The sequence below is a fragment of the Agarivorans sp. QJM3NY_29 genome (assembly GCF_050870835.2).
GTDB lineage: Bacteria > Pseudomonadota > Gammaproteobacteria > Enterobacterales > Celerinatantimonadaceae > Agarivorans.
On record NZ_CP194036.2, the window covers coordinates 3,411,654 to 3,469,324 of the forward strand.

Below are 57,671 nucleotides of genomic sequence, written 5' to 3' on the forward strand. Positions count from 1 at the left end.
TTGGTCACGAACAATAAAGATCACCAAGGCAATGCTAGTAAATGCCAAAGTGCAAACTAACTTAAGTGCATTTGCTCTCACTAAATCGTAGCGTAGACTGCCAGCTAAGGCCGCGACCAATATGAAACCGACGCCCGCTTGAACAAAGCCCCCGTAAAAACCAGACAAGGCCAGACTCCATTTGGCGGCGGGCGTCTGCCTTACTTTTTTAGCTTGGGTTCCCGGTTCCGCAGCAACGACACTGGGTTTAATCAGTATCAGTCCAGCCATCGTCAACATCGCACCGAGCAACAAATATTTAATGATCCAGCTGGGGGCATAAGAAGCAGCAACGGCCCCGAATAATCCCCCCACCATGGTTGGCCACAAGATAGGGACCACATCTTCGATGTCTAATTGACCATGTTTCTTGAAACCTAAGGCTCCCGTGAGGCATTGTAAAAAAATACCAACACGGTTAGTAGCATTGGCGATTTCGGCGGGCATTCCCATGACCATTAAGGCTGGTAGCGTTAAATTTGAGCCGCCCCCCGCTAAAGTATTGATGACCCCTGCTACCAAGCCAACTCCCAACAGCAACAAACCATGCCAAATCGTAAAGTCGATCATTAAACGAAACTCCTCATCGATAAATTCACCTTAGCATTGCCTTAAACAATAATCATTAACATCTTGTATCCTTTAATCTTGCTCACACTAATTTTGTATCAACAGCAGTGCTCGGGCACAATGACAGCATGATGCTCGAAACGGAAAGTAACTAAAATGTACAATTACATCATTATCGGCGGCGGTATTGTTGGACTTTCTACCGCTTGGCAGCTTCAGCAACACCACCCGCAAGCCAAGATCCTGCTAATCGAAAAAGAAACTCAATTGGCGCAGCATCAAACGGGACATAACAGCGGCGTGATCCATGCGGGTGTGTATTACCAACCGGGCAGCCTGAAAGCCAACTTTTGTAAACAAGGCCACCAGCAAACGCTCGCGTTTTGTAAGCAGCATCATATTCCGGTAGAACAATGTGGAAAACTGTTAGTTGCCAGTAATCCCCTAGAACTCAGTAGAATGCAGGAACTCGAACAACGCTGCCAAACGAATGGCATTCAAGTTGAACGACTCGATGGCCAACAGCTCAGGGAATTGGAACCGAACATTTGCGGCTTAGCCGCTCTCAAAGTAGCCGCCACAGGGATTGTCGATTACCAACAAATTTGCCTTAAAATAGCGCAACTATTTCAAGACCTAGGCGGTGAAATAAAGCTCGCTCAGCAAGTAATAAAATTAAACGAAGATCCCCACAGGATCCGCGTTACGACCCAACAAACGAGCATTGATACCCAGTATCTAGTCGTATGTGGTGGTTTAATGGCCGACCGCTTATGCCAAATGTTAGACATAGACATCGATTTTCAAATCATTCCCTATCGCGGTGAGTACTATCAATTGACTGCGCGCCATAATCAACTCATTAAACACCTGATCTACCCGATCCCCGATCCAGAACTTCCATTTTTGGGCGTACATCTCACCAAGATGATCAACGGTTCCATTACGGTGGGGCCTAATGCAGTTCAGGGTTGGTCTCGCGAAGGCTATCAAAAAGGCGCATTTAATCTTTGTGATATCAAGCAAATGCTAGCTTTCAGTGGGTTTTGGAAGGTCGCCAAACAACACTTTCGCAGTGGCTTGAGTGAAACCAAAGACTCATTCTTTAAATCTGGATATTTGCAGCGTGTACGTAAATACTGCCCGAGCCTACAGCGCCATGATCTTGGCCCCTACCCAGCCGGGATCCGCGCCCAAGCTGTACTTCGTGATGGCACCTTAGTACATGACTTTTTATTTGCCCAAAGCGCACGTAGCTTACATGTTTGTAATGCACCCTCACCTGCGGCAACCTCAGCATTTCCAATTGGCGCGCACATCTGTGATAAATTAGCGGCATTGAGTCAGCCCTAATGAAAGAATAATCGACTAAACGCTGCATTATAAATTGGCGCTGTCGATCTCTAGGTAAAAGTTATATGCAAATCATCACTAAAGCGGTGCCAACCAATCTTATCTCTGGATTTTTAGGTGCAGGCAAAACTACCTTAATTAAACATCTGCTAGCCAACAAGCCTCCAGAGCAACGTTGGGCCGTTTTAAGCAATGAATTTGGCGAAATAGGTCTCGATGCCGACTTCATTTCCGCCGCAGACCCCGACTCAAAGGTATTCATCAAAGAAGTCCCCGGAGGATGCCTATGTTGCGCTGCAGGGGTGCCGTTTCAGGTGGCGCTGACACAACTATTACGAACGGCAAAACCAGACCGTTTATTAATCGAACCGACCGGCCTCGGCCATCCCAAACAAATTCGGCAACGCCTGCAAAGCTTAAGTGCTCAAGCACACTTACAGCTCGCGGCGACACTCACCTTAGTAGATGCTCGAGTAATTACCGACCCTCGCTATACCTCACACCCCAATTTTGCAGCACAGTTGGCAATTGCAGATCTGATCCTTGCCAGCAAAAGCGAAAGCTATCAATCGAAGGACCTAGAAGAACTGCAAGCTTTTCTTCGGCAGCTCGGGCTATCTGCCACCCCCTTACTCGCAATCCGTAGAGGAAAGTTAGCTCTAAACTATTTAGATGTAAACGGGCCTAAAGCAAAGGAACCAGAGCCATTCAGTCTAGGCTCAAATTCAATCGATGGATCTCTACAAGAGCAAGCGCTCACAGCCGTAAACGATCAACAAGCCCCGCTAACTAAAGCTATCTGCAAGGTTCAGCACCTTGAAGGATATACCAGTATCGGCTGGCATTTTCCTGCACAATATCGTTTTGAAGCGCAACAACTAGCTGCATTTATTAACACATTAGAGTTACTTCGAGCCAAAGTCCTATGCCAATGTGACCAAGGAAGCTTGTTACTGAATCGCCTTGGACAACACACTCACATCGAATACTTACCTGCCAATACCATCAACAAACTAGAACTGATTGGTCAAGACCTGCCCCAACTCGAACAACTTAATCATCAGTTACTGGCCTGCTGTCTCAATCCCAGCCAAGACTTGCTTGCCCAACTCAAGAATAGGCTCTAGTCTTAGCAATCGAGTATTCACCTGATTCAATCTAAAAGGAAGTCAGCATGATCGAAGTTGGACAAAAGTTACCCGAAGCTAGCTTAAGCGAATTAACCACCGACGGTATGAAAACCCATAAGCTGAATCAATTGTTTGCTGGCAAAAAAGTGGTTTTATTCGCGGTACCCGGTGCTTTTACGCCCACCTGCTCCGAAGCCCATCTACCAGGTTTTGTGGTCTTAGCCGATCAACTCAAGGCTAAAGGTGTGGATATTATCGCCTGTGTCGCAGTGAATGACGCTTTTGTAATGCAAGCCTGGGGAACAGCGCAAAATGCTGAGCAAATAATGATGCTAGCCGACGGAGATGCGAGCTTTACCAAGGCGCTAGGTCTAGAAATGGACACCGCTAGTTTTGGCGGTATTCGTTCACAACGCTATGCCTTGATTATCGACGACTTAACGGTCACAACGGTGAATGTTGAACAAGCAAAAAGTTTTGAGCGAAGTAAAGCAGAAACCATTTTAGACTTGCTGTAAATCCCAATCACGCTCGCTAACAGCTTTCGAGTGAACTGTTAGCGACATTGAGGTCGCAACTTGAAACGTTTTCATCTGCTATTGTGCTGTTGCTTGATTTCTTTTCCCTGTTTTGCTTTTGGTCATTTGGGCCATCAGTTAGTGGCTTATATTGCCCAACAGAATTTAACGCCTACCGTCACTCAACGGGTGAGCGATATTCTAGATGGAAAGTCACTGGTCGACGTCGCAAGCTGGGCCGATAAAATTCGTGACCAAAAACAATGGCAACATACCGGACCTTGGCATTACCTGAATATAGACAAGGGTAAAACTCTTGCCCAACAACGGCGCTCAGCAAAAGGTGATGTGCTCAGCCAGCTCGAGTATTTCGAGCGACAACTCGCTCAAGCAGCGAGCCACAACAAACAACAGCAAGCCTTAAAGTTTTATGTACACCTACTCGCCGATCTTCACCAACCCTTACACCTTGGTTATGCCCAAGATCGCGGCGGAAATACCCGCAAAATTAGCTGGTACGGTAAGCCCTCAAACCTCCATCGAGTCTGGGATAGTCAGCTATTAAATACCCGCTACGACTCCCCTGAGAACTATGCCAAGTGGCTCATCAAACACTATTCCAAACAAACTTTCGAGATTCATTTAAGTTATCCTCAGTGGATAGCCGAGACTCGTCAGCTGGTGCCACAGGCCTATCAATTTTCTAGTCCTCGACTTGGCCAGTCATATGTTAATCGTCACCGGGCAAGCCTAGAATTACAAATCGTCAAAGCTGGCCTCCGGCTCGCAGCCAAACTGAATCAACAACTAGGATAGACAGACACGACCAAAGATCGAATTTTTTTCAGCGTAAAGTGATCGCCCCACGCTCACTTGCGTATTAAGAATGAAGACAACCAGGGGAAAGCATCATGAACCGATTCTCTAGCGACAAAATTTCCGTCGGCATCAGTAGCTGCTTATTAGGCCAAGAAGTTCGTTACGACGGCGGACATAAGCAATCACGCTTCTGTCGTGTCGAGTTGGCTGAGTTTTTTAGCTTCGAGCCCACCTGCCCAGAGATGGCGATTGGCATGGGTAGCCCTCGCAAAGCGATTCGCTTAGTTCAGGATGACCAGCGGATCAGTCTGCAGGCCAGTGATGGCAGCTTCGATGTCACTGAAAAAATGCATGATTATACCGAGCGTCGCTTGCCGCAACTCGGTCATCTTAGCGGTTATATCGTCTGCGCTAAATCACCAAGCTGTGGCATGGAACGAGTCAGTGTTTATCATCCGCAGAAGAACAACGCAACTAAAGATGGCAGCGGCCTATTCACCGCTAAATTAATGCAGGCCTATCCCTTGCTTCCTGTAGAAGAAGATGGCCGGCTGAATGACCCCTTACTTCGGGAAAACTTTATTAACCGAGTGTTTGCTTACCATGAGTGGAAAAGCTTGGCCGACGAGGGCCTGAGTGTCGCGAAAGTACAGCGCTTTCATGCAAAATTCAAGTACCTATTGATGGCCCACCACCCAGAAAAATATCGTCATTTGGGTCCCTTAGTCGCGAATCTAAACGGTAATCATGACCAGAGCGGTTTTAACGCCTACATCGCTCAGTTTATGGCAATTCTTAAACACAACTGCAGCCGTAAAAATCACTGTAATGTATTGCTGCACTTGCAAGGTTATTTCAAACGCGAATTAAATCCCGAACAAAGACAAGAGCTGAGTGAACGGATCCACCAGTACCGTGAAGGCTTACTTCCCTTACTGGTTCCGATTAGTTTAATTCAACACTACTTGCGCGAGCACCCTAATCACTATGTTGCGATGCAGGCTTACCTAAATCCGCATCCAAATCAGCTGAAGTTACGCTATAGCCTTTAAAAACAAGGCCCATCACAGCGCTTTATTTCACAAAAAAAAGCTTTAAGCCTTTCGGCTTAAAGCTTTTACTTAACACAGGAACAAGGATTAAAGAACAGGATTAAGGTCTTTCTATTTACTCAGCTAAAACGTTCACCTTAGGCGAGTATTTCGCTTGCCATTTAGGATAATTATTTTTAATTAATTTACCCGGTGACGTTACCAACCAACTATATTTCACCCGACGCTCGTAGCTTACTTTTTCGTAAGCATCCAAGTGATCGCCTTGGCGATTAGAGAATAGCGGTTGCAGAGTTTCGGTATTGATAAAACGTGGCCATACGGTGCTACCTTGTTTATCAATCACAATTCGGTTGCGACCAAATTCAAGAGTGTCGTCTTTGGTCTTCACTAATTTTTTATCTTTAATGCTCTGAGACTTCAAGAAAGCCACAGAACTATTAATCGCATCAACAACTTCTGATGATGGTTTATCAATGCTCATCAAAAATTTGATCACTTTCACGCTCTCATCACCACTAATTGATGCAAGCTCGTATGAGCGACCGCGTTCACAGGCAAGCGTATCCACATTATATTGGGCACACCATCCGGTCTTCACGCCATTCACGACCACTTGGTTATCGAGAATAAAGCGGATCCCTTTATTCATTGAGGCTTTCGCGCGGGTCGCTAGGTCATCAGAAACAAAAGCAAAATCTTTAGTTTTATTCGCCACTTCTTCTAAAATATTGAGCGTATTAGAAATAGCATTATCATTGAACGTCACATGACGATGATAGCCTCGAGTTTGTGGGAAGAATTGTGGCCAACCCCCGTTGTCATATTGCCCATTAATTAAATACTCAACCCCACGAATGATGCTTTCTTGTAAACGTTGCTCTGAATGCTGTTGGTTAATCTTCGCCAACACTTCAATTTGCAAGTTCGTGGCATCGTTATCAATCGTAGATTTCTGACGATAAGTGGGAAAAGTATCACGATCATAAGCAACCGATAAATCATTAGAGCTACCAATCTTAAACCAGCCGCCATCTACATTTTGGTTAGCTAGCATAGCCTCTGCCACATTCTTCGCTTCTTTAGAGGCAAACCACTCTGGTTTTTGTTTGAGAATAGTCTTGGCCGAAATTTTGCCCTTATGCGCTTTAAAGATGGTACCGCTAGGGCGTAGTAGCGTTACTTCGGCAATGTGTCTAGATGAATTCCAAGTATATTTAGCGCCGAGTCCTTCAAATACAAAGCGAAATGGCACATACAAGGCCCCCTCTATGATCTGGGGTGCGGCTGGAGCCTTGACCGTTTTACCATTCACTACAGCATCAGCAGAATCAAGCACCATCGACACAACTTTTTTATTTAAACGATACTCAACCGTCTTACCATCAAAAGACATTTCACCGTTTAATTCATCAAAAATATCGTCTAACGGCGCTATCACCACCTTCTCTTTAGTCATCAGTGGTTTTAGATAATAAGCATCCAGTAGCTCATGATAACTCCCGTCGACTTTCATCATCGGCTCACTCATGATCAATGAAACCGTATGTAAGTCACTATTTTCCCAAGTCACGGCTTGTTCTGCATAAGCCGAACTTGCAGTGCAAGCGGCTGCCAGCATCAGGGCTAAATAAGTTTTTTTAACCAACTTCATTCTGCTTCTCCAAATACTTATGTTTAGTCGTCGACAAGCTTCTCTGCTTTACCACAGCCAATGAAATAATCGACAAATGCTCTGTACAAAATAAAACATCGCTAGCACTTTTACGGTTGGCCATTGAATGACCAATGACGACCCAGTTCAGCTAACTATATCGGTACAGCTTTAAGAAACGATGGTTGTATATTATTAAAAAGCGGTTTTAAAAAAGAAGATCGAAGTCTGGTTTTTCTATATATGATTTGAATTGATTCACAAAAACAAACTTCCGTAGCAAAAAATATCCTTTATTTTAATAAACTTACCCATCATTACTAACTCCCCCAAAAAAGTTGACTCACTCCAGGAACCACAAGCTGGCATAGGGCGGTCGTCATCGAGAACCGATCACTCTAATTAGATAAGCTCTTACTGAGATAAAGGCTTAATTCATATGATGGGCAAAGGTATGGAAACAGCGTTTTAACTCACCGAATGCCACGCCTAAGAGCAAACACTTTGGCTATCGCCTGTTTATAGGGACCACATACGCTAGATTAAGTAAAAATTGGCCCTTGTTGGTGCGACATTACGGGCTATTTGTTCGAGATATTTTTATTGCGCAGCGCTAACCACGCTTGCTCACTTGGCATCTCTTAAATTTGGGTACAGAATCCCCCCAAAAAAATCAGAATTCCAATCAGCTCTTGAGTCAACATAAACATAAGCTGCAACGTCTACCTTGATCCGTGTGGAGAATAAACCAAGCAGCCCCCAAACGAACTTTAAATCCGATGAAGTATTTGGACCCGAGCTTCCACAACAACGACAAAAATCGCAGGTAACTCTCCAGACAAGATAAATGAGACTTCACTACACAAACAGCTTTCTTTCATTTCATCTCCATACCACATTCACGCTCCATCGCTCGAAGCGAAATGGTGCATCCTGCGGAATGTTTTAACATCATCCTTTGTAACTGAAATGCCGACATAAACTTCGAATGGACTATCCAGCAAGGCTTCTGTCGTGAAATGCTTGATAAAATAAATGAACTTTGTGTTCTAGCTCGATGGGAAATCAAGTGAGCATCGATAGCGCTCTCTCATTTCGACACTGATAGGATCCCATTTCAAATTCGCGACAGATCCAAGGCCGGTTTTCATATATAGAACACAGTAAAGTCTCACGATCCAACGCTGAGCACCAGCCATCATCTAAACGTAGCATGCTTTCACCGCCCCATTCATCAACAACAATATGATGGTCGGGAACCCCTGTGTCGCTAATAATCATAACTTCTAATCGACAACAGCAAGCATGGCAATTAGAACAGCTGACTTCAGTTTCGGATAATATTTTAATATTAATCGCCACATATCTCATCTATTGGAACAGCAGGGGATTTTACCCTAAGAGACGGAAACTCGAAATCAATTTGGATGATTGACTTCGCCCCTCTATAGGGCCACCAGCAGCACACCTAAAATCAAGGCAACAAATCTCGGCAAGCAAATCACTCTCGCTCAAAGACTCGGGTTTCACCAATCGCCATATGGATAAACTGGCTATTATCATCCAATTGCGTTTGAGTCAGTTTATCCAGCAGTTCAGCAGGCTCCATCACTGGTTCGGCAGTCAATGGATAAGTCCCCCAATGCATGCCAATGGATAATTTTGAACGCACATCTTGATGCACTTTTATCGCCTCTGCCACATCAACATGTTGATCTTTCATAAAACCCCTAGGGGAATAGGCCCCAATAGGAATCAAGGCTACGTCAATTTCGCCTGCCCATTGGCCAATCTCTTTAAAATCATAAGGGTTATAACCGGTGTCACCAGCAAACCATAAACGTTTGCCGCCCAGTTCAATTAGCCAACTTGCCCAATGGGTTTTATTTCGATCAAATACCCCCCTTCCAGACCAATGCTGGCTCGGGGTTGCGGTAATACTCGCCGCACCAAAGGTTTGATGGTCCCACCAAGCAAGTTCATTGACTCGCTGAGCATCGATTCCTTGTTTTTCAAACCAGGGTTTTAGGCCTTCAGGCACAAAGTAATTGGTCCGATTCCCCAAATGTTTAATGGTATTTTCATCTAAGTGGTCATAGTGATTATGCGATATCAACACAAAATCAATATTGGGTAGATCTTCTAAATCGAAGGTAAGTGGGACAAGGCGCTTCGGTCCAGCAAAAGACATCGGTGAAACTCGTTCACTAAACACCGGGTCGGTCAAAAAATTCACTCCAGCAACTTGAATCAAAAAACTAGAGTGGCCTAACCAAGTAATTTTGGTCGCCTCATCAACACGATTAATTAATTGGCTATCGACAGACTGGCGCGGTATATCTGCTGCCTGGGCCGCTTGGTCGGCCCACTTGGGTTCACCAAAGTAGCGAACATAGAAGAACTTTAATGGGTTTTTTTCTATCGCTGGAATATGATTATTTTTGAATTGCTTACTCATGCTAACACTACACGCAATGAGCGCTACTGCACCAATTCCAACAAGCAAAGTTTGTACAACTGTCACTGCCACAAGATTCCCTATGTTCAAACACATGAATGGTCGATGACTCACTATCCCCCAAAAGATGAGTAATGACTATCACAAACCTTCATAAAAATAATGAGATAATCAACAGTTTAAAGATGGGCTTAGGCAAATACAAGGTTGGCAGCACCACGCTGTTTGAACAAACTAAGCTTATGTTTCATTTATGGTAAATGAAGCGAGCGATAAGCGACCAATATATTGCCAAACTTTGAGTGGCGTTAGTCCGCAATGAAAGCGTTGCTTATCGCCTAGCCGACTTCATCGACTGATCACTTTCACCCGGCCTTTTCCTTCGGCCTTGGCTTTATACAAAGCTTTATCTGCTTGTTTTAACAACCACGCTTCATTTAAGTCCGTATGCACCATACCACCGCAATCGGTAATCCCGATGGAGCAGGTTAAATCAGGTAGATTCTCCACTAACTCAACGCTGTCGGCCCACTCAATTAATTGTGGTTTTAAATAATGGTGTAATTGTAAGTTATCTAATAAACGCTCTGCGCTTATCTTCGCTTGGCTGTGACTCACATTTGGGAATACCACAACAAACTCATCCCCGCCCCAACGCGCAACAATATCACTGGCTCGCATCGTTTGAATCAGTATCTCGGCAAACGCACAAAGTACGCGATCCCCCACATCGTGACCAAGCAAATCATTCACAAATTTAAAATTGTCTAAATCTATATAGGCTAAAGAGCAATAGTAACTGCCAGATTGCTGCGCACAAATGACTAACTCTTGTTCAAGGCGAGCCAATAGGGCTTGACGATTAAACAAGCCCGTTAAAGGATCGGTGGTCGACATTTTTAACAGATTTTCTCGATGCCTTAGCTGCTGTAATTGACTGCCAAGCTGTCGGCTCACCAATTGCAGGGTATCTTGATCCTGACGATCGAAGTAGCGATTACTATTGACGTTACACAAAGTCATTGCCGCATAAAGGTGCCCATCCACAAAAATAGGTAAACACACCAGCGAGTTATAGGTGGCACGCTTGCCATCTTCTCCCTTAGAGAAGAAACTATTTTCGACCCAAATGTTCTGGTGTTCTTTAATCTTATGAAGATATTGCTGTACCTGAGAGTCTGGCAAACTATGACCCTCGGTCCACGCCTGCCACTGGTCAACGTTTAGGTAATGGATCATGCCTCGCTGTACCGTGAAATTACCACAAACTAATTTCAAGCTTTCGTTGGCTAGATCCTGACTATTGTCAAAGCGCTCTGGAAGAGATTGCATTCGACTAATCAATTGCATCTCTCGCAAACGCTGTTGCACTTGGCGTAACTGCATCCCTTGCTTCGCATTTCGCACCAAGTCTTCGAGATAAAGCTGTACCGGTAATAAACGGACCGCTTTAATCTGTCGAGAATAAAAGACGTTTCGCTGACTGATAACTTGCTGAATATCGATAAAAATTTGGGAAAAATGAGGTAAGTCTAATAACTCACACATCGCTAAGCTTTGGCTTAATAGCCGTTCACAGCCTAGCCAATCCCCCTGACGACTATACACTTCTAGCAATTCACAGCTACATTGCGGCAATAAACGAGTATCCATATCCACTACGTCCCCCAAAATGGCGGGGGCAGCTTCAAATACTTGCCGAGCTTCATCTAAGCGCTCATCTGCCACATATAAAGCGCCTTGTAGCAAGCTCATTAAAAACTCACCCGTGCTAGAGGGTTTAAACGGTAGCCCCTGCATCCGCTCTAGACATTGCTGAGCTCTTGCTAACTCACCTAACTTCGCATGACAAAAACCTTTCAGACTAAATACATCATAGAGGTTACGAAATGGGAAGTGAGTCATTTGCCTAATCCGACACACCCGAACCAACTGCTCAAGCACGTCACTGGCTTGCTGATAATCTCGAGTACAAAAATACAACCAAGCAAAATTGTAAAGAGTTGCCACCAGCTCTGAATAATCGCCACTATGACGAATAATATTATAGGCGGCCAAATACTGTTGTTGCGCTTCGGGATACTTCTCAAGCAAGGTGTTAAAATAACCAGTCCCATTATACATTCGCACCCGTTCACTGGCCTCCCCCAATGCTTCCCGGATCCGAGAGCTAATCGCAAAACATCGAAAAGTCGCATGATAACGGCCCACATAGGAATAGATGATCCCCTTACTATGATAACTGGCGGCGATACCTTGATGATGGCCAATTTTACGCGCTAAATTAACCGCTTTCTGAGTAAACTCCAGTGCCAGCGTTGCCTCCAGCTCCTCATAAAAACGTAAATAGGTATAGTAATTACGTAGAGCATATAATCGGGAGCAGTTCATCTGATAACGATGCAATGTTTTATCAAGCAGCTCAAACTGCTTTAGCTGTACAGGTGTCGAAGACTTATCATGGGCGTAATAATTCACAAACCAAGATTGAGCCAATAGCCGCCCATGACCCGCCTGCTCTGCGACTTCGATAGCGGCTTCTGAATACTGCATTGCCTCTTCAAAACGCTGCTGTTGGACTAAACTTAGGCTCAGTAAGTTAAGCTGCTTTACCCTATCATCCGTGCGACAGGGAGACGCTTCAGAAACCGATACTAACTCTAATTCCGTCACCGCCTCATTCAATTCTCCCTGATAAAGTAAGGCTTCAGCAAGTTGTAACTGTAACTGTTCAACAGCCGGGCTTGCTACGTCCCCCGCATCGAGCAACACCCTTGCAGCAGCTTCAGCTTCTGGCCACGCCATACTCTGGATATTCTCTGCCACTAATTGCATCGAGACTTCACCCTGTTCCCGATAGTGCCAAATCGGCTTTAATAAGGCTTGACTCGGAGGAACCCGATACAACAAAGTCATATCATCCAACCAATCAAGAAAACCTTCCCATGCTTCGTCATCTTGGCGATGACTAAGTGCATACTGGGTATCCACCTCTATCATCACCATAATTGGATTTTTCAGTTGATGATTGACTAAGCCGATTAAAGTTTGAATCGCGGAAGCAGAAGCGAAATGCCAACCCGTCATCACCAAAATACAAGGTTCATCCAACAGCAATTCGACTAAACGTAAAATAGCCTGCTGTAAAGCTCGCTGCTCAAAATACAAATCATCCATTAACAATAATTCAGTTCGAGGATGAATCTTTCCGGTTAATAGCCCACTTAAGCACTGCTGTAAGGGAACAAAATCAGTTGCAAGCTTCACTAAGGCTGCCACTGAATAATTAGATTGTGGCAACTGATGCATAAACAAGGCAAACAAGGCTCGGTAAGGAGAGTAAATACTTTGCTGATTCAGGCTAATCAGTTTCAACGATAACTGTTGTTGCTCGGCAAATGCAGAAGCCCAACGAGCAAGACTCTCTGCGTCGCTACTTTGATAAAAACTAAAACTCGCTTGACGGCACTGGGCTCTCTTCCATTCGGTCTCGATACGTTGTGAAAAATGATCGACTCGGGGCATGTTGTTTAATCGCCTCCTCAGGCTATTCAAGGTTGAAGATGATGATCCCTTCTGCTTGCATGTTTATCCACGGAAGTTTCGGTGCAGTGCGTGATATCTCAAGAACAAGCAATTCAACCAAACTTTACACTCAAAACGGCTTAAGCAATACCGCTGAGGTTAAGCTCAACTTCTATATTCTTTCGAACAAAATGAACCACGAAACATGAAGCGACCCTAGTCTTCTTCACATTTCATTCTCATGCGAATTGTAAAGTAATGACTAAAATAACTATATTGTCAGCGTCACATAAACTCGTTCAGCCGATTTATTTAAACGGTACGATTAAATAAATCTGGCGAAAATGATCTAAAAACTCCTTTTTTAAGATCCACTACAAATATCAAATAAAAATCATTCTTATTTGCATTCAATGTTGATACTATTACAAACACTGAGTAATAGTCTGATTTCATGAATGAATTTTTCAATTGGATGACCTTCCCAAAATCAGCAACAAATTTTAAAACTAAACTTTATGCTACAAGGAGCGTTATGAATAACTCACTTCCCCCGATCCTCTCCCTCACTCAAAGTAAACTGGCATTGCTGGTCGCTGCTGTCTTACTCAATTCTCACAGCAGCATCGCGGCTGATGCCCCGCTTGATAACCCGGTGATGGTGGTGACCGCTTCGTCAACCGAACATACAGTACAAACTGCCCCCGCGTTCACCACCGTAATTACCGCTGAAGATATTAAAGCTTCACCGGTTAACGGTTTACCCGATATCTTGGAAAAATACGCAGGCATTATCAATAACAGCGATAGCAGTGGCCGCAATGCCATTTACATTCGGGGAATGGATCAAGGTTACACCCTTATTTTGGTCAATGGTAAGCGGGTATCCTCTTCTGCTTCACTATGGCGAGGCGGTGATTTTGATTACAGCTCAATCCCCTTAGATGCGATTGCTCAAGTAGAAATTGTTCGTGGCCCGATGTCTGCCCTATATGGCTCCGATGCCATTGGAGGCGTGATCAATATCATCACCAAGGCACCAGGTAAAGTTTGGGGAGGAAGCATTCGTCAAGATAATGTTGTGATGACATCCGGTGACGAGGGCGCTCAGAGCCGAACCAACCTGTACGCTTCAGGACAGCTCAATGATCGGCTCAGCTTATCAATTGCTGGTGAAATCTACGACCGAGATGCTTGGTACTTAGATGAAAATATGGGAACAGAAGCGCCCGCCCTAGAAGCCAAAAATAGCCAAAATATTTACACCACTTTGTATTGGGATATCAATAACCAACAACAAGCAGAATTTGATTTCAACTATAACCATGATGAGCGGCCCTATTCAAGCTATGGCGATATTAGCTCGCTTCGTGCTCAGGCGATTGATCGCATGACCTTTGGCGCAACACACCGCGGGCAATGGGCCTGGGGTAGTTCAACGCTCTACGCAAATTATGAAACCAGTACCATCGATGATTACAACAATCGCTACGACGCCCCGCAACAACGCCAAGTCAAAGAAAATAACTTGCTCATTAACGGCTCTATAAATACCGAGCTCGGCTTCAACAACATCACTGCCGGTGGAGAGTTACAACAGCAGCAGATCAAAGATCCAGTTGGTTACCAACCCAGCGGAGAAGCCAATACCACCATGTATGCAGTCTACCTGCAAGATGAGCTGAGCTTAGGTGATAAATTAACCCTAACTTTGGGCGGACGCTACGATGATCATGAAGTATTTGGTGGTCATTTTACACCTCGTTCCTACCTGGTTTATCAAGCAAGCAATGCCTTAACTCTAAAAGGTGGGGTAAGCAAGGCCTACAAAGCACCACAAACCTATCAAACCAATCCTGAATATCAGATTATTAGCTGTGGTGGTGGTTGTTCAATCTCAGGAGATCCTGACTTAGCAGCCGAAACCAGTGTCAACTATGAATTAGGTTTTGAGTATCTTCAAGCGTCTTGGGATGTCAGCGTGGCACTTTATCGCAGCGAAGTTGAAAACTTAATTGAAGCACAATATGCGGTCATCAATGGTACGCCAAGCAGATGGTGGGACAACGTTGGCGAAGCAACACTACAAGGTGTCGAACTGTCGGGTGCGGTAGATATCACCCAAGATATTAGTTTATTGGGTAACTACACTTATCTAGATGCTGAAGACAACGCAGGCAACCCATTAAGTAATCGCCCTGAACATGTGGCCAATGCCAATCTAAACTGGTGGGTGAGCGAACGACTCAATAGCATCGTTTCAGCGGTATACACCGGCAAACAATATAATTCGGGCTCCGAGCTGCCCGCTTACACCACCGTGGATTTAGGCCTTGCCTTCCAGGCAACCACTGCGCTAAACCTTAAAGCTGGTGTTAAAAATCTGTTTGATCTTCGTTTAGACGAAAAATCGCAAGACTTTAGCGGTCATGAGTTAGGGCGAAATGTCTACTTAAGTGCTAATTACGACTTCTAAATTAACGCACTTTTAGCCATACCAAAGTCAGTCAAAGGCTTCCTGAAAGCCTTGCTGGCTTTGGTATTCCTTGTCAATTTGGAGCCTTTATGCCTCTTTCTCGAAAAAAAACATCCCGAAAACTCGTGAAACAATTGCCCAGCTTATGTTGCTTATTAAGCTTAAAACTCGCCGCGGCCCCCCTTCCCATCGAGCAAACGATTTCCTTAGATGCACATCAATCCCATTCTTGGTCCATCGCACTTCAGTCTGGGGATTATCTCAGCGGTAAGTTTTCGGCCACCAATAAACTCGAACAAGCCACCCTAGATGACCCAAATGGCAAGCGGATAAAGCAATTATTACTCAGCCCGAGTCAAGGACAAAGTCTTCACTTAGTCGCCCAGCAAAGTGGCAATTATCAGTTAACACTCACCAATGCCGCAGTCCCGAATCAGCTGACCCTAAAATTACGTAAACCTGCTTTAGCGATGCAAACCGCTCAAACCACACTCGCCAGCCAAACCCTGCAAGAGCTGATCGCTCAATATGTCAAAGCGGGCAATACCGAATTATTTTGGCAACAGATATCGCACATCGGCAGCCCACTCATCGAAGCCATTGCGCCCCATCGCATCGATGAGCCAAAGGGCAGTTCCTTAGTCACCTTCCTCTGGCGAGGTGCCAAACACAATGTCAAACTGCTCGGCGGACCCGGTCACGAACATCACACCTTCAAGCAAATTGAGGATAGCGACATTTGGTATTTAAGTCTAAGCTTGCCCAACAACAGTCTATTTTCCTATCAAATTGCCCCCGATGTCCCAACCCTTGCTGAAAGTGGCCGAGCACAACGCGTTGCGATTTTAAGTACTGCGCAACGGGACCCCTTCAATCCGAACACTTGGCATTTTTCTGAACGACAAGATAAATATACCAGTAAATCGATATTACGCCTGGCTGCGGCCCCCGCAGAGCCTTGGCTAACACCCGTAGCAACACATCAGGGAACGCTAAGCCAAAGCCAAATAAGCAGCAAAATATTAAACAATAGCCGCGATGTTTATCTATATCGCAGTGCCAATCCCGCTGCTGATTCTAGCCTGCCCTTAGTTATCTTTTTCGATGCCGAGAGTTATCTTCAGCAAGCGCAAACGCCACAACTGCTGGATAACTTAGTCAATGCTAAAAAAATACCGGCGCTGAACGCAGTATTTATCAGTAACCCCAGCGCCCAAAGCCGCGCAACAGAATTAGCCTGCAACCCTCAGTTTTCATCTTTTTTAGCAAAAGAATTACTGCCATGGCTCGCGCAGCAAAACATTACGGCACCTGCAAAACAAACCATTTTAGCAGGTTCTAGCTATGGAGGTTTAACAGCAGCATGCACAGCAACCCTATATCCCGAGTTATTTGGCGGCGTTCTAAGCTTGTCCGGTTCATTTTGGTGGGGGCCAAAGATGGACCCGAGTCGCCAGCATCAACCTGAATGGCTCACTCAACAGCTTGCGCTCAAACCAACCAGCACAGTACGCTGGTATCTTAGTGCTGGCTTGTTTGAAGAAACATGGATATTGCCCCCAAACCGACGTTTAAAAAGCCTGTTAGATGCCAAAGGGTATCAAAGTCAGCTCAGTGAAATAGCTGGCGGTCATGACATGTTGGCTTGGCGAACCCAATTACCGGAAGGACTTATATATTTACTCGACCCGCAACAGCCGCAACGCTAAAAGCGGTATCGTTTGCTTTATCGGGCGACTCATCCCCCAAATAATAGGGAGGCTTAAAGCCTCCCTATTATTTTTGGCTTGAACAAGGGTCACTCAAGATGAGCCCCCCAATCAAACCGCTAACCAATAATAATTTGTCCCAGTACGTATCCCAAGCAGCTCGCACCAATCACGCCAATTAAGCCAACCGACATAAACGAGTGATTGAAATACCACTTGCCAATCTTAGTGGTTCCAGACGTATCAAAATTAACCGTTGCAATATCGGATGGATAATTTGGAATAAAGAAATAACCATATACCGCAGGCATTAAACCAATCAGTAATGCCGGTTCTAAGCCCAGACCCAAGCCAACTGGTAACATCATCCGCGCGGTAGCAGCTTGAGAATTCACCACCACAGACACAATAAAGAGCGCCAATGCAAAGGTCCATGGATAATTAGTCACCATCTCCACAATACCACTTCTAAATTGGGGCATGGCGTATTGGAAATAGGTATCCGACATCCAGGCAATCCCAAAAATAGCAATGGCTGCAACCATGCCCGATTTAAATACCACACCATTAGGAACATCACGTGGGTCAGTCTTGGTTGCGAGTAGAATCACCCCACCAAAAGCCAACATCATCATTTGAATAATCACCGACATTTTAATCGGCTTATCACCATCAACGATGGTGCGGATCTCTGGCACCATGGCGATAATCACAATCGTTACAATCGCAGCTAGAAATAACAGAACGGCATTTCTGGCTTTGCTCGGTAAGACCTCATCTAAAGAAGTCGCTGTGGTATTGAGTATTTTTTCACGCCATACCGGATCCTTTAAGCGCGCTTGGTATTCTTCATCCTGATCTAATTCTTTACCGCGTTTTAAGCTATATAAAGACATCAATAGTGTGCCAAACAAGGTTGCCGGTACGGTCACCATCAAGATAGATAGCAACGTAATATCGGCCCGAAGATCAGCTAGCTGAGCCAAATAATAAACCACTGCAGCAGAAATCGGCGATGCGGTAATCGCGATTTGCGAAGCCACCGATGAAGCCGCCATAGGTCGTTCAGGCCGGATCCCATTTTTTAAAGCCACATCACCAATAATCGGCATGATGGAATACACTGCGTGACCCGTGCCTAAAAGAAAAGTCATCGTATAAGTCACAAAAGGGGCAATAAGAGTCACCCGTTTAGGGTTCTTTCTTAACAATTTCTCGGCCACCTGCAACATATACTTTAAGCCGCCGGCAGCTTCCAAAATTGAAGCGCAGGTCACCACCGCCAAGATGATTAACATCACGGTGACTGGCGGTGAGGTTGGTGGCATCTTGAAGAAGAAGACTTCAATCGCCAAACCAATCCCCGAGACAACCCCTAATCCAATCCCACCGTAACGAGAGCCGGTATAGAGCATGAGCAACAGAAATAGAAACTCAAAATACAGCATCAATAGATCCCTTAAAATGATAGCGTTAGCGCTATTTTCCACTGAGTGTCGATGTGGTTATGCCAAATACTTCACACTCTACTAACACAAAATAAGCAGTGACAAATAGTCAGAGTCAGCTCACGCCACACGCCTAAAAAGTAAATAAACTAAACCTAAAATGTAAGTAGCAAGTTAGCTAAGTTGAACAGCTAAGTTAAATTAATAGCTTGCGCCACTCCCCTATTGAAGAGACAGCTTATGAGGGACCTTATCCAATAAAAAAGCTAGGCTTATTAGCCTAGCTTTTGATACCAACCAAGGCGTTTTACACGCTGGTATGAAGACAACTGACCGAGTGCTGGTCATTGCCAAGCAACTGCGGTTTAGTTTTCGCACACTGTTCCGTCGCAATAGGACAGCGAGTGCGGAAAACACAGCCCGAAGGAGGATGAATTGGCGAAGGTAGATCGCCTTCCAATAGTTGAATTGTTTTACTACGCTCCAACTTCGGATCCGGGATTGGTACTGCTGACATCAGGGCTTTGGTATAAGGATGACTTGGCTTATTAAACAAGGCATCGGAGGTGCCTAGTTCAACCGAATTACCTAAATACATTACCAAAACGCGGTCAGAAATATGTTTAACCACTGATAAGTCATGGGCAATAAAAATAAGGCTCAAGCCCATTTCCGCTTGTAACTCTTTCAGCAAGTTAACCACTTGCGCTTGAATAGAAACGTCCAGCGCCGACACTGGCTCATCACAAATAATCATCTTTGGTTCGAGGATCAGCGCGCGCGCAATTCCAATTCGTTGACATTGTCCGCCAGAAAATTCATGTGGATAACGGTTAATCACGTTAGGCAACAAGCCGACCTTCATCATCATTTTTTGAACCCGCTGCTTGACTTCTTGCTTGTTCAATTTGGGATAAAAGGTTTCTAATGGCTCGGCGATGATGTCGCCAATCGTCATCCGCGGGTTAAGCGAGGCCAATGGATCTTGGAAGATCATCTGAATTTCTTTGCGTTTCTCACGCAGCTCTTTATGTGGCAAGCGAGTTAAATCCTGGCCTAACCACACCACTTTGCCTGCTTCGGCCGGAACCAAACCAATCACCGCTCGAGCAAAAGTCGATTTACCACAGCCCGATTCTCCAACCACCCCTAAGGTTTCACCCTGATAGAGTTTTAATGACACACCATCAACCGCTTTCAAGGCAGCTGCGGGAGTCCAAGGCAATGCTTTTGCATCTTTAATGCGGAAGTATACTTTCAAGTCTACGACATCAAGCAACAAGTTTTTTTCACTCATGCGATTGTCCTCCCGATAAATGAAAATCGTTATGACAAGCACGCTGACGTTGTCCACCAAAATGAGTCAGGATCGGACTTTCATCTAAACAGCGTTGACTAACACGATGACAACGCTCTTGGAAAGGACAACCTTGCGGTAAGCGAAGTAAGTTAGGCGGATTCCCAGGAATGGTCGGTAAAATTTCGCCCTCTGTATCTAAACGAGGGATCGCTTTTAGCAGACCTTCGGTATAAGGGTGGCTTGGGCGATAAAATACTTCTTCTGCAGTGCCATATTCCATGGTACGACCGGCATACATCACCAGTACTTTCTCGCATAGGCCAGCCACAACCCCTAAATCATGGGTAATCATAATAATGGCGGTATTAAATTCACTTTTCAGCTCATTCAGTAAGGTCATGATTTGCGCCTGCACTGTCACATCTAAGGCGGTGGTAGGTTCATCGGCAATCAATAACTGTGGTCGACAAAGTAGTGCCATTGCAATCATCACCCGTTGACGCATCCCACCAGAAAACTCATGGGGATACATCGCCATACGCTTTTCAGCCTCGGGCATTTTAACCGCATCTAACATTCTCAGCGCTTCAACATGCGCTTCTTTATTATTCATCCCTTTATGCAGGCGTAATACTTCTTTAAGCTGCTCCCCCACCTTCATGTAAGGATTAAGAGAAGTCATCGGATCTTGGAAAATCATCGCGATTTTCTCTGCCCGGATGGCATTCAGCTTTTTCTCTGGCAAGTTCAAAATTTGCTGGCCATTAAATAGCGCTTCACCAGTAATGATGCCATTTTTCGCCAACAACCCCATTAAAGCAAAAGCGGTTTGGCTTTTACCCGAGCCTGACTCACCGACAATCCCTAAGGTCTGCCCTGCTTCCAGTGAAAAGGTTAAATCGTTCACCGCGGTTACACTGCCTTCTGGAGTTGAGAACTCCACCCGAAGGTCTTTCACATCTAATAAACTCATTGTTCTACCCTTGCCTTAACGATCTTTAGGATCTAAGGCATCACGTAAACCGTCGCCTACATAGTTAAAACTAAATAAAGTCACTACCATGAATCCAGCTGGATAAAGCAGCTGCCAAATAGCGATTTCCATGGTTTGTGAACCATCTTGTAATAAGGCGCCCCAAGAAGTCATCGGCTCTTGTACCCCTAAACCAAGGAAGCTTAAAAATGACTCGGTTAAAATCATCTGTGGTACCAATAAAGTGGCGTAAACCGCAACGATACCCAATACATTAGGAACAATGTGGCGAGTAATAATTTTCCACTTAGAGACACCGCAAACTTCAGCAGCTTCGATAAACTCTTTATTTTTTAAACTCAGCGTCTGACCTCGAACAATCCGCGCCATGTCTAACCATGACACCGCACCGATCGCCACAAATACTAAGAAAATATTGCGGCCAAAAAAGGTCACCAGTAAAATCACAAAAAACATGAAGGGGATGCCATAAAGAATTTCCAGCAACCGCATCATGACTCGGTCAACCGTGCCGCCCAAAAAGCCGGAGGTTGCACCATATAAAGTGCCAATTAACACCGCAACAAAAGCGCCCATCACCCCGACTAACAGCGATATTTGCCCCCCAAGTAAAGTCCGAACAAACATGTCTCGACCCAAGGCATCGGTGCCAAAGTAATGGCCGCTTTCAATCGAAGGTCCTTGGTGCATCGCCCCCCAGTCGGTGTCATCAAACACAAAGTCACTGAGGTGAGAGCCAAAAATAACCAATAAGGTAATTACAACTAATATGGTTAAACTAACCATCGCAGCGCGGTTGCGCATAAAGCGTATCCGGGCATCTTGCCATAGGCTACGACCTTCAATTTCCAAATTTTGAGCAAACTCGCTAATTGCGTCGCTATTTTGTTTATTGTCTAACATAACAGCCTCTTAGTAGCGAATTTTAGGATCGATAAAGGCATACAGGATGTCTACGATCGCATTAAATAAAATGGTAAAAGTACCAATCATAATGGTTAAGCCTAATACCAAAGAGTAATCACGATTCAGTGCACCATTTACAAACAACTTGCCAAAACCAGGCAAACCAAAAATGGTCTCAATCACCACCGATCCGGTGATAATTCCCACAAAAGCGGGCCCCATGAAAGAGACCACAGGCAGCAAAGCGGGGCGCAGCGCATGCCGTAATACGATATAACGAAATGGTAAACCCTTCGCTTTGGCGGTACGAATAAAGTTAGAGCTCAAGACTTCAATCATGCTACCGCGCATAATTCGGGCAAAAGATGCCACATACAACAACGACATCCCCAACATTGGTAAAATGATGTACTGGATCGCCCCTCCATTCCAGCCCCCTGCAGGTAACCACTGTAATTTAATTGCAAAGATATAAACTAGGGTTGGCGCAAGCACAAATGAAGGCATCACCACCCCCGCCATTGCGGTGGACATGATACTAAAATCCATCCAGGTATTCTGTTTGAGAGCAGCCAGTGTGCCAACCGACACGCCCATCAACACCGTAAAAACAAAGGCGATGGAACCAATCTTGGCAGAGACAGGCAAAGCTTGTGCAACCAGCTCATTCACTGAGTAATCTTTGTATTTGAATGATGGGCCAAGATCGCCTTGAACTAAATTACCGAGGTAAGTCAAATATTGCTCTAACACCGGTTTATCTAAACCGTACTTCGCCTCAATATTGGCTAAGACTTCAGGCGGGAGTGAGCGCTCACCAGAGAAAGGACTTCCTGGAGCAAAACGCATCATGAAAAAGGTAACGGTGATCAATACCAACAAAGTTGGTATTGATTCTAATATTCTTTTAAAGATGAACTTAATCATACTATTTCCAACTATTAAACTCTGTTGTCGCGACTAAGTTCTAGCCACAACAAAATAAGGCACCTTAAGAAAAGGTGCCTTATTATTAATCATCAATTACTGAGCAATGATGTATAGGTCTTTGCTGTACACTTTGTCTTCTGCGTTGTTCATCGGGTAACCACCAACAGTCGGTTTAACCAAACGCGCATTCACGTAGTGATAGATAGGAGCTAAAGGCATATCTTTTGCCAATTGCGCTTCAGCTTGACGGTAGTTGTCACTCCGTACGGCAGGATCAACCGCTACCATTGCCGCATTCATGAAACCATCATAGGCAGGACTATTATAAAACTGGTCGTTATTACCATTGTTACTTTGCATCAACGACAAGAAAGTAGACGCTTCATTGTAATCACCACACCAACCCGCACGAGTCACGTCGTAATTACCGTTGCGACGGTTATCCAAGAAAGTTTTCCACTCTTGGTTTTCTAAGTTAACTTTTACTCCGAGGGTTTTCTTCCACATCGACGCGACTGCAATTGCAATCTTCTTATGGTTATCACTGGTGTTATATAACAAGCTAAACTCTAAAGGTTTGTCTTTGGTGTAACCCACTTCTTCCAACAAGGCTTTAGCTTTCGCATTGCGCTCTTTTTGAGTCCAGGTTGCATATTCTGGTTTGTCGAAATGTAGGCCAGCGACTTTCTGGTGGGCGAAATTGTAAGCGGGCAGTTCACCCTTACCGACGATATATTTTGCAACCGCGTCCCGGTCAATGGCGTAAGACAACGCTTTACGAACACGAACATCATCAAATGGTGCTTTCTTGTTATTAAAACCATAGTAGTAAGAACAGAGGTAAGGCGTCACCTTCAAGGATTCAGGTTGTTCTTTTTGCATCCGTTTAAAGTGTTCGTTAGCCATCTCGTAAGTCATGTCGATTTCACCCGCTAAGAAACGGTTCATATCGGTTACTTGGCTTTCGATAGGTAAATAAGTCACTTTGTTAATCACGGTATGCGCGTTGTCCCAGTAATTTTCATTACGGACCATCACGATTTTTTCGTTCACCACCCACTCAGATACTTTGTAAGCCCCATTACCAACGAAGTTCGCAGGTAGTGTCCATTTATCCCCGTATTTTTCAACAGTCGCTTGATGGACTGGCTTCATGGTGGTGTGTGAGGTCATTGCCACAAAATAAGGCAATGCTTCCGTCAGCTGGATCTGTAAAGTGTAATCATCAAGTGCTTTTACTCCTAACTCAGAAGCCGGTTTTTTACCGTCAATGATGTCTGCAGCGTTAACCATAGTGGTCATTTCTAAAAACCACGAATAAGGTGCAGCTGTTTTAGGATCAACTGCACGTTTGAAGCTATATTCAAAATCGTGAGCTGTCACTGGGTCACCATTTGACCACTTAGCATTGTGACGCAAATGAAACACAAATGTTTTGTTGTCTTTTGTTTCCCATGACTCCGCTGCACCTGGCACCAGATTACCCTGACCATCTTGGTTAACTAAACCTTCTAAAAGCTCACGGATCACATTCGATTCAGGGACGCCTTCGGTTTTGTGGGGGTCAAGAGACGCTGGTTCTGAACCATTGCCACGTACTAACTCTTGTACAGGTGCCAATTTTACACCAGCAGGAACATTGGCAGCATAAGTAGTCATGGCGAATGAGCCGAATATGGCCGCGCCAATTAAGCTACCAATAAGGGTTTTAGCAGTTTTCATTTTAATCTCCATCTCCACACGGTGAGCTACAATGAGCCTAACCATGTAATTTCCATTCACTTTTCATGAATATTAAATCAGTATAATGTTCTGAAAAAACGTACAATCACGCAAGATGCTACACCCGAAGAAACAAAACAACAAATAATAAGTTGATTTTTGTGATTGGCTCAAACTAACTATTTACATAATATGTATGAATTAGTTTATCGCTCCAAGCCTAAGAATTAAGGTGGTACCGAATCAATTCAACATGAAAGCATAACTGAAAGACAAACAGAACAAATGAGATGAAAACAGTAAATAAATTACATTATTTGTATTAAATAATACAAATAGGCCACTATATAGGTAAATAAAACGTTATTTATTTACATTTGTAACTTAGTAACACATGATCTGGATCAAGCTAAAGCAACGAATGGCTATTATAATCGCTGGTGAAAGTTAATTACTAAACCACTCAAGCGTCTATTTAGGGTCTATAATGTGGCAGTTTATTTGACCATTTCGGTTTACTAATTAATTTTAGTTTAAATGAGGAGAACAGGATGCCTGTAGGTAATATAGATGAGTTAAACGCAATGGTTGCTCGAGTGAAGGCAGCGCAAGCTATTTTCGCAACATACAGCCAAGAGCAAGTGGATAAAATTTTCCGCGCCGCGTCACTCGCAGCTTCTACAGCCCGTATTGAACTCGCTCGCATGGCCGCTGAAGAGTCTGGCATGGGCATTATGGAAGACAAAGTGATTAAAAACCACTTCGCTTCTGAGTTCATCTACAACAAATATAAAGATACTTTAACTTGTGGTGTCATTGAACGTAATGAAGAAGGTGGTACCATTACCATCGCTGAACCAGTAGGGATCGTTTGTGCTATCGTACCGACTACCAACCCAACCTCTACGGCAATCTTCAAAGCTTTAATCAGCTTGAAAACCCGCAACGGTTGTATTTTCTCTCCACACCCTCGCGCTAAAAACTCAACCAACTTTGCCGCACAGCTGGTACTAGATGCAGCAATTAAAGCTGGTGCACCTAAGGATATCATTGGCTGGATTGATCAACCTTCTGTTGAATTGTCTAACGCACTAATGAAGCACGATGACATCTCTTTAATTCTTGCTACTGGTGGTCCAGGCATGGTTAAAGCAGCTTACTCTTCAGGTAAGCCAGCAATCGGTGTTGGCGCGGGTAATACACCGGTAGTGATCGATGAAACAGCTGACGTGAAGCGTGCTGTTTCTTCAATTCTGATGTCTAAAACCTTTGATAACGGCGTAATCTGTGCCTCTGAGCAAGCAGCAATCATCGTTGAATCAAAGTACGACGAAGTATTGGCGCGGTTCGCTAAATATGGCGCAGCAGTACTGAGCAAGTCAGACGCAGACAAAGTCCGTAAAGTACTAATGATTAACGGCGCTCTTAACGCAAAAATTGTTGGTCAACCTGCTTATAAAATTGCTGAATTAGCCGGTGTAACCGTACCTAAGTCAACTAAAATTCTAATCGGCGAAGGCTTAGAAGCTTCTTTCGATGATGAGTTCGCCCACGAGAAACTATCTCCGACTTTAGGTGTGTTCAAAGCGAAAGACTTTGAAGATGCGGTTCGCCAAGCGGGTATCGTGTTAGATATTGGCGGTGTAGGCCATACTTCTGTTCTTTATACCGACCAAGATGCAAATGCCGAGCGTATTGCTTACTTTGGCGACAAAATGAAGACGGCACGTATTTTAATTAATACCCCTTCTTCACACGGTGGTATTGGTGACCTTTACAACTTTGAACTTGCACCTTCATTGACTCTTGGTTGTGGTTCATGGGGTGGTAACGCGATTTCTGAAAACGTGGGTCCAAAACACCTAATTAATAAGAAAATTGTTGCTAAGCGAGCTGAGAATATGTTGTGGCATAAACTTCCTAAATCAATCTACTTCCGCCGCGGTTCATTACCTGTTGCCATGGACGATTTAGATGGCAAAAAACGCGCAATGATCGTGACTGACAAATTCTTGTTCAACCACGGTTACATCGACGATCTACGCTCAATCCTTAAAGAAAAAGGTATGGAAGTAGAAATATTCCATGACGTAGAAGCAGATCCAACATTAACCATCGTGAAAAAAGGTGCTCAAGCCTGTCACAGCTATCAACCAGATGTAATCTTAGCGGTTGGTGGTGGTTCACCAATGGATGCTGCGAAAATCATGTGGGTAATGTACGAGCACCCAGAAACTGATTTCGAAGATCTATCAATGCGCTTTATGGACATCCGTAAACGTATTTATAAGTTCCCTAAAATGGGGTCAAAAGCTGAACTTGTCTGTATCACTACAACTTCAGGTACTGGTTCAGAAGTCACACCTTTCGCAGTGGTAACCGACGATGCAACGGGTCAAAAATATCCATTAGCTGATTACGAGTTAACACCGAACATGGCTGTAATCGATGCTAACTTAGTGATGGATATGCCTAAGTCACTCTGTGCCTTTGGTGGTTACGATGCGGTAACGCACGCCATGGAAGCTTATGTTTCTGTTTTAGCGAACGAATACTCAGACGGTCAAGCTCTGCAAGCACTTAAGATGCTGAAAGAATACCTACCAAGCTCTTACAAAAATGGTAAGTCTGACCCTATCGCTCGTGAAAAAGTACACAATGCTGCAACCATCGCTGGTATCGCGTTTGCGAACTCTTTCCTAGGTGTGTGTCACTCAATGGCTCACAAATTGGGTGCAGAATTCCACGTACCGCACGGTTTGGCAAATGCTTTGTTGCTTACCAATACCATTCGTTACAATGCAACCAATACACCAACCAAACAAACCGCATTTTCACAATACGACCGTCCGAAAGCACGGGCTCGTTATGCTGAAGTTGCTGAGCACTTGGGCTTCCGCGAAGGGAATACTGAAGACAAGCTTAATGCATTGTTAACTTGGTTAGACGAACTTAAAGTTGAAATCAATATCCCATTATCAATTCAAGCTGCGGGTGTTCCTGAAGCAGAGTTCCTTGCTAAAGTTGACGAGTTAGCGGTTGACGCGTTTGATGACCAATGTACTGGTGCAAACCCACGTTACCCATTAATCGCTGAATTAAAACAAGTGCTACTTGATTCGTACTACGGTCGTCCTTACGTAGAAACCGAAGAACGTGAAGCAGCTGAAAAAAAAGCGCCCGCTAAAAAAGCAAGCAAAGCAAAAGCTTAATTTTATTAAGTTAATTTCAAAGTGATCATAAAGCCCCGCTGATGCGGGGCTTTTTATTTTTGGTTTCACTCGAAGCTTTGTCATACTTAGCTCAGTATAATACCAATTTGATTCATTATATGATCAACCTATTGCGCAGAATAAATCTGCCGATAACTAGGCATGAAGTGCAGTAACGAATGACTCTGATGACACGATACATAACGCAGTTAGCGCAGATTTAGCCCAGCAAGAATCAACAGATAATGAGTTAGATAGGTATAATAAGCATGTCACCCTTTGGATGAATTGTTATGTCGTTATTAAAAACCGTAAGCTTTGCAAGTTTGTTATTGAGTACCACCACCGTGGCACAGATCCTTCCCTTTGAAGCTGAATATGCAGCAAGCTTTAAAGGGATCCCAATCGCTACTGGCTACCGACAGCTCATAAAACTCAATCACAATGTGTTTCAAATAAAAAGCCGTGCCAGTGCTTTAGGCGGGGGATTTTCCTACGATGATACCTCGCGCTTTTCCTATCAACAGGAGCAGGTGCAAACCTTAGGTTTTGTTCATAAGCAAAAAAGTTTATTTAGTCACTTACAAGCAATTGGTCACCCAGACCGTAAAGGTGGATTAATCGTTGAAATTAATGGCAAGAGTCATCACTTTGAAGCGCCCGAAGACGTAAAACAATTAATGGATACCGCTGGCTTTTCGGTGCAACTACAAAATGACCTAAAAAATGGCCTCACCGATATGAATTATCATTACAACGCCATTGATGAAATTGAAAACTACCGCTTCAATGTCATCGGAAAAGAAACGATCAACACCGAACTAGGTGAATTCAAAACGCTTAAGCTTGAACAAAAAAAGCGGGAAGGCCGCAAAACTTGGTTATGGCTTGCACCAGCGCTTGATTATCAACTGGTGAAAGCAGAGATTATTCGTAATGACAAAAGCTGGGCAACCTTAGAAGCCACTCGAATTACGATTGAACAAAGTTCACCACCAGAGCAGCAAACGGCAAAATCGCTGTAAACAATCGAGCACCTCAACGACGAACTAACAGCACTCTTTGGCTTGTACCAGCTTTATATCAGTAGATTTAGCTTGGCTGTCAAACCAAAAACTTTCCACTTCAGCACTGATCCAATGGCTGAATTGGCGCACCTTTTCTCGCTTTAAATAGGGCTCTGGAGCGACTAAGAAATAGCTATAACTGGAACGCACCGCAATATTCCCTAATTGAACTAAAGTCCCCTGCTGAATGTATTTCCAAGCCAGACTATGTCTCACTAAAGCTATCCCTTGCACAGATAAAGCTCCTTCTAACACCACGTGGGCGCCTTGATAGATTAAGTTGGCTTTGGTAGGACTTTGTTTATAACCCGCCAATTGTAACCAATACTGCCAGTTCATATCTGGGCGAGCATCATCTATCACCGTATGTCCACTTAAGTCATCAAGGGATAAACCCGGGTGTTGCTCAAAGTAAAGCGGATGACAAACTGGATAAATATGGTCATCCATTAGCTTTTCGGATGCTAAACCAGGGTATTCCCCCAACCCGTAACGCACACATAGGTCCACAGGCTCTTGGCGAAAATCAATCAAGGTATCTTTCGGCATCAACATCACCGACAAGTCGGGATGTTGCTGACTAAAATCACCCAAGCGTGGCACTAACCAGTGTTGAGCAAATGAAGGTAGTACCGAAATCGATAAAGTATTTGGGTTAGGATCTTGACTCAGCTGCCTAACTCCATCCTGTAAACTCACAAAGGCTTGTTTCGCATAGTTATATAAAGTGACCCCTTCAGCGGTTAACACGACCTTACGATGCTGCCGCTCGAATAACTTAACCTCAAGTCGCTCTTCCAACTGGCGGATCTGTTGACTCATCGCCGCAGCCGTTACATATAGCCTAGCCGCAGCTTGCTTAAAGCTGCCTAATTCAGCCGCCATATAGAAGCAATATAGCCCTTGCAAAGGGGGCAAACGCTCACTCACTTAAGCTCTCCTTAACTCACAGTCTGTTTAAGTCGTTTGTCAGCCTAACCTAAAATCAAATAATGTTTAAGTGCAAACAGCATAGGAGCATCAAAAATGAATAGACACAGTGGAACACATCAGCAAATGAGTCAGTTTAGAGTTAAACCAGACTTACTTTTAATCCAGCGACTCTGGTTTAGCATCAAGTATTTTGCGGCACACTACGAACAGTGTATTGAGCGCGCCAAGCTGCGTAGACAGCTAGCTAGCCTGCCCGATTACCTACTCAGAGACATTGGTGTCAGTCGTAGGCAAGCCAACATTGAAGCGAGTAAATCCTTTTGGAAAAAATAATTTTGCGTCAAAACGCTATAAGGACAAGGTTTGATTTGTAAAGTTCAGGCCTTGTCCACTGAACAAAGTGTTTTTCACCTACATATTCGGTTAAACTCCGACTGTAAGTGAGCATTTCTATGGGTAAATTTGACATTATCTCTAGCGCGATAAATTTGAGCAAAAGATTGCCCCCATCAAGTCAAACGTATCCTCGAAGGCAATCCCTATCGGATTGATTTAAGCCTTATCATGGCCTCTTGGAAATACACAAACCTTACTGAATCTGCCTTTACACCAAGATAAGCCTTACCTATATGTACAAATGAGTAAGCTTCGGTTTGACTCCAAACATGATTTAAAAGCCGACCGAAAGACATTTCATCTCTAGTAGGCGACCAATTGCTCCAAAGCCAAGCAGCCAAGGATCTGCCAATTGTATATCTATCCAAGCGTAAATCTTTCAACAATAAGCAGGCAAGACATGAAACCAGAGCAAGCAAGCATTTTGATTACCGGCTGTAGTAGTGGCATTGGTTTATATTGCGCTCAACAACTACCAAAGCATAACTATCACGTCATCGCATCTTGTCGCTATTTATCCGATGTTATACGGCTCCAAGAGATGGGCTTAAACTGTATACAATTAGATTTAGCCTGTCAGCAATCCATCGAACAAGGCTGGCAACAAGCCTTGAAAATGGCTAACGGAAAGATAAGCTACCTGTTTAACAATGGCGCCTACGGACAACCCGGAGCGCTAGAAGATCTGCCCACTGAAGCACTGCGCCAGCAGTTTGAAATCAATTTGTTTGGTTGGCATCATCTGAGCCGCTTAGTGATTGCTCATATGCTTGAGCGACAACAAGGACGAATTATCCAGAATAGCTCGGTGCTAGGGCTCGTAGCAATGAAGTATCGTGGCGCTTACAACGCCAGTAAATTCGCCCTAGAAGGGTACACAGATACCCTGCGCCTAGAATTAGCCGATACGCCAATTAAGATAAGCCTGATCGAACCAGGACCGATTATCAGTTCATTTAGAAAAAATGCCAAAATTGCCTTCGAGCAATCAATCAAACTAGAGCAAAGTCGCCACCAAGCAGCTTACCAACATACCTTAAAACGTCTCGGCCAAGAAGGTGCTAGCTCTCGCTTTACCTTACCTGCTAGCGCTGTATTTAACGCACTACTGCATGCCCTAGAAGCGCCAAGCCCGAAAGTTCGCTACTATGTGACCTCCCCCACTCATCTGTTTGCTTTATTGCGTCGTTGTTTACCAGTCACTTGGCTCGATGCAATACTCAGAAAAAGTTAAGTACGCATGATAAAATGGCTTACCTTTTCAATAACGGATTTATTATGTCAACTTGGATAAAGCGTTTAGGTTCGCTGTTACTAATCCTTTCGAGTACTCAGCTGGCTGCTGAGCCTTCACTCTGGGTGGCCAGTAAAGCACAACAACGCCTCTATTTGTTCGGCTCGATCCATTTAGGTAGCGAGCAGTTTTATCCACTACCTGCAGCATTTATCGATGCCTTTAAGCACAGCCAACAACTGATCATCGAAACTGATATCACAAAGCTAAGCGCGAGTGATCAGCAAATGCTGAACACCAGAACACTGCAACCGGCTAATCGCAGCCTCAACGATGATTTAAGCCCTCATTATCAGCAACTGTTAAAGCAACGTAGCCAACAACTAGGTATTTCCGAAACACTATTTAGCAATATGCGAGCTTGGTATGCCGCCATTGTACTCAGCCAATTGCAAATGCAAGCCTTAGGTTTTAAACCTGAGCTTGGACTTGATCTTCACTTCATCGAACAAGCAAAACAACGATACAAGCCAATTATCGCACTTGAGACTTTTGAACAACAATTGGAAGCTTTAAGCAGCCTTGAGAGTATTCAAATTCCTCTCTTACAGCAAACTCTCGATGAATTCGAACAGGTTCCTCAGATGTTCAATCAACTCGTGGAATACTGGAACAAAGGGGATAACCAACAACTATTTGCGCTGCTTGGTGAAGATCCAATGTTCCAACAAGAAGCCGAAATGGTGATCAATAAATTACTCTACCAGCGAAACCAGCAATGGCTGCAACAACTCACCGAACTCAATAACACTAGTTTTGTCGTCGTTGGTGCCATGCATCTATATGGCGAACAAGGCTTACTCAGTAATTTAGAACAACAAGGTTATGTAATTCGTGAAGTTGATCCAAACACAGATTGATCACTATCAATTTGGCTAATATTCAACCAAGTTATGCTCAGGTGACCTCATAAGAAGGAATCTTTAGCATGGATCTTTGGTTAGACTTACTGTTTGGTAATAGCATTGGTTTAATGTCTATTTCGGTGATCGCGATTACAATTGGTTTGATGATTTTTTATACTTATTATTTCCTAAAAAAAATCAGCCAAAGCGAACCACCACAAAAATAAGCGAACGCAGCGGTTGCGCCGCTGCATGCTCTCATCTATAAAGAAGGGACTTCGTTGTTCAGGAGTTCTTTTATGTCTGAAGAATTTGATCTATTTCAGCAAGAAGTTGCTGGAATCAAGCCCTTAAAGCAAGACGCCATCATCGGCAGTAGTGCAACTTTAGATTCCGCCGCAAAGCAGGCTCGTCAATTAGCAGCCCAACAACAGGCAGCGAGTCATCAAGATTACCTTTCACTGGAACAGGTTAAACTATTACGCCCCGACGATCCCGTCAGTTACAAAAAATCTGGACTACAGCAAGGTGTATTCAAGAAGCTCCGTTTGGGCAAATATGAAATCCAAGCCAAGTTAGATTTACACAAACTTCGCCTTGAGCAAGCGCGTAACGAAATTATAAGTTTCATCAAACAGTGCCAGCAATTAAACATTCGTAGCGCATTAATCATTACCGGCAAAGGCGCAAATAGCCAACCACCAGCATTACTAAAAAGCTACGTGAGTGGCTGGCTACCGCAAATTGAATCGGTATTAGCGATACATAGTGCTCAGGCCATACATGGTGGCAGCGGTGCCATCTACGTACTGCTGAAAAAAAGTGAATTACAAAAACTCGATAACCGCGAACGTCATGCTCGCCGAATCCGTTAAATTCACATCGACCAAGGAATAATTATGACAAAGCCCAACGCTTACCAACAACTCTGCCAGCACTTTCAACATCTATCTAAGCTCGCGCATTTAAATGCTATCTGTAGCTGGGATCAAGCGACAATGATGCCTAATGGTGGAAATCAAGCCCGTGCCGAAGCACTGGCAGAACTCGCCGTATTAATCCATCAAAAGTCCACCCATTCAGCAATGCCAGAATGGCTAGAACAAGCCAAACAACTAAACCTAAATCCGCAACAACAGGCCTCGTTACGAGAAATGAAACGTCATTGGCAACAGCAAACTGCCCTCCCCAGCGATCTCGTCAAAGCAAAATCTTTGGCAACCGCACATTGCGAACACGCTTGGCGTGAACAGCGTGGCAACAACGACTGGAAGGCCTTTCAGATTAACCTACAAGCGGTGATGCAATTAGCCATTGAAGAAGCGCAGATCAGAGCCGATAAAACTGGGTTAAGCCCTTATGATGCGATGCTTGATCTCTACGAACCCGGCATGCAAATGCAGCGTTTGGATAAAATATTTGGTGAGTTACACGCCTGGCTCCCCCAACTGATCCAACAGGTCGTCGAACAACAAAAAAGTTGGCCCGCGCTTCAGCTCAATGCGCCCTTTGCCAGTGATAAACAAAAGCAACTCGGCTTAGCAGTGATGAAGAAGCTGCAATTCGATTTTAATCATGGTCGCCTCGATGTGAGTACTCACCCCTTCTGTGGTGGAGTCCCTCAGGATGTTCGAATTACCACCCGTTACGAAGAACAAGACTTTACTCGCTCGCTGATGGGAATAGTGCATGAGACGGGTCATGCTCGCTATGAGCAAAATCTACCTTTAGATTTCCTCGATCTACCAGTGGGTCAGGCCCGCTCAATGGGCATTCATGAAAGCCAAAGCCTATTCTTTGAAATGCAATTGGGTCGCAGTCAGGCATTTATTGAACAACTACTCCCCTTAGTCAATCAGCATTTGTGCCATCAGCAACCAATGCGCTTAAGCGAGCTCAAACAACACTACCTTAAGGTACAGCCCGGTTATATTCGAGTTGACGCCGATGAAGTGACCTATCCTGCACACATCATGTTGCGCTACGAATTAGAACGAGACCTGATTACCCAAAAAATTACCGTGGCTGATATCCCGGAATTATGGGATCTCAAAATGCAACAGTATTTAGGACTATCTACACAAGGCAATTACCAAGATGGTTGCATGCAAGACGTGCATTGGCCTGCTGGTTTAATCGGCTATTTTCCGTCCTACTCACTCGGTGCAATGTATGCAGCACAATTTCACACAGCGCTGGTGAAACAACATCCGGAGGTACCCGCGCAAGTTCAAACCGGTAATTACGATACGGTCTTTGCCTGGTTACAAAAAAACATCTGGTCACAAGCCAGTTTCTACCCAAGCGATGAACTAGTCAGCCGCGCCACTGGCGAAAACTTAAATAGCCAGTATTTTAAACAACACCTTCAAGCTCGTTATTTATAATAGTTGTGACGGCAGCTCGACAATACGGTTCACTGCAAGCTTAATAAATGCAAGCAAGCGATTGTTTACGTGAATGAAATTATTAATAAAACAAAAGCTTGCGAGCATTAACAAGACGACTAGTCGCTCACCATAAGTCACATCAAGCATATTTATCGTGAGCGTTCCCCCAAACTAGGGCTGAACACTCATGAGTGTCCTACCTCATCCGCATCGAGTAATAACCATTCCTCGCTCCTTAAGGGAACTGGGGCTCTCACTTCGCAAATGTCACTCAATGGCCAAATAAACATCTCAGCGAAAAACACGGCTATATCATCCAGCTCACCATTTACCGCGACTTTTTTAAGTAGCGGCAAGGCCGCTATCTGTTCAGAAGCAAAAGCGAGCCGAGTCAAGGGATCGGCGCAGATATCAATGCTTAGTTCAAAATAGCGAGTAAGGTGATTAAAGCGCGAGCATTCAATTTTATCGTCGTTTGGGAATGCTGACGCGAATTGTTGACCTGTCACCGTCATATAAGACCTCAATCTAGTTATACCAGAGCTTATAAGCTATCCATGAGCCCAAACCAAGCTGTCAATTTGCCTACACTTAAGTCTGAAAAAATAGACTCAAACTGGGATATCTAGCTTAAGTCATAAAACCAACCAGTCAAGCTCAAGAATCAGACAATTTGGCTATTTAGCATGCATCAGGCATAATCCTTGGCACATTATAGTATGAGAGTTTCTAGCCTTTATGTATCACGCCGAAATTACCGGATGGGGCAAATGTATGCCTCCTGCACGTCTATCTAACCACGATTTAAGTACTTTTATCGACACATCCGATGAGTGGATAAGTAGCCGAACAGGTATTAAAGAGCGTTGTATATCGCATGTGGATATCGCCGAACTAGCTGCCAATGCAGGTTTGCAAGCTCTCGCTGCGGCAAACTTAGATGCAGCACAACTCGATGCAATTATCTTGTGTACCTGCACAGCTGGAACAACAGTGCCAAACAGTGCCAGTCGCGTGCAACAGCTACTACATGCCGATCAAGCGGCCGTGTTTGACATGAATGCTGCTTGTAGCGGTTTTGTTTACGGCCTACAAACTGCGGCGGCCTTAATTCAAACAGGAGCAATGCAAAGAATATTGTTAATTGGTGCCGAGCGACTCAGTCAATTGCTCGATTGGACCAAGCGCGATACTGCTGTGTTATTCGGTGATGGTGCCGGAGCGGTGATCATCGAAGCCAATGATGATCCAGAAAAAGTTGGATTTTTAGCCGCTAAGTTAGGTTGTGACAGTGAAAAACGGGAAATTTTATCAATTGCGGATTTTGGTACCAACCGCAAACGTTTTAGCGGTGTAGATACCCTGTACAACTTCCAGTTTGAAGGGCCCGAAATCTTTAAACGTGCCGTAAAAGGTATGGGAGAAGCTGCCAGCAATGTCTTGGCTCAGGCACAAGTTGCTAATCATGAACTTAACTTCATCGTGCCTCATCAAGCCAATCTACGGATCATCGACGCTCTCGCCAAACGAATTGGCGCCCCCGATGAAAACATCATGATCAACATTGAAAAATACGGAAACACCTCAGCAGCAACGGTTCCTGTCGCCTTATGTGAAGCCTTAGAGCAAGGTCGAATTAAGCCCGGTGACAATGTCTTATTAGCAGCTTTTGGCGCAGGACTCACCTGGGGAGCGGCCGTTATTCGCTGGGGAAAACGAGTGACGCCAGTCAAACAATCCACCGCCAGCCTGCCCGCTTGTAATCAAAGCGCCTTAGAACTGCTGGCCCCTGCCATCGAAGGTTGCCAACAGGCAAGGAAAGCACAACTCACTTAACTCAGCGCTTCCAGTGTTGCGGTCGAGCCAAGCCATATCAAGTCGACCGAGGATTGCTTTTCAATATTAACGACTTGCAGCAATGGCCATCGATTGATTTAAACCGATGGCCTAGATGTTCTCTGCATGCAAAATCAAGAATAGCCTTGGACCTTAGCTAGCCCTGCTGTTGGCTCACCCCTGCCGATTCAAATGAGGCCATTTGATTGAGAAAGGCGACAGCGGAACAAACCAAGGGATAAGCTAATACTGCGCCGCTCCCTTCACCTAAACGTAAGGACAATTCTAACAAGGCATGAGCATCCATCGCCTTCAATAAACGCTGATGTGCCTGTTCCGCGCTTTGGTGGCAAAACACCATATATTGTTTCACCAGAGGATTGATTTGATAAGCAACCAACGCTGCAGCTGAACAGATAAAACCATCCACCAAAATCACCATCCGCCGACTCGCGGCTTCAAGCATCGCCCCCACAATGGCCGCTATTTCTAAACCGCCAACCTTCGCCAACCATTGTTCGGCCGTATAATCTCCGCGATGATGGTTCATTGCTTGCTCTAATACCGCAACTTTATGTGCCAAACCTTGGTCATCTAAACCAGTGCCTCGTCCAACACAATCGCTAACCGGGAGTCCCAAACAACCAGCCATCAACGCGGCTGCACTGGCTGTGTTGGCGATCCCCATTTCACCGAAAGCCAATAAATTAGATCCCTCTAAGGCCGCTTGACGAACTCTAGCCACTCCAACCTCCATCGCCTGCTCCGATTGCGCTTGGGTCATCGCGTCTGAACTTAAAAAACTTTTTGTTCCAGCTGCCACTTTACAACACGCAACCCCCTCTTCTGAAAGTAATTGGCTAACACCAACATCAACAATCTCAAAAGCAAAACCGTGCTGGCGACAAAATACATTAACCGCCGCACCCCCTTCCACAAAGTTTTGCACCATTTGCGCCGTCACAGCTTGTGGATAAGCACTCACCCCAGCTAAAGCAATCCCATGGTCGGCGGCAAATACAATCATTTTTGCGCGCTGGATCACAGGTTCAAGGGTCGACTGTATCAGGCCTAACTGACAAGCTAATGACTCCAATTGGCCCAAAGAACCTTGTGGCTTGGTCTTCAAATCAATCTTATTTTGCAGTGCCTCTGCCAAACCAAGCTGCAAAGGCTCAATTACAAATTTAGTACGCAAATTCAATTCCCTAGCAATCATAATACCTCGTTTAAGCTTAACTCGTTTAAGCCTTAGCTTTAACCAAAACATGTATTTATCAAAGATTAACTTGTCCCTAAGCAAGCCAGCCATAGATCGCAGATGAAGGCTTAAAAAAAAACGATTTACAATACAAGTTTTCACTTTCTATTGCTCGACATCTCAAAGTCACCGCCTAAAAGAAAGCCGCTAACGAACGAACTCTAAGCAATTTTCAGCTGTGTTATTGCCAACTTCTTGCTACACTTCGCCCTCAGTCAAATTAGAGGTTCCAGAGTGTTAGTTTGCCCTTGCGGTAGCGGCTTGAACTTTGTTCAATGTTGTCAACCCTATATCAGCGGCTTATCAAGCCCGACTCATTGTGAGCAACTAATGCGTTCCCGCTATAGTGCCTATACTCTGGGTGATGCGAACTACTTATGGCAAAGCCATCATCCGGACTTTCGTCCAAGTGAGCAGCCCTTAGCACTCAACGCCGAGGAAGCGACACAATGGGAGAAACTCGAAATTTTATTTAGTTGCGACCGACTCGATGGCAACAGCGGAATTGTGGAGTTTAAAGCTCATTTTCGCGAGCAAGGCCAACTTAATATTTTGCATGAACGCTCTAATTTCACAAAAATTGCTGAACATTGGTTTTATACCGATGGTGTATTTTCTCCTTCACCCTTGGCTCGCAATGCTGCGTGCCCCTGCGGGAGCGGGAAGAAACTGAAACAGTGCTGTAAAAAATCTTAACTTTAAAGCTGAATAAATCGAAAACACCATGGAAAGAAAAATTCTTTTAACCGAATGCCCAGATGCCAAAGGTTTAATCTCAACCATTACCAACATCTGTGCCAAGCATCAACTCAACATTATTAAAAATAACGAATTTGTCGATAATGAAGTGGGACGTTTCTTCATGCGTACCGAGTTAGAAGGCTATTTTAACGACCAAACTTTGCTCGCTGATTTAGACAATGCACTACCTATTGGCAGCGCCCGTCGTTTAGTCGGGGCCGGACGCAAGCGCATCGTGATCATGGTCACCAAAGAAGCACATTGCTTAGGCGATTTACTCATGAAAGCCGTATACGGTGATATGAATGTTGAAATTGCCGCAGTTGTAGGCAACTACGATATCCTACAAGCGCTCACTGAGAAATTTGACATCCCCTTCCATTACATTAGTCATGAAGGATTAAAACGTGAGCAACATGAACAGCTGATCATTGAAACTGTCCAACAATATCAACCCGACTATGTGGTACTCGCTAAATACATGCGGATCCTCACACCAACATTTGTCGAGGCGTTCAGCAATAAGATCTTAAACATTCATCACTCGTTCTTGCCAGCTTTCATTGGTGCTAAACCTTATAAACAAGCCTACGATAGAGGGGTTAAAATCATTGGCGCTACCGCTCACTTCGTGAATAACGATCTAGATGAAGGTCCTATCGTAGAGCAACACGTGATTCATATTGACCATACCTACAGCGCGCAAGAAATGGCAAAAGCTGGGCGAGATGTAGAAAAGTCGGTATTAAGTCGCGCCATGCAACAAGTGCTCGATGAGAAAGTATTTGTTTACGGGAATCGAACTGTAGTTTTTCGCTAATTATAATATTTAACTTTAAGCGGCTTCGAATAATCGAAGTTGCTTAGTACTTGATAAATTTCACTACCTTTTACTTCTACATCGGGTATGACTTGCAGTGGTTTACTAGCCGCGCCATGTTTTAACCGCGTCAGTAGACTCACGTTATTCATGACCTCTTCACGAACTCCATCGAGCGTATCGTCCGCGCAGGCGGCATAACCATTTAAGGCTTGCTCCAAACGAATGGTATCAATTGAGCCCTTTTGTAAATGCTGACTCCAATTCGCCTGCACTTCGAACTCATCAGCCTGAGCAATTAGAGGGCGAGCTTCACGAAGCTGCAATTGAGCTCGCAGATCTTGCTGTACTTGTTCGGCCGCAGGTTTTTGCATGGAAAATTGAGCCTGATCGCAAACGTTTTGGCTCAACATACTCAATAGCAGATGAAAATGAGCAAGATCACCCTGCTGAGAGCAACGATTAAGCGTATCGCCTAACTGCAACTCATCACACAAACTATGATTTCTTATCTGCTCAACTAACATTGCGCCCCCTTCTACTGATTACCTATATCGGTAGAAAGACACAAAACTTTAGTTCACATTCACGAAATGAACAGATATTAAGCAAACAGTCTTAAGCTATAAAATTTATCGCCTTTTTTACTTTACAGCTTAACAAGTTCTGGTAATATGCCGCTCCACAAGCAGGAGGGGTTCCCGAGTGGCCAAAGGGAACAGATTGTAAATCTGTCGCGAAAGCTTCGGTGGTTCGAATCCACCTCCCTCCACCATCTTGATAAAAAAAGACACTTTAGGTGTCTTTTTTTATGTCTTAAATTTAGCATCATGCTTGATAACCTCTCAGTAATGCCGAGCAAGTAATATGCTCACTAAGTTATGGCGATGCTGCACAACAATCAGGTTAACCTTCATTTTAACCGAACCCAAGTAAACCGCTCATGAATAGATTTTAAAATAAGACAGAAAATCAGTAGTTAGATTTGCAACAGAAGATAGAAGATAGAAGATAGAAGATAGAAGATAGAAGATAGAACGAGAAAATATTTAGGACTAAGCGCCAAACAAATACGCCAAGCTAACTTAGCTTGGCGTTCCAACCAAATACGGAAAGTAATAAACGGTAAATAGACTAACTCACTGAGAGGTTAAACAACAATGTTGTAAATAAAACCACTCAACTAAGGCGGTCCAGCCATCTTAAGAATATAATTCTCAAGATCTGTAACTTTCCGACCTTGGATCACTCCAAGTTTGGCTTTGACTCAGTGTTGACAAGCTAAAAAACTCATCAACGCCTTAATAGTAAATCAAGCACTGCTAGTTTGGCAAGGTTTTATAAATGATAAGCTTAAGCAGCTAGGCCGCTATACTTACACAGCTTCAACCTTGGCAAAGTTGTGCTAGGATATCGAAAAAGGATTAGATAACACGGTAATGGCAACGCAATACAACTATAGCGGAAAAAAAATACTCATCGTTGATGACCAGCGCGCTTTTCAAGTGATGCTTAAAGCCATGCTACAAAACTTTGGAGCAAGCGATGTCTATTTTGCGACAACTGGAGAAGCGGCCGTTAAAGCTTGCCGAAAACGAAAGTTCGACATTCTATTGGTGGATTATAATCTAGGTACAGGTAAAAACGGCGGACAATTACTAGAAGAGTTACGCGTCAGCAAACTACTCGAAGTGGATGCATTATTTTTTATTATTAGTGGTGATAATAATAAGAGTATGGTGCTCAGCGCACTTGAAATGGAACCTGACGAATTTATTACCAAACCATTTTCACAGTTTCAATTACACAATCGCTTAGCCAGAGCCCACCTGAAAAGACAGTCCTTACGTGATATTTATCACGCACTGGCCGATAAAAACTATAGCAAAGTAATTGAGCTATGTGACCAACAAATCGAGAAAGAGAGTCGTTACAGCAACTACTGTAAAAACTTAAAGGTAGAAGCACAAATTGCTTTAGGGGAATATGAAAACGCCAAACTAGCGTTAGAGGCGATCCTAAAAGAGCGAAAACAAACTTGGGCCAAAGCGACCTTAGGCCGGGTATATCTGCTACTCGATGAAAATAAAAAAGCAATTGATACGCTCAGCCGCTCCATCGCAGAAAGCCCACTGTTACTCACCGCATATGACTGGTTAGCTCGAGCCTACCGCGCTGAGGGAAATATCGAAAAAGCCCTGGAAACCGTGCTAAAAGCTTCTAAATTAGCCGTAAACAGCCTTGAACGCCAACAACTATTGGCCTCGCTAGCGATTGATGCTGGAGAACTGAGTTTAGCGAAAGAAACATTCTCAACTATTTTGCAATTGGCACGCCGCTCTATTCATCGGGGGCCACATCATTTATGTAACTATGTACGAAGTTTAATTGATGAAGCCCAAGGCGAAGAAGACCTATACCGTAAAAACCGCTTACTACAAGAAGTAAATTCAGTGCTGTTTCATGCCAGACGAGAAGAAGGCAAAGACGAAGACTTTAATTTCGATGCTTTCGAAGGGATCAGTCAAGCAAGAGTACACGCGACCAAAGGCGAATTAAACAAAGCTAAAAGACTCTTGTTTAGCAGCAATGATGGCCTACTCGACTCTCCGGAAAAAGTTGCGGTTGAGTTACTACCCGATACCTTCCTCACCTTAAATTCAGTGGGAGAGTTTGAATATGCAATGCCCTTTGCTGAAGAGTTAGAAAAACGCGATAATATTGATCCAATATCGCTATCCTCAGCACATAAAGTTTTAAAAGATGAGGACTTTGAACAGAAACTTGGGCTGTTTCGCGAATACAACAAAATGGGCATTGATGCCTACGAAGAACAACGTTATGACGAAGCGACAAGCCACTTTGACAAGGCCCTGCAGGTCGCACCGGGAAACACCGGGGCTATTCTCAATAAAATCCAAGCGATTTTGAAACAAATCAATCTCTCAGATAAGGGCGTCAGTGGGCAATTGCTAAACGATTGTAAAGTTACCATCAAATTACTCGATGGCTTGAAGCTCAACGAAAATCACGCCGAGCGTTACTCAACGCTAAAGAACGAATTTCAGCAGTTTGGTAGTAAAAACAAAAGTTAATATATTGTTTTTATTGAACAACTTTAGCATTTTCTATCAAGGTAGATCTCACAGCTCTAATTTTTGGCTTACACTTAAATAAGCAACCAACACTGGCTTGCTCACGACCTCAGAGCAAACATATCAAAGAAGGCGAATCAGATGGTTCGAAATAACCAATGTTCGTATCAAGATGACTCAGGGCTCCCTTGCCATGAAAAGGCCTTGAGCAATGGATTGTGTTTTTGGCACGATCCCAATGAAAATAAAACTGGCCCCGAAATTAAAGAACAACTAGAACGCTACGCCCAAAATGGCGGATTAATGCGTGGAATATGCCTTAAAAAAGCCCAACTATGCGATATCAATCTAGTCAAATACAACAGTAAACAAGGCTATGATATGACTGGTGCCGATCTTTATCGCTGTAACCTCAAAGCCGCCCACTTGTTTAATATTAACCTTCAGGGTGGCAGTTTAATGAAGGCAGACCTTCGCGACGCTAACCTTAATCACGCAAACCTAACTCAAACCAACCTGCTGGGTGCAAAAATGGAAGGTTGTAAGTGTGATAGCCTTAAGGTTGGAGCGCGTGTCATGCAAGAAAAGTTGGCCCTAACAGCGGAACAAAAGCAAGATATCGAGTTAATGAATGACTATTACCAGCAAGCAGAAGAAGTCTATCGAAGTTTACGTAAAAGTGCTGAGGCTGAAGGGCTGTTTACCACCGCAGGACATTTCTTACGTAAAGAACTCACCATGCGCCGTTATCAAATGCCTAAGTATTCCTATCCAAGAGCCATTTCAAAGCTAGTCGACTTAGTCTGCGGCTATGGTGAATTACCGATGCGAGTTATTTTTACTTCTCTGGCGATTATTTTTAGTAGTGCTCTGGTCTATCTGTTTACCGGCATCCATTTCAACGGCAATATTGTTACCTTTGATCTTAATCAAACAGCAACTCAAAACATGGTCGCCTTCTTTGAATGTTTGTATTACAGCGTCGTGACCTTCACGACTCTAGGTTATGGGGATTTTACCCCTGTAGGATTATCTCGTGTTTTTGCAGCAATAGAAGCCTTTAGCGGTAGCTTTATCATCGCCTTATTTGTTGTAGTATTTGTGAAGAAAATGACTCGCTAGCTCGCCATGAGCAGCATTATTTTCGGTGACTCGTGATGTATTTTAATCAACACTTCAGTTAAAGTTGAAGATTCACCTCAGCGCTATAGCCGTAGGCAGTATCTTTAAACTGGTCGCTATTGCGAACCGCCCCCCTTGATAGAAAAGGATAGTTTTTTGAAATTTATTGTATTAGCAATACTCGCTATTTTGATTGTTGTGTTTTATATTCGCCAGCAGAATCATGCAAAAATAATTAAAAGTAATCAATTACTTGGTCAATATTTTTTGGCTAATAATGCTCAACAACAAGGCGTTGTAAGTACCAGCTCCGGCTTACAATATCTAATTCTTGAAAACAGAGGCAAGTCAGCGAAACCTTCAGCAAGCAGCACCGTGACCGTGCATTACCACGGGAGCCTACTCAATGGCCTAGTATTTGATAGCTCTGTTGAGCGAGCGCAACCGGCGCAATTTCCTTTAGGGCAAGTCATTAGAGGCTGGACCGAAGGCTTACAACTGATGCATGAGGGTGACAAATATCGCTTTTTTATCCCTAGCCACTTAGCCTATGGAGAACGCAGCATCGCCTCAATTCCAGCGGGATCGACCCTTATTTTTGAAGTGGAGTTACTTTCTATTGATACCCCTTAAGCATTCGGCATCTCAAGCCAAATAGATCTAGAAATAACTCATAAAAAGCCCGAGCAACAGTTGCCAAGGCTTTTTAAACACGGTGCTAGCACCATCTAAAACTGCAATAAGGCCTGCTCAAAATCAGTCACTAGGTCGAGCGTATCTTCGATGCCAATCGAACAACGGATCATCGTCTCGCTAATCCCTGAAGCTTGACGTGCTGCTAAACCCATTTCGTAATAAATAGTTTGAGCGACTGGCAGCGCTAAAGTTCGATTGTCGCCCAAATGAGTCGCATTAATCACGATCTGAAGCCTATCTAAAAAGGCAACGCAATCAATCCCTTCAATCAAGTCGAAACTAACTAATGCACCAAAGTGTTTAAACAAACTTTTCGCGCGTTGATGCTGAGGATGGCTCTCCAAGCCGGGATAATACACTTTAGCCACTTTAGGGTGTTTGGTTAATAAACGTGCTAAAGCCATTGCATTGGCACACTGGCGCTCCATCCGTAAGGCCATCGTTTCTGAGCCCACCGATAATAGATGAGCAGCCTGTGAACTTAAGGCACCACCAAAATCACGAAGTCCTTTTTTCTTAATCTGATTAATCCCCCACATTTTAGGATCGCCACTACGGTAGGCCTCAAAAATATTAGGAAACTTCGACCAATCAAATAACCCCGTGTCACTCACCGAGCCACCAAGCGCATTGCCATGACCGCCCACATACTTAGACAAGGAAGTGACAATAAGACTTGCGCCCACGGAAGCTGGCTGAAACAAATAGGAAGAAGTTAAGGTATTATCGACAACATAAACTAATCCGCGCTGCTGACATAACTCACCAATCCCTTGTAAATCGACAATTTGGGTGGCCGGATTAGCAATCGTTTCAACAAACACCATCTTGGTATTGACTTGACAAGCCGCGGCGACCGCTTCTCGATCCGTGGCATCAACCAAGCTTACCTCAATACCATAACCCTTGAGCGTACCAAAAATGCTACTGGTATTACCAAATAGAAAACGGCTCGCGACGATATGATCACCAGCCTTAAGCAAGCTTAGAAATACCGTACCAATTGCAGCCATGCCACTGGCAAACACCAAACTGGCGATGCTTTGGTCAAGCATCGCAATTCGGCCTTGCAAATAATCTAAGGTAGGAGTGGATTGGCGGGCATAAGCGTGGCCGACTTGCTTCCCTTGAAATACATCAAGTAGATCTTGAGTGGCTGCATATCCATAAGGCACCGAGTTGTGGATCGGCGCGTGCACCGCTCCCTCCTCGATCCCAGCTAGGCGGTCACAATGAACCAGCTGAGTCGTAAATCCTTTAAACGTCATAGGGCTACTTCTACTAAAAACCAAGTGACACTATTATGCACTAGGCCTCAATGAAAAACGAGCCAGCAAAATCATCGGCGACAAATAGATTTCCCTTCCCCGACGACCTGCAGATGTCTGAACGATCGCGAGCGAACACAACTAAATCGGCAACATCGCTCCACCCATCGCCCTTTATCTAATAAAACCTGTATCTTGCGATATGTTCACTCATCAGCAAAAGCGCTATCTCCACCAAAGGCTCATCCTCCTTGAGTTCCACACCACACTTGGCTAATAAAAACGAATCAATTCACCACACGATATCTTAATCAACTCTCCTTATGCATTAAACTCAGAGTAAGCTTACATTGGTTCCGTTCCAAAACTGACTTGTTGCCAATCTAAACCGCTATTCAAAATAATCCCTAGAACCTTAGCGCTGCAGACTTCTCCCTGCGCGATAAATCGCGGGCTGATACTCGCCACGAGATCGATGGTACCGCCCTCATTAAGAAATACATATTCGGACAAAGCTTAATGGCAATGGGGAAGAGAAAGCTGAATAATCGCTAGATCTAAATGCTCCTTGTCGGAAACGGCAATGTACCTTTATAAGCAGCGACTGAGTGGAAAATTGAGCTTGCGTCATTACAACACGTAAGGGGGACAAATGATGGCCAGTCTAGGAGCGTTCACCCGAATAACTAGACTGATAGGTATGCCTATTCGTCAGGTCACTAGATAAAGTAAGCGAAGAACTCGGGATAACTGCATCCAGCCCATGGAACAAGTAACAACGCCAGCCAAAGAGCTGTGACGTGTAAATCTGAGCATTTTTTAGCAATGTAATCATTCACTGTCCATCCTATAAAGTGGCCAACAGTAGAAGGTTAAAGATTAACAATGAAAAAAGGGGCAAAGCCCCTTGCTATCGTATGATTAAAACAGGGCTTAACTCAATGGGCGCAAGTGTCTGTGCCAACGCTTTTCCCACTGCTTAAAACCATAGACCAACATAAAAGTAAGCGAAAGATATATCGCAGCTACAAAAGTAAATGCTTCAAATGGTGCATAGTACTTTGCATAAACGTCCCGCGCAGCGCCAGTGAGGTCGATAATAGTGACCACACTCGCAATAGAGCTGGCATGCAACATGAAGATCACTTCATTACTGTACGCTGGTAATGCTCTGCGCAAAGCACTTGGTAAAATAATACGACGCATCGCGCCTAAATTAGACATCCCGTAGGCCTTAGCGGCTTCTATTTCGCCTCGAGGGGTTGCCACGATGGCACCACGAAATATTTCGGTAGTATAAGCAGCTGTATTCAATACAAAAGCTAATAAACAAGGATAAAATGCTTCACGCACAATCGGCCAGAACATTGAGTCTTGAATGCCCTCGATGTAGGTGACGCCATAATAAATAATATATAACTGAATCAGTAAAGGTGTTCCGCGGAAAAAATATGTAAATATCCATACACTACGGCTTACAAAAAAATTATCAGAAGCCCGCAGTACCGCGAGTGGTATAGCCAACAAAAGGCCGATAATTAGAGACATAAAGGTTAATTGAACAGTCATCACCAGACCATCCCAATAAGTGAGAACGGTGCTTAAGGTGAAGATCTCATTACTCGCCAGTAAGTTCTCGATCATTTCATACATAGTTAAGACCTTACCTGTCGGTACCCACACTAAAACGAATTTCTAAACGCTTTAAGAATATTTCAGAAACACTGGTTAAGGCTAAATAAACGAAAGCCACAGGAATAAAGAATATAAATGGTTCATGCACCGCACCCGCAGCTTCCTTGGCAAGACGAACCATATCGGCCAAACCAATAACCGAAACTAAAGCGGTCGTTTTCACCATGACTAACCAATTATTACCGATCCCAGGGATCGCATGACGCATCATTTGTGGCACCGTAATTCTACGAAATATTTGTAACGCAGTCATACCATAAGCCTTACCCGCTTCAATTTGACCATTATCGACCGCCAAAAATGCGCCACGAAAAGTTTCAGCCATGTAAGCACCAAAAATAAATCCAATGGTGGTCACACCAGCTACAAATTCATTAATGTTGATGTAATATTCAATATCAAAGCGATCGTATACCCAGTCAGAAACAGAATTAACCATGATCTGTGCCCCGAAAAATATTAACAACATCAATACTAAATCGGGTACCCCGCGGATCACCGTGGTATAAATAGTAGCAACAGCATTGGCCAGCCAATGTTTAGATAGACGGGCTACTGCCGCCAACAAACCAAGCACTAAGGCAACCGCCAAAGACAAGAAAGCCACTTCGATGGTGACAATTGCGCCCATAAAAATAGAGGGGCCGTAACCATATAGGTCAAGCATAATCAATCTCTTAAAAATTAACCCGAGTCATACTCGGGTTAATGGTCAGGCAAAGCTACATTTTAATACTGTAATCAAAGTACTTATCGTTGATTTTATCGTAGGTTCCATTGCTCTTGACCGTAGCAAGCGCCTTGTTAAACATCTCGATAAGCGCTTTATCGCGTTTACGAGCAGCAACACCAACGCCATTACCAAGCGGAATAGGCTCACCCACTGACATAAATTTTTTGTCTGCATCGACATCTAAAATCGAGCTTACGCCTACCGGATAATCAATCACCACAAGGTCAATACGTCCGCCTTGAAGATCAACCACTAAATCATCACCAGTGGTATAACGTTTAATATCCGCAACCTTCGAGTAATGCTCAGTTGCGTAGGTATCTTGAATCGTTCCTCGCTGTACCCCTACTCTAAGACCTTTCAATGTTTCAGGCTTAGCAGGATCAACGGTACTTGCTTTAGGACCAAAAAAACCAGTTGGGGTGATATAGTAAGGTTCAGAGAATAGTACTTTCTTCGCACGCTCTTCATTGATAGACATTGAAGAAAAAATCGCATCGTACTTACGCGCAAGTAAACCAGGAATAATGCCATCCCAAGCCTGCACAACCCACTCGCACTTCACCTTCATTTCAGCACAAACCGCATTCCCTAAATCAACTTCAAAACCAGTTAGCGAGCCGTCTGGCGCTTTGTACTCAAAAGGTTCGTAAGGCACATCTACCGCCAAACGCACTACTTTCCAATCTTTGGCCATTAATGGCGTGCTTGCGAGCGCCAAAACACCCATCATCGCGATTACTGTTTTTTTCATTTTAATACTCCATAATGTTTGCATTATCAGCGAATTAACGCCTGTCTTCCATAAACTAATAGTTGGGCGCGAGGAATTGACGCATCCGCTCAGAATCGGGATTTTCGAAAACTTTTTGCGGAGAGCCTTTCTCTTCAACCACGCCTTGATGTAAAAATAGGACTTGGTTTGAAACGTCACGAGCAAAAGCCATTTCGTGAGTAACCACCAGCATAGTGCGGCCTTCTTCCGCCAAACTGCGCATCACCTTAAGTACTTCACCCACTAATTCAGGGTCAAGCGCAGAAGTGGGTTCGTCAAACAACATGACTGCAGGATTCATCGCTAATGCTCGAGCAATCGCAGCGCGCTGTTGCTGACCACCAGACATATGAGCAGGATAATAATCTTTACGATCATGTAAGCCGACTCGCTCCAGCAATGCTTCCGCCTGCTCAGTCGCTTCTTTTCTTGGTACCCCTAAGACGTGAATAGGTGCTTCCACAATATTTTCCAATACGGTCATATGTGACCATAAGTTAAACCCTTGGAATACCATCGATAGGCGGGAGCGAACAAGCTCAACTTGCTTACTGTTTGCAGGGATTCGTTCCCCATTACGCAAATGCTTAAACGCAATTTGCTCGCCATGAACCAAAATCTCCCCTTGAGTAGGGGTTTCTAACAAGTTCATGCAACGTAAAAAGGTACTTTTACCTGAGCCCGAAGAGCCGATGATAGAAATAACATCGCCTTTTCTAGCCGTTAAATCGATCCCTTTAAGAACCTCATTATCCCCAAATACTTTATGGATATTAGAGACATCTAATGCAGCCGCATCATTCATATTATTGTTATTTACCTTGTTAATGGCTGTCAAAACAACCAAGCCCTTATCCCGAGGCACGCATTATTGTTAAATAAATTGTTACACGTTCAACTCAACAAAAAGTATCACCCCAAAAGACAAAACTCAACATTTTATGGGGCGATATCTATTAATGTGATTACAAAACACCCTAAAGCTATATTTTCACAGCATGTTTATATTCACGAAAACTGCATGTCTAAGCTGATAGAAATAAATAACCCGAATTATTTCTCAATACCTAGAATGATAACTCAGTTTTTTGTAAACACTAGCTAATATATTCCATCGCAAAAACAGCCCACTTTAAATGTTAAATCAGTGTAAAATCCTTAGTCTATTAAGATTCAAATAAGGTGAGCTAGATCTCAGTCTAAAGCCCATACTTTTAGTAAGTAAATTACAGAATACCCCATTGACAATCTATTAATTAGCAGAGCGAGCCCCTAAAAAGGTAATAAAATTACAGAAATTATGGCCTTTATTGACTTGGATCAAGTTCTAAATCCAGCTTGCTTTGCTACAATTTTGCTAAGAAAAATATGAGGTAATATGTTGTGAGAGTTAACAACAAAACTGTCGGTTTTTACCCAGATAAATATTTATCTTTAACCGCCTGATTTTTGTTAAATATACGCAATTATCCAATACGAATATCCTCTAAATTTCTTAAACACAAAGCTTGGAGTTATTTCAATAGCTACACTCACAGTCCTTTATGTTGTTCGTCTAGATGAGACGATTATCGCGAGTGAGAGGGAACTCAAGCGAAATACGCTTTTATGAGCACCTGCGATTAACCGATTTACATTTTGTTATTTGAGGAAACTATGTCCAGTAACAACCATCAGTCTCAAGACGAAGAGCTGAGCTACTCAGAAGCACACCGCCCTGCATCTGAATTTGAAACTCGTTCTGACTATTTAGACCATGAACTTCAGATCATGAAGCCACGTCGTTATAGTTTAAATTTACCCGGTCGTGACTTTCGCTTTGAACTGGAAGATTTAGTCCCAGCAATTGCTGGCACCATCGGTATTATCGCAATGTACTCTGCAGTGATGATGGCTTGGGCAGCAGGTCTCTCTGATAAATGGGAGCATGTCAATTTAGGCGTAGAGTTCGCTATTGAAGTTTCACGTGTAGAAATGATCATTCCCGCATTTCTATTCTGTATTTTAGCCTCTGGTTTTGTAAACCCAAGAGCTAACTTGGCCGGTAACCACGGGCCAATGATTCCTATGATTTTCATGATTGCCATGGCTGGGGCTCATCCATTAGCGTTGGCTATTTTAATTGGCGTCTTTGGCTTGATATTGAGCGCAGTTAAAGGCGGTTCCCGTCTGGTTAACTTAACCAGTGAAGGCGTTGCAGGTGGACTATTGGTGTTTTTGGGCTTTACCGGTTCAATAAGCCAAATCAACTCTTTAATTGGCTGGGCCAATGGACTTAGCAGTCAAACCGAAGGCGTAGCAGCAGGCGACATGGGCTATATTGCCTTGATTGTACTAGCAATTACTGTTGTTGTTTACGCCGTATTAGCCAAGCTTGGTAAACGCTGGTTAGCGATCCCTTTATGTGCTGTCACCGGATTTGTGGTGGCCATGCTCGCTGGTGCAGGGTTTGATTTAACCTTTACGACCGAGCCAGGTTTACCAAACTTAAATCCTGCATACTGGTGGGGCTCCACTGAAGAAGGATGGATGTTAGGCTTACCAAACATTGAGCACTTTATTGCTTCATTACCTTTTGCCATCTTAGCGGTCGCGATGTGGTCACCCGACTTCTTAGGTCATCGCATTTTCCAAGAACTGAACTACCCGAAAAAAACTGACAAAGTATTGATGGACGTTGATGACACCATGACCATGTGTTCGATTCGTCAAATGGTTGGTACCGCGGTCGGTGGTGGTAACATCACTTCCAGCTGGGGGACTTATATGATCCCTGCAGCAATTGCCAAGCGTCCAATCCCCGGCGGCGCAATCCTCCTCGGTTCTTTAGTGATGATCATTGCTATTGTTGGCTACCCAATGGATGCCGCTGTATGGCCACCGGTAATGCGTATCGCGTTATTGGTTGGTGTTTCATTGCCGTTGTTAGAAGCTGGCATGCAAATGATTAAAGATTCTAAAGACTCTCAGTCTGCAGGTATTTGTGTGTTTGCTGCGATGGTAACCAACCCGGTATTAGCATGGGCATTAACTATGCTGTTAGACAATAATGGCCTCATTGGCGATAAAGAACGTCCGAAAAAACTAAGTAAATTGGACCGTATCATTATTCCAACTGTCGTCCTAATTGTCTGCGCCGCTGCAATGCTGGCAGTAGGGATGTTGGAAGGGAAATATGGCATTCCAGCATTATTATAGTGAGAAAGACTTTATCGCTTAGAACAAACGCTATACTAGTTCTAGGCTAAAAGGAGTAGCGCTTTGCGCGCTACTTTATACAACGTAATTTATTCATTTGTATACCAACTTATAGGTGGAACAAGAAATGACAGAGAAGAACGAAGTTTTTGCTGAATCATGGGCAGGTTTTAAAACTGGCGAATGGCAAAATGAAGTTAACGTTCGTGACTTTATTCAAACTAACTATACCCCATATGAAGGCGATGAAAGCTTTTTAGCAGGGTCAACCGAAGCAACGGATAAGCTTTGGGCAAAAGTTATGGAAGGCATTAAAGAGGAAAACCGCACTCACTCGCCGGTAGACTTCGATACTTCAGTTATCTCAACCATCACCTCACATGATGCTGGTTACATCAATCAAGATTTAGAAACTATTGTTGGCTTGCAAACTGAAGCACCGTTGAAACGTGCGATCATCCCAAATGGCGGCATTCGGATGATCGAGGGTTCTTGTAAAGCTTACGATCGTGAATTAGACCCTGCGGTTAGCAAGATCTACTCAGAGTACCGTAAAACCCATAACCAAGGTGTATTCGACGTATACACTGGCGCGATCATGAAATGTCGTAAATCAGGCGTATTAACTGGTTTACCTGATGCTTATGGCCGTGGACGTATCATTGGTGACTACCGTCGCGTTGCCTTATACGGCATTGATTTCTTAATGGCCGATAAAGTAAAACAGCATCGTTCGTTAGAAAAAGATCTCATTAAAGGTGACACCTTAGAAGCAACGATTCGCCTTCGTGAAGAAATCAACGAACAGTATCGTGCTTTAGCTCAAATTAAAGAAATGGCAGCCAAATACGGTTGTGATATTTCAGTGCCAGCTAAAACTGCAAAAGAAGCCGTTCAGTGGACTTACTTTGGTTACTTGGCCGCCGTTAAGTCACAAAATGGCGCGGCAATGTCATTTGGCCGTACCACAACTTTCTTAGACGTTTACATCGAGCGCGACATGGCTGCTGGCCTGATCACTGAAAGTGAAGCGCAAGAACTGGTTGACCACTTGGTCATGAAGTTACGTATGGTTCGTTTCCTACGTACTCCTGAGTATGATGACTTGTTCTCTGGTGACCCAATTTGGGCAACTGAGTCAATGGGTGGTATGGGTGTTGATGGTCGAACCCTAGTAAGCCGTACTGCGTTCCGTTTCTTGAACACCCTATACACTATGGGTCCTTCTCCAGAGCCAAACATTACCGTATTATGGTCAGAGAAATTACCGCTTAACTTCAAAAAATACTGTGCCAAAGTATCTATCGATACTTCATCAATTCAATACGAAAATGATGATTTAATGCGCACTGATTTTGATAACGACGATTACGCCATCGCATGTTGTGTATCACCAATGGTTGTTGGTAAACAAATGCAGTTCTTTGGTGCTCGCGCGAACTTAGCAAAAACCCTGCTGTACTCCATGAATGGCGGTATGGATGAGAAACTAAAAATCCAAGTAGGTCCTGTTGGCGAAAAAGTAACCGATGAAGTATTAAATTACGACGACATCATGGCTCGCTTAGACACCTTCATGGATTGGTTAGCAGAGCAATATGTCACCGCTCTAAACTGCATTCACTATATGCATGACAAGTACAGCTACGAAGCATCGTTGATGGCACTTCATGATCGTGACGTATACCGTACCATGGCTTGTGGTATTGCTGGATTATCAGTTGCTGCAGACTCACTATCAGCGATTAAATATGCTGAAGTGAAGCCAATTCGTGACGAAGATGGCATTGCTGTAGATTTTGAAATCAACGGTGATTACCCTAAATTTGGTAACAACGATGATCGTGTAGATAGCATCGCAGTTGACTTGGTTGAGCGCTTCATGAACAAAATCCGTAAGCTTAAAACTTACCGTGATGCTGTTCCGACTCAATCTGTACTTACCATCACTTCTAACGTGGTCTATGGTAAGAAAACAGGTACCACACCAGATGGGCGTAAAGCCGGCGCTCCATTTGCACCGGGAGCAAACCCAATGCATGGTCGTGACGAAAAAGGTGCTGTAGCATCATTAACTTCGGTCGCTAAACTACCATTTGCTAACGCACAAGACGGTATTTCTTATACTTTCTCTATCGTGCCAAACGCTCTAGGTAAAGATGACGATACTCAAAAAACCAACCTGGCTGGTTTGATGGACGGTTACTTCTACCACAACACTGATGTGGAAGGTGGCCAACACCTCAACGTGAACGTGATGAACCGTGAAATGTTAGTTGACGCGATGGAAAATCCTGAGAAATACCCTCAGTTAACCATCCGTGTATCGGGTTACGCAGTGCGTTTTAACTCACTAACAGCTGAGCAGCAACAAGACGTAATCACTCGTACTTTTACGCAAAGCATCTAATCTTAGCTTTAGTAGTTTCTGCTTAGCAGAAACTCCGGTTATAATTGACCTTGCCCTCATTGTTGGGCAAGGTTTTTTTTTGGGAGAAACAAATGTCTAGAATTGGGCGAATTCATTCAACAGAATCGTGCGGTACCGTCGATGGACCAGGGATCAGGTTTATCGTATTTATGCAAGGCTGTTTAATGCGCTGCCAATATTGTCATAATCGCGATACTTGGGACTTACATGACGGTAAAGAAATTTCTGTAGACGATTTAATGAATGACTTAACTCCCTATCGCCGTTTCATGAATGCTAGTGGTGGTGGTGTAACCGCCAGTGGTGGCGAAGCCATCCTACAAGCGGAGTTTGTTCGAGACTTATTTCGAGCCTGTCAGGCTCAAGGGATCCATACCTGCCTCGATACTAATGGTTACGTTCGTAAACATACGGAAGTGATTGACGAACTACTTGATGCTTCCGATCTGGTGATGCTCGACATTAAACAAATCCACGATGAAGTACACCAAGAATTGGTTGGTGTCAGTAATAAACGAACGCTGGATTTTGCTCGTTATCTACACAAAGTAGGCCAAACCACTTGGATCCGCTATGTTGTGGTTCCTGGTTTCACCGATGATGAACAATCGGCTCATGACTTAGGTCAGTTTCTCGCACCTTTCGACAACGTAGAAAAAATTGAATTACTCCCCTACCACGAGCTCGGAAAACACAAATGGACCGCCATGGGAGAAGATTACCCACTCGCTGGCGTAAAACCGCCGAGCAAAGAAACGATGGAAACCATTAAAGGGATCTTGCAACAATACCACAGCAAGGTTATCTACTAGTTTCACGCGATTAAGGCTTATTTTTTGATGATGATATGCCCCATTTGCCAGCTTCGGCTAAGCAAAGTAAACAAACAGTGGTCTTGTGCTAAAGGCCATTGTTTCGACCAAGCAAAAGAAGGCTACACCAACCTACTGGCCGTGCAACATAAGAATTCGAAGCAGCCAGGAGATAGCAAAGCGATGCTGCAAGCACGCCAACATTTTCTCAATCAAGGTCATTTTAATTTCTTAGCGGATGCTATCAATCAACTACTTTCGCTTCACCAAGCAAAATGCATTCTTGATTTAGGCTGTGGAGAAGGTTACTACACGGCAGCCATCCGTCAGGAGCAGGCACAAGCAGACGCAGTGATAGGTGTAGATATAGCAAAAGATGGGATCAGAATGGCAGCTAAACGTCACAAAAGTTGCCAATTTTTTGTGGCTAGTAACCACCGATTACCAATTGCCGATAACAGCATTGATTTTATCGTTCGTGTATTTGCCCCCAGCGATAATCAGGAGTTACTGCGTATCTCACATAACCATAGCTTTTTACTCAAAGTCGTCCCAGGAGCCAGGCATTTACAGCAATTACGACGTTTGATTTACAAGGAGTTGCAAGCGCATCAAGAACAAGCTGAAGAATTAGCTGGCTGGCGACTCACTGAGCAACAAAAAATAAGTCAGTTAGCCATATTAAATCAAGAAGATATGTCTGCCTTAACTAAAATGACGCCATTTGCTTGGAAAAATACCAAACTGCTAGAACAACAGCAATTAGCGCAATCACAATTCGAAATTGACTTTGAATTTGTATTACAATTATATCAACGAGGGTAATCAGTAAAGTCTTCAGCTAACACAAAGCTTTTATCAAAACGCTTGAAGGCTTTCCGCAACAAATCTGCTAATTCTTTATAACGAGGTTTCACCGCCAGAGGTGAAATACGCTCACCAGCCTCGGCCAATTTTTGATGTAGATCACGATACCAGTTAGCTAAGCTGGGCGGTAATAACTGATTTGCTCGACGTCCCAACCAATATAAACCATGTAAAGGCATTAAAAATATCACCGTCGCCATCATCACTGATTGTGGTAATATTTCAGTCAAATTAGCCATATACGGCAGCATAACTGTGACAACCGCTATCGCTGGCATCGTTTTCATCGCTAAAGAAGTCGCAAAAATAACTCGATTCTCAGGAAAAATGGGTGACAGCACACGCTGATTTGGCCAGCGTTTCATATAGTTATGTCCATCATTTAACATTTCAGAGAATTTACCCATGGACACCTCGCGACCAAAAATTGACCTAAACCAATAAATTAGTAATTTTTTTACAAATTCACTTAGTTATTAGTATGACATATATGATTAAAAATCCGTTTCAGGTATCATTGGCAGACAGCCGGTTTCATATAAATCACCTTAATATATTAAGTGTAGCTTGAATGGGACCTTGGCACTAGGTCAAATCAATTTTTGGCGGCGCTTAAGATTGGTTTTCCGGTTCAAACAACGGGTCTTCTAATACTCTACGTTTTTGAGCCACTGTCTATAATTGAACAAATTCAACAACAGGTGTCTATAAATGAGCAATAAGCTGGTACTCGTTCTTAATTGCGGTAGCTCTTCATTAAAATTTGCAGTGCTAAACGCTGTTAGCGGTGACGAGATTCTTTCTGGTTTGGCAGAATGCTTTAACTTAGAAGATGCACGTATCAAATGGAAGTTAAATGGCGAAAAAGGGGATTCAAAGCTAGGTGCCAATGCCGCACACCATGAAGCTATCGAATTTATTGTAAGCAACCTCTTAGAAAAAAATCCTGAAATTTTGAACGATATTGTGGCCGTTGGTCACCGCGTCGTTCATGGCGGAGAAAAGTTCACTCAATCAGCGATTATTGACGAAGCTGTCTTGGCTGGTATCGAAGACTGCGCTAGCTTAGCGCCACTGCATAATCCAGCTGCATTAATCGGCATTCGAGCGGCTCAAGATTGTTTTCCTCAGCAACCACACGTTGCAGTATTTGATACCGCCTTCCACCAAACCATGCCAGAAAGCGCGTTTCTTTATGCCTTACCTTATAAGCTATATAGCGAAAAAGGCATTCGCCGTTATGGTATGCATGGCACGAGTCACCTATTTGTATCTCGTGAAGCATCGGCAACCTTGGGTTTGCCTGTAGAAGAGACCAATGTGATCACCGCTCACCTAGGTAATGGCGCCTCACTCTGTGCCGTGAAGAACGGTAAAAGTGTTGATACCAGCATGGGGCTCACGCCGCTCGAAGGTTTGGTAATGGGCACTCGTTCTGGTGATATCGACCCTGCGATTATTTTCCATTTAGTCGACAATGAAGGCTATACATTAGAGCAAGTCAACAACATGCTTACCAAAGAGTCTGGTTTGATGGGCCTCACGGAAGAAAGCAGTGACTGTCGTTTTGTCGAAGAAGGC

General features: G+C 43.9%; 48 protein-coding genes, 1 tRNA gene and 1 riboswitch (2 of these 50 cut by a window edge). Of the genes, 27 read left to right on the forward strand and 22 right to left on the reverse strand.

Annotated elements, in window-relative coordinates; genetic code table 11:
• On the reverse strand, positions 1-609 hold the 5' portion of the coding sequence (locus ACRRS0_RS15525) for a sulfite exporter TauE/SafE family protein (RefSeq protein WP_432452298.1). The gene continues 153 nt to the left of window position 1, outside the view; 609 of the gene's 762 nt are visible here — the first part of the coding sequence; its start codon is at positions 607-609; its stop codon lies beyond the left edge, outside the window.
• 156 nt (positions 610-765) lie between these two features.
• On the opposite strand from ACRRS0_RS15525, the gene lhgO reads away from it, so the two are divergent.
• The 5 genes from lhgO (at position 766) to ACRRS0_RS15550 (ending at position 5,481) form a co-directional block, all read left to right on the forward strand.
• On the forward strand, positions 766-1,962 hold the full coding sequence (lhgO, locus tag ACRRS0_RS15530; protein ID WP_432452297.1) for an L-2-hydroxyglutarate oxidase: 1,197 nt from the start codon (positions 766-768) through the stop codon (positions 1,960-1,962).
• Positions 1,963-2,027: 65 nt separating this feature from the next.
• Positions 2,028-3,089: a CobW family GTP-binding protein gene (locus tag ACRRS0_RS15535; protein WP_432452296.1), complete on the forward strand. Its 1,062-nt coding sequence runs from the start codon at positions 2,028-2,030 to the stop codon at positions 3,087-3,089.
• 47 nt (positions 3,090-3,136) lie between these two features.
• Complete coding sequence (locus tag ACRRS0_RS15540) at positions 3,137-3,610, forward strand: peroxiredoxin (RefSeq protein WP_432452295.1); 474 nt, start codon at positions 3,137-3,139, stop codon at positions 3,608-3,610.
• Positions 3,611-3,670: 60 nt separating this feature from the next.
• Entirely contained in the window at positions 3,671-4,426 is a 756-nt protein-coding gene (locus ACRRS0_RS15545) for a S1/P1 nuclease (protein ID WP_432452294.1), read from the forward strand.
• Between the two features lie 95 nt (positions 4,427-4,521).
• The gene (locus tag ACRRS0_RS15550; protein WP_432452293.1) at positions 4,522-5,481 is read left to right on the forward strand and encodes a YbgA family protein; all 960 of its coding nucleotides are present in this window, start codon (positions 4,522-4,524) and stop codon (positions 5,479-5,481) included.
• A 115-nt stretch (positions 5,482-5,596) separates the two neighbouring features.
• Here ACRRS0_RS15550 and pelA read toward each other — a convergent pair whose 3' ends face one another.
• The 5 genes from pelA to ACRRS0_RS15575 all read right to left on the reverse strand — a co-directional run bounded on the left by pelA (position 5,597) and on the right by ACRRS0_RS15575 (position 13,118).
• Positions 5,597-7,135 (reverse strand): pectate lyase, encoded by a 1,539-nt coding sequence (pelA, locus tag ACRRS0_RS15555; protein WP_432452292.1) that lies wholly within the window; start codon positions 7,133-7,135, stop codon positions 5,597-5,599.
• Positions 7,136-7,905: 770 nt separating this feature from the next.
• Entirely contained in the window at positions 7,906-8,034 is a 129-nt protein-coding gene (locus ACRRS0_RS15560) for a hypothetical protein (RefSeq protein WP_432452291.1), read from the reverse strand.
• A 166-nt stretch (positions 8,035-8,200) separates the two neighbouring features.
• Positions 8,201-8,506: a YkgJ family cysteine cluster protein gene (locus ACRRS0_RS15565; protein WP_432452290.1), complete on the reverse strand. Its 306-nt coding sequence runs from the start codon at positions 8,504-8,506 to the stop codon at positions 8,201-8,203.
• Between the two features lie 130 nt (positions 8,507-8,636).
• Entirely contained in the window at positions 8,637-9,593 is a 957-nt protein-coding gene (locus tag ACRRS0_RS15570; RefSeq protein ID WP_432452289.1) for an MBL fold metallo-hydrolase, read from the reverse strand.
• Between the two features lie 348 nt (positions 9,594-9,941).
• Complete coding sequence (locus ACRRS0_RS15575) at positions 9,942-13,118, reverse strand: diguanylate cyclase (protein WP_432452288.1); 3,177 nt, start codon at positions 13,116-13,118, stop codon at positions 9,942-9,944.
• A 535-nt stretch (positions 13,119-13,653) separates the two neighbouring features.
• On the opposite strand from ACRRS0_RS15575, the gene ACRRS0_RS15580 reads away from it, so the two are divergent.
• Positions 13,654-15,594 carry a TonB-dependent receptor domain-containing protein gene (locus ACRRS0_RS15580; protein WP_432452287.1) on the forward strand — a complete coding sequence of 647 codons (1,941 nt, stop codon included), beginning with the start codon at positions 13,654-13,656 and terminating at the stop codon, positions 15,592-15,594.
• A gap of 89 nt (positions 15,595-15,683) precedes the next feature.
• The gene (locus ACRRS0_RS15585) at positions 15,684-17,303 is read left to right on the forward strand and encodes an alpha/beta hydrolase (protein ID WP_432452286.1); all 1,620 of its coding nucleotides are present in this window, start codon (positions 15,684-15,686) and stop codon (positions 17,301-17,303) included.
• 119 nt (positions 17,304-17,422) lie between these two features.
• Here ACRRS0_RS15585 and ACRRS0_RS15590 read toward each other — a convergent pair whose 3' ends face one another.
• The 6 genes from ACRRS0_RS15590 to ACRRS0_RS15615 form a co-directional block, all read right to left on the reverse strand.
• Entirely contained in the window at positions 17,423-18,751 is a 1,329-nt protein-coding gene (locus tag ACRRS0_RS15590; RefSeq protein WP_432452285.1) for an anaerobic C4-dicarboxylate transporter, read from the reverse strand.
• Positions 18,752-19,058: 307 nt separating this feature from the next.
• On the reverse strand, positions 19,059-20,048 hold the full coding sequence (gene oppF, locus ACRRS0_RS15595) for a murein tripeptide/oligopeptide ABC transporter ATP binding protein OppF (RefSeq protein WP_432452284.1): 990 nt from the start codon (positions 20,046-20,048) through the stop codon (positions 19,059-19,061).
• Complete coding sequence (oppD, locus tag ACRRS0_RS15600) at positions 20,041-21,024, reverse strand: oligopeptide ABC transporter ATP-binding protein OppD (RefSeq protein WP_432452283.1); 984 nt, start codon at positions 21,022-21,024, stop codon at positions 20,041-20,043. The genes oppF and oppD overlap by 8 nt, the downstream gene beginning before the upstream one ends.
• 15 nt (positions 21,025-21,039) lie before the next feature.
• The gene (gene oppC / locus ACRRS0_RS15605) at positions 21,040-21,948 is read right to left on the reverse strand and encodes an oligopeptide ABC transporter permease OppC (protein ID WP_432452282.1); all 909 of its coding nucleotides are present in this window, start codon (positions 21,946-21,948) and stop codon (positions 21,040-21,042) included.
• A 9-nt stretch (positions 21,949-21,957) separates the two neighbouring features.
• The gene (gene oppB / locus ACRRS0_RS15610; RefSeq protein ID WP_432452281.1) at positions 21,958-22,878 is read right to left on the reverse strand and encodes an oligopeptide ABC transporter permease OppB; all 921 of its coding nucleotides are present in this window, start codon (positions 22,876-22,878) and stop codon (positions 21,958-21,960) included.
• 96 nt (positions 22,879-22,974) lie between these two features.
• Positions 22,975-24,603 (reverse strand): ABC transporter substrate-binding protein, encoded by a 1,629-nt coding sequence (locus tag ACRRS0_RS15615; protein WP_432452280.1) that lies wholly within the window; start codon positions 24,601-24,603, stop codon positions 22,975-22,977.
• A gap of 551 nt (positions 24,604-25,154) precedes the next feature.
• Here ACRRS0_RS15615 and adhE point away from each other — a divergent pair.
• Both adhE and ACRRS0_RS15625 read left to right on the forward strand, forming a co-directional pair.
• Positions 25,155-27,815 (forward strand): bifunctional acetaldehyde-CoA/alcohol dehydrogenase, encoded by a 2,661-nt coding sequence (gene adhE, locus ACRRS0_RS15620; protein WP_432452279.1) that lies wholly within the window; start codon positions 25,155-25,157, stop codon positions 27,813-27,815.
• A gap of 293 nt (positions 27,816-28,108) precedes the next feature.
• Positions 28,109-28,840, forward strand: coding sequence for a DUF3108 domain-containing protein (locus ACRRS0_RS15625; RefSeq protein ID WP_432452278.1), 732 nt, complete (start codon positions 28,109-28,111; stop codon positions 28,838-28,840).
• A gap of 24 nt (positions 28,841-28,864) precedes the next feature.
• Here ACRRS0_RS15625 and ACRRS0_RS15630 read toward each other — a convergent pair whose 3' ends face one another.
• The gene (locus ACRRS0_RS15630) at positions 28,865-29,812 is read right to left on the reverse strand and encodes a LysR substrate-binding domain-containing protein (RefSeq protein WP_432452277.1); all 948 of its coding nucleotides are present in this window, start codon (positions 29,810-29,812) and stop codon (positions 28,865-28,867) included.
• A gap of 96 nt (positions 29,813-29,908) precedes the next feature.
• Between ACRRS0_RS15630 and ACRRS0_RS15635 the strand changes: the two genes are divergently transcribed.
• From ACRRS0_RS15635 to ACRRS0_RS15660, 6 genes are all read left to right on the forward strand, one after another.
• A complete protein-coding gene (locus tag ACRRS0_RS15635) occupies positions 29,909-30,148 on the forward strand; it encodes a DUF1127 domain-containing protein (RefSeq protein ID WP_432452276.1) in 240 nt (79 codons plus the stop codon).
• Positions 30,149-30,611: 463 nt separating this feature from the next.
• Positions 30,612-31,445, forward strand: a complete 834-nt coding sequence (locus ACRRS0_RS15640) for an SDR family oxidoreductase (RefSeq protein ID WP_432452275.1) — start codon at positions 30,612-30,614, stop codon at positions 31,443-31,445.
• Between the two features lie 44 nt (positions 31,446-31,489).
• Positions 31,490-32,365: a TraB/GumN family protein gene (locus ACRRS0_RS15645; protein ID WP_432452274.1), complete on the forward strand. Its 876-nt coding sequence runs from the start codon at positions 31,490-31,492 to the stop codon at positions 32,363-32,365.
• 68 nt (positions 32,366-32,433) lie between these two features.
• Positions 32,434-32,577: a DUF3149 domain-containing protein gene (locus ACRRS0_RS15650; protein WP_432452273.1), complete on the forward strand. Its 144-nt coding sequence runs from the start codon at positions 32,434-32,436 to the stop codon at positions 32,575-32,577.
• Between the two features lie 72 nt (positions 32,578-32,649).
• Positions 32,650-33,225, forward strand: coding sequence for a DNA endonuclease SmrA (gene smrA, locus ACRRS0_RS15655; RefSeq protein WP_432452272.1), 576 nt, complete (start codon positions 32,650-32,652; stop codon positions 33,223-33,225).
• 24 nt (positions 33,226-33,249) lie between these two features.
• The gene (locus ACRRS0_RS15660; RefSeq protein WP_432452271.1) at positions 33,250-34,737 is read left to right on the forward strand and encodes a carboxypeptidase M32; all 1,488 of its coding nucleotides are present in this window, start codon (positions 33,250-33,252) and stop codon (positions 34,735-34,737) included.
• Between the two features lie 188 nt (positions 34,738-34,925).
• Here ACRRS0_RS15660 and ACRRS0_RS15665 read toward each other — a convergent pair whose 3' ends face one another.
• On the reverse strand, positions 34,926-35,255 hold the full coding sequence (locus tag ACRRS0_RS15665) for a hypothetical protein (protein WP_432452270.1): 330 nt from the start codon (positions 35,253-35,255) through the stop codon (positions 34,926-34,928).
• A 223-nt stretch (positions 35,256-35,478) separates the two neighbouring features.
• On the opposite strand from ACRRS0_RS15665, the gene ACRRS0_RS15670 reads away from it, so the two are divergent.
• A complete protein-coding gene (locus tag ACRRS0_RS15670; RefSeq protein WP_432452269.1) occupies positions 35,479-36,576 on the forward strand; it encodes a ketoacyl-ACP synthase III in 1,098 nt (365 codons plus the stop codon).
• A 157-nt stretch (positions 36,577-36,733) separates the two neighbouring features.
• On the opposite strand, the gene cobT is transcribed toward ACRRS0_RS15670, so the two are convergent.
• On the reverse strand, positions 36,734-37,774 hold the full coding sequence (cobT, locus tag ACRRS0_RS15675) for a nicotinate-nucleotide--dimethylbenzimidazole phosphoribosyltransferase (protein ID WP_432452268.1): 1,041 nt from the start codon (positions 37,772-37,774) through the stop codon (positions 36,734-36,736).
• A 297-nt stretch (positions 37,775-38,071) separates the two neighbouring features.
• On the opposite strand from cobT, the gene ACRRS0_RS15680 reads away from it, so the two are divergent.
• A complete protein-coding gene (locus ACRRS0_RS15680; protein WP_432452267.1) occupies positions 38,072-38,533 on the forward strand; it encodes a YchJ family protein in 462 nt (153 codons plus the stop codon).
• A 28-nt stretch (positions 38,534-38,561) separates the two neighbouring features.
• Positions 38,562-39,398: a formyltetrahydrofolate deformylase gene (gene purU / locus ACRRS0_RS15685; RefSeq protein WP_432452266.1), complete on the forward strand. Its 837-nt coding sequence runs from the start codon at positions 38,562-38,564 to the stop codon at positions 39,396-39,398.
• Here the strand turns inward: purU and ACRRS0_RS15690 are convergent.
• Positions 39,395-39,925, reverse strand: coding sequence for a VC2046/SO_2500 family protein (locus ACRRS0_RS15690; RefSeq protein WP_432452265.1), 531 nt, complete (start codon positions 39,923-39,925; stop codon positions 39,395-39,397). The two genes, purU and ACRRS0_RS15690, sit on opposite strands and share 4 nt — an antisense overlap.
• Before the next feature lie 164 nt (positions 39,926-40,089).
• Between ACRRS0_RS15690 and ACRRS0_RS15695 the strand changes: the two genes are divergently transcribed.
• The 4 genes from ACRRS0_RS15695 to ACRRS0_RS15710 all read left to right on the forward strand — a co-directional run bounded on the left by ACRRS0_RS15695 (position 40,090) and on the right by ACRRS0_RS15710 (position 44,248).
• Positions 40,090-40,173 (forward strand) — tRNA-Tyr (locus ACRRS0_RS15695).
• A 409-nt stretch (positions 40,174-40,582) separates the two neighbouring features.
• A riboswitch (cyclic di-GMP riboswitch) is annotated at positions 40,583-40,669 on the reverse strand.
• 168 nt (positions 40,670-40,837) lie between these two features.
• On the forward strand, positions 40,838-42,493 hold the full coding sequence (locus ACRRS0_RS15700) for a response regulator (protein ID WP_432452264.1): 1,656 nt from the start codon (positions 40,838-40,840) through the stop codon (positions 42,491-42,493).
• Between the two features lie 141 nt (positions 42,494-42,634).
• Positions 42,635-43,615: an ion channel gene (locus ACRRS0_RS15705; protein WP_432452263.1), complete on the forward strand. Its 981-nt coding sequence runs from the start codon at positions 42,635-42,637 to the stop codon at positions 43,613-43,615.
• Between the two features lie 156 nt (positions 43,616-43,771).
• Entirely contained in the window at positions 43,772-44,248 is a 477-nt protein-coding gene (locus ACRRS0_RS15710; protein WP_432452262.1) for an FKBP-type peptidyl-prolyl cis-trans isomerase, read from the forward strand.
• Between the two features lie 95 nt (positions 44,249-44,343).
• Here ACRRS0_RS15710 and ACRRS0_RS15715 read toward each other — a convergent pair whose 3' ends face one another.
• The 5 genes from ACRRS0_RS15715 to ACRRS0_RS15735 form a co-directional block, all read right to left on the reverse strand.
• Positions 44,344-45,579, reverse strand: a complete 1,236-nt coding sequence (locus tag ACRRS0_RS15715; RefSeq protein ID WP_432452261.1) for a cystathionine gamma-synthase family protein — start codon at positions 45,577-45,579, stop codon at positions 44,344-44,346.
• 933 nt (positions 45,580-46,512) lie between these two features.
• Positions 46,513-47,232, reverse strand: coding sequence for an ABC transporter permease (locus tag ACRRS0_RS15720; RefSeq protein ID WP_432452260.1), 720 nt, complete (start codon positions 47,230-47,232; stop codon positions 46,513-46,515).
• 10 nt (positions 47,233-47,242) lie between these two features.
• Entirely contained in the window at positions 47,243-47,941 is a 699-nt protein-coding gene (locus ACRRS0_RS15725) for an ABC transporter permease (RefSeq protein ID WP_432452259.1), read from the reverse strand.
• Between the two features lie 55 nt (positions 47,942-47,996).
• Positions 47,997-48,761 carry a transporter substrate-binding domain-containing protein gene (locus tag ACRRS0_RS15730; RefSeq protein ID WP_432452258.1) on the reverse strand — a complete coding sequence of 255 codons (765 nt, stop codon included), beginning with the start codon at positions 48,759-48,761 and terminating at the stop codon, positions 47,997-47,999.
• 55 nt (positions 48,762-48,816) lie between these two features.
• On the reverse strand, positions 48,817-49,587 hold the full coding sequence (locus ACRRS0_RS15735; RefSeq protein WP_432456158.1) for an ABC transporter ATP-binding protein: 771 nt from the start codon (positions 49,585-49,587) through the stop codon (positions 48,817-48,819).
• Positions 49,588-50,438: 851 nt separating this feature from the next.
• On the opposite strand from ACRRS0_RS15735, the gene ACRRS0_RS15740 reads away from it, so the two are divergent.
• The 4 genes from ACRRS0_RS15740 (at position 50,439) to rlmA (ending at position 56,048) form a co-directional block, all read left to right on the forward strand.
• Complete coding sequence (locus tag ACRRS0_RS15740; protein ID WP_432452257.1) at positions 50,439-51,980, forward strand: DUF3360 family protein; 1,542 nt, start codon at positions 50,439-50,441, stop codon at positions 51,978-51,980.
• 127 nt (positions 51,981-52,107) lie between these two features.
• Entirely contained in the window at positions 52,108-54,390 is a 2,283-nt protein-coding gene (pflB, locus tag ACRRS0_RS15745; protein WP_432452256.1) for a formate C-acetyltransferase, read from the forward strand.
• A gap of 92 nt (positions 54,391-54,482) precedes the next feature.
• Positions 54,483-55,223, forward strand: coding sequence for a pyruvate formate lyase 1-activating protein (gene pflA, locus ACRRS0_RS15750; protein WP_432452255.1), 741 nt, complete (start codon positions 54,483-54,485; stop codon positions 55,221-55,223).
• Positions 55,224-55,250: 27 nt separating this feature from the next.
• Complete coding sequence (gene rlmA / locus ACRRS0_RS15755) at positions 55,251-56,048, forward strand: 23S rRNA (guanine(745)-N(1))-methyltransferase (RefSeq protein WP_432452254.1); 798 nt, start codon at positions 55,251-55,253, stop codon at positions 56,046-56,048.
• Here the strand turns inward: rlmA and yfbV are convergent.
• Positions 56,036-56,497, reverse strand: a complete 462-nt coding sequence (yfbV, locus tag ACRRS0_RS15760; protein ID WP_432452253.1) for a terminus macrodomain insulation protein YfbV — start codon at positions 56,495-56,497, stop codon at positions 56,036-56,038. The two genes, rlmA and yfbV, sit on opposite strands and share 13 nt — an antisense overlap.
• A 304-nt stretch (positions 56,498-56,801) precedes the next feature.
• Between yfbV and ACRRS0_RS15765 the strand changes: the two genes are divergently transcribed.
• On the forward strand, positions 56,802-57,671 hold the 5' portion of the coding sequence (locus ACRRS0_RS15765) for an acetate kinase (protein ID WP_432452252.1). 330 nt of this gene lie beyond the right edge of the window; the window shows 870 of its 1,200 coding nt (coding positions 1-870); the start codon lies at positions 56,802-56,804; its stop codon lies beyond the right edge, outside the window.

What these genes read in the sequence shown, in the direction of transcription:
- lhgO (WP_432452297.1), top strand. Translation starts at nt 766, where the DNA reads ATGTACAATTACATCATTATCGGCGGCGGTATTGTTGGACTTTCTACC.
- ACRRS0_RS15535 (WP_432452296.1), top strand. Translation starts at nt 2,028, where the DNA reads ATGCAAATCATCACTAAAGCGGTGCCAACCAATCTTATCTCTGGATTT.
- ACRRS0_RS15540 (WP_432452295.1), top strand. Translation starts at nt 3,137, where the DNA reads ATGATCGAAGTTGGACAAAAGTTACCCGAAGCTAGCTTAAGCGAATTA.
- ACRRS0_RS15550 (WP_432452293.1), top strand. Translation starts at nt 4,522, where the DNA reads ATGAACCGATTCTCTAGCGACAAAATTTCCGTCGGCATCAGTAGCTGC.
- pelA (WP_432452292.1), bottom strand. Translation starts at nt 7,135, where the DNA reads ATGAAGTTGGTTAAAAAAACTTATTTAGCCCTGATGCTGGCAGCCGCT.
- ACRRS0_RS15560 (WP_432452291.1), bottom strand. Translation starts at nt 8,034, where the DNA reads ATGTGGTATGGAGATGAAATGAAAGAAAGCTGTTTGTGTAGTGAAGTC.
- ACRRS0_RS15565 (WP_432452290.1), bottom strand. Translation starts at nt 8,506, where the DNA reads ATGAGATATGTGGCGATTAATATTAAAATATTATCCGAAACTGAAGTC.
- ACRRS0_RS15570 (WP_432452289.1), bottom strand. Translation starts at nt 9,593, where the DNA reads ATGAGTAAGCAATTCAAAAATAATCATATTCCAGCGATAGAAAAAAAC.
- ACRRS0_RS15575 (WP_432452288.1), bottom strand. Translation starts at nt 13,118, where the DNA reads ATGCCCCGAGTCGATCATTTTTCACAACGTATCGAGACCGAATGGAAG.
- ACRRS0_RS15580 (WP_432452287.1), top strand. Translation starts at nt 13,654, where the DNA reads ATGAATAACTCACTTCCCCCGATCCTCTCCCTCACTCAAAGTAAACTG.
- ACRRS0_RS15585 (WP_432452286.1), top strand. Translation starts at nt 15,684, where the DNA reads ATGCCTCTTTCTCGAAAAAAAACATCCCGAAAACTCGTGAAACAATTG.
- ACRRS0_RS15590 (WP_432452285.1), bottom strand. Translation starts at nt 18,751, where the DNA reads ATGCTGTATTTTGAGTTTCTATTTCTGTTGCTCATGCTCTATACCGGC.
- oppF (WP_432452284.1), bottom strand. Translation starts at nt 20,048, where the DNA reads ATGAGTGAAAAAAACTTGTTGCTTGATGTCGTAGACTTGAAAGTATAC.
- oppD (WP_432452283.1), bottom strand. Translation starts at nt 21,024, where the DNA reads ATGAGTTTATTAGATGTGAAAGACCTTCGGGTGGAGTTCTCAACTCCA.
- oppC (WP_432452282.1), bottom strand. Translation starts at nt 21,948, where the DNA reads ATGTTAGACAATAAACAAAATAGCGACGCAATTAGCGAGTTTGCTCAA.
- oppB (WP_432452281.1), bottom strand. Translation starts at nt 22,878, where the DNA reads ATGATTAAGTTCATCTTTAAAAGAATATTAGAATCAATACCAACTTTG.
- ACRRS0_RS15615 (WP_432452280.1), bottom strand. Translation starts at nt 24,603, where the DNA reads ATGAAAACTGCTAAAACCCTTATTGGTAGCTTAATTGGCGCGGCCATA.
- adhE (WP_432452279.1), top strand. Translation starts at nt 25,155, where the DNA reads ATGCCTGTAGGTAATATAGATGAGTTAAACGCAATGGTTGCTCGAGTG.
- ACRRS0_RS15625 (WP_432452278.1), top strand. Translation starts at nt 28,109, where the DNA reads ATGTCGTTATTAAAAACCGTAAGCTTTGCAAGTTTGTTATTGAGTACC.
- ACRRS0_RS15635 (WP_432452276.1), top strand. Translation starts at nt 29,909, where the DNA reads ATGAATAGACACAGTGGAACACATCAGCAAATGAGTCAGTTTAGAGTT.
- ACRRS0_RS15640 (WP_432452275.1), top strand. Translation starts at nt 30,612, where the DNA reads ATGAAACCAGAGCAAGCAAGCATTTTGATTACCGGCTGTAGTAGTGGC.
- ACRRS0_RS15645 (WP_432452274.1), top strand. Translation starts at nt 31,490, where the DNA reads ATGTCAACTTGGATAAAGCGTTTAGGTTCGCTGTTACTAATCCTTTCG.
- ACRRS0_RS15650 (WP_432452273.1), top strand. Translation starts at nt 32,434, where the DNA reads ATGGATCTTTGGTTAGACTTACTGTTTGGTAATAGCATTGGTTTAATG.
- smrA (WP_432452272.1), top strand. Translation starts at nt 32,650, where the DNA reads ATGTCTGAAGAATTTGATCTATTTCAGCAAGAAGTTGCTGGAATCAAG.
- ACRRS0_RS15660 (WP_432452271.1), top strand. Translation starts at nt 33,250, where the DNA reads ATGACAAAGCCCAACGCTTACCAACAACTCTGCCAGCACTTTCAACAT.
- ACRRS0_RS15665 (WP_432452270.1), bottom strand. Translation starts at nt 35,255, where the DNA reads ATGACGGTGACAGGTCAACAATTCGCGTCAGCATTCCCAAACGACGAT.
- ACRRS0_RS15670 (WP_432452269.1), top strand. Translation starts at nt 35,479, where the DNA reads ATGTATCACGCCGAAATTACCGGATGGGGCAAATGTATGCCTCCTGCA.
- purU (WP_432452266.1), top strand. Translation starts at nt 38,562, where the DNA reads ATGGAAAGAAAAATTCTTTTAACCGAATGCCCAGATGCCAAAGGTTTA.
- ACRRS0_RS15690 (WP_432452265.1), bottom strand. Translation starts at nt 39,925, where the DNA reads ATGTTAGTTGAGCAGATAAGAAATCATAGTTTGTGTGATGAGTTGCAG.
- ACRRS0_RS15700 (WP_432452264.1), top strand. Translation starts at nt 40,838, where the DNA reads ATGGCAACGCAATACAACTATAGCGGAAAAAAAATACTCATCGTTGAT.
- ACRRS0_RS15705 (WP_432452263.1), top strand. Translation starts at nt 42,635, where the DNA reads ATGGTTCGAAATAACCAATGTTCGTATCAAGATGACTCAGGGCTCCCT.
- ACRRS0_RS15715 (WP_432452261.1), bottom strand. Translation starts at nt 45,579, where the DNA reads ATGACGTTTAAAGGATTTACGACTCAGCTGGTTCATTGTGACCGCCTA.
- ACRRS0_RS15720 (WP_432452260.1), bottom strand. Translation starts at nt 47,232, where the DNA reads ATGTATGAAATGATCGAGAACTTACTGGCGAGTAATGAGATCTTCACC.
- ACRRS0_RS15725 (WP_432452259.1), bottom strand. Translation starts at nt 47,941, where the DNA reads ATGCTTGACCTATATGGTTACGGCCCCTCTATTTTTATGGGCGCAATT.
- ACRRS0_RS15730 (WP_432452258.1), bottom strand. Translation starts at nt 48,761, where the DNA reads ATGAAAAAAACAGTAATCGCGATGATGGGTGTTTTGGCGCTCGCAAGC.
- ACRRS0_RS15735 (WP_432456158.1), bottom strand. Translation starts at nt 49,587, where the DNA reads ATGAATGATGCGGCTGCATTAGATGTCTCTAATATCCATAAAGTATTT.
- ACRRS0_RS15740 (WP_432452257.1), top strand. Translation starts at nt 50,439, where the DNA reads ATGTCCAGTAACAACCATCAGTCTCAAGACGAAGAGCTGAGCTACTCA.
- pflB (WP_432452256.1), top strand. Translation starts at nt 52,108, where the DNA reads ATGACAGAGAAGAACGAAGTTTTTGCTGAATCATGGGCAGGTTTTAAA.
- pflA (WP_432452255.1), top strand. Translation starts at nt 54,483, where the DNA reads ATGTCTAGAATTGGGCGAATTCATTCAACAGAATCGTGCGGTACCGTC.
- rlmA (WP_432452254.1), top strand. Translation starts at nt 55,251, where the DNA reads ATGATGATATGCCCCATTTGCCAGCTTCGGCTAAGCAAAGTAAACAAA.
- yfbV (WP_432452253.1), bottom strand. Translation starts at nt 56,497, where the DNA reads ATGGGTAAATTCTCTGAAATGTTAAATGATGGACATAACTATATGAAA.